The organism is Novosphingobium sp. TH158, from assembly GCF_002855555.1.
Lineage (GTDB): Bacteria > Pseudomonadota > Alphaproteobacteria > Sphingomonadales > Sphingomonadaceae > Novosphingobium.
In genome coordinates, this window is sequence record NZ_PKRT01000001.1 from 1,384,977 (window position 1) to 1,441,351 (window position 56,375).

Sequence of the window (56,375 nt, forward strand, 5' to 3'; positions counted from 1 at the left end):
GGCATCGAGCGGCGCCTCGGCCCAGCCCTCGGGGCAGACCAGCTCGCTTGCTCCCAGCCGCGCCAGTGCCGCGCCGATCCGGTCGGCAGGGCATTCCTCAAGCTCCATGCGCCCGGTGGAAATGTCGCAAGCCGCCAGCCCGATCGTGCCGCGCACCTCGCAGACCGCCGCCAGCACGTTCGCCCGCCGCGGCTCCAGCAGGGTTTCCTCGGTCAGCGTACCGGCGGTGACGAAGCGCACGATATCGCGCGCCACCAGCGCCTTCGATCCGCCGCGCTTCTTTGCCTGTTCGGGGGTTTCGGTCTGTTCGGCAATCGCCACGCGGCAGCCGGCCTTGATCAGGCGGGCAAGGTATCCTTCGGCGGAATGGGCCGGAACGCCGCACATCGGCACGCCATCGCCCCGGCTGGTCAGCGCGATATCGAGGATCTGCGCGGCCGTCTTCGCATCGTCGAAGAACAGCTCGAAAAAGTCGCCCATGCGGTAGAACAGCAGGCAATCGGCCGCCTGCGCCTTTAGCGCATGATATTGCGCCATCATCGGAGTGGCGGGGCCACCGGAAGGCGGGGAAGAGGCCGATGCATGCATCGCGGCGATGATTAGACCTTGCGAAGTCGATTCGGAAACGGGGCAAGCGCAGGCTTTCCCCTATCGTCTTCGTCACTTTGCCGTTAGGGCCGCTTGCAAAGAGGGAGTTTCCGCGCGTGTCCGAAGAAAGCAACGTCAAGTTCACCGAGCGTGAGGCGCTGTTCTATCACAAGACCATCCGCCCCGGTAAGATCGAGATCATCGCCTCCAAGCCGATGGCGACGCAGCGCGATCTCAGCCTTGCCTATTCGCCGGGCGTTGCCGTTCCGGTCCAGGCCATCGCCGACGATCCGTCGACCGCCTATGACTATACCGCCAAGGGCAACCTGGTTGCGGTGATCTCCAACGGCACGGCGATCCTGGGCATGGGCAACCTTGGCGCGCTGGCATCGAAGCCGGTGATGGAAGGCAAGGCGGTGCTGTTCAAGCGCTTCGCCGACGTCGATTCCATCGACATCGAGCTCAACTCGGAAGACCCGGAAGCCCTGATCGAAGCCATCGCCATGATGGAGCCGAGCTTCGGCGGCATCAACCTTGAAGACATCAAGGCGCCGGAATGCTTCGTCATCGAACAGACCCTGCGCGAACGGATGAAGATCCCGGTCATGCATGACGACCAGCACGGCACGGCGATCATCGCCGCCGCCGGCCTTGTCAACGCCTGCCACCTGACGGGCCGCAAGTTCGAGGACATCAAGGTGGTGGTCAACGGCGCAGGCGCTTCGGCACTGGCCTGCACCGCGCTGATCAAGTCGATGGGCGTGCGGCACGAGAACGTGACCGTGTGCGATTCCAAGGGCGTGATCTATCGCGGGCGCGAGGGGATCGACCAGTTCAAGTCCGCCCACGCCATCGAGACCGACAAGCGCACGCTTTCCGAAGCCGTCGCCGGGGCAGACGTGTTCCTCGGCCTGTCGGTTGCCGGCGCGATGACGCAGGACATGGTCAAGTCCATGGCCCGCAACCCGATCATCTTCGCCATGGCCAACCCGGACCCGGAAATCACCCCGCCCGATGCCAAGGCCGTGCGCGCCGATGCCATCGTCGCCACCGGGCGGTCGGACTATCCCAACCAGGTCAACAACGTCCTGGGCTTCCCCTTCATCTTCCGCGGCGCGCTGGACGTTCATGCCACCGCGATCAACGAGGAGATGAAGATCGCCGCCGCCCGCGCCATTGCCGAGCTGGCGCGCGAGCAGGTGCCCGAGGAAGTGGCTGCGGCCTATGGCAAGAACCACCAGTTCGGCCCGGAATACATCATCCCCGCCCCCTTCGACCCGCGCCTGATGGAAGTCGTTTCGTCCGCCGTGGCCAAGGCGGCGATGGATTCGGGCGTGGCGCAGAAGCCGATCGAGGATTTCGACGTCTATCGCACCAGCCTCAAGGCGCGGCTCAACCCGACGACCTCGGCGCTGACCACCGTCTACGAACAGGTCAAGGCCAACCCCAAGCGGGTGATCTTTGCCGAGGCGGAGCACGAAGTGGTGCTGCGCGCCGCCATCCAGTTCCGCGATTTCGGCTATGGCGAGCCGGTTCTCGTCGGCCGCACCCAGGCGGTGCGCGACAAGCTGGAAGAATTGGGCGTCAGCAATCCCGACAGCTACGAGATCCACAATTCCGCGGTTTCGCCGCACGTCGGCAAGATGGTGGACATGCTGTACGAGCGCCTGCAGCGCCGCGGCTTCCTGGAACGCGACGTGCGCCGCATGGTCAACCAGGATCGCAACGTCTTCGCCTCGCTGCTGCTCAAGCTGGGCATCGGCGATGCCCTGATCACCGGCATGACGCGGCCCTTCGGCCAGACCATGAAGGAAGTGCGCCAGGTGCTGGACCCCAAGCCCGGCTTCCTGCCCTTCGGCACGCACCTGATGGTCAACAAGAACTACACGGTGTTCCTTGCCGACACGACGGTGAACGAACGCCCGAGCGCTGCCGACCTTGCCATCATCGCCAAGGAAACCGCCGCCGTTGCCCGCCGCCTGGGCCACGAACCGCGCGTTGCCTTCCTGTCCTATTCCACCTTCGGCAACCCGCAGGGCAAGTGGCTGGACAATATCCGCGATGCCGTGGCGATCCTCGACGCCGAAGGGGTCAACTTCGAATATGAAGGCGAAATGGCTCCCGATGCGGCGCTGAACCCCAAGGTCATGGCCAACTATCCGTTCAGCCGCCTTTCGGCGCCGGCCAACGTGCTGGTCATGCCCGGGCTGCAATCGGCCAACATCTCGGCCAAGCTGCTGCGCGAACTGGGCGGCGGCGCCACGATCGGGCCGATGCTGGTGGGCATGGAAAAGCCGGTGCAGATCGCCCCGATGACCGCCATCGCCCCCGACATCCTGACGCTCGCGGTTCTCGCCGCAGGCGGCATCGTCGGCTAGGCACACCGCTTCGCTGTCGCTGGCCGGAACGGGCCGGCGGCAGCGGGAGCGCCGCCGGAACCGGGCGTCAGACCCGCGCGGCCACCCAGGCAATGGCCATGGCCGATGGCAGGAACAGCGCCTGCGCCAGCAGGGTTCCGGCCAGGCGGCTGATCGAAATCCACACGATGGCGCGGCGGAACAGCGCGGCATCGACCCGGCCTTCGACCACGTCATCGGTCATCACCGAAATCTGCGGGTCGATCAGCGCGAACAGCAGGATCGTCGCCACGCCGTTGATCACGGCGGAAAGCTGCGATGCGGTGACGCGGAACTCGGGGTTGAGATAGCCCGCATAGAGCGAGGCGAGCACGCCCACCGAAAGCAGGGCCTGCGCCACGACATTGGCCAGCAGCACGCCCCAGCCGATGCCTTGCAGGCTGCGGAAGGTCCGCAGGTTGGCAAGGCTGGGCAGCGTCACCGAATGGCGGATGGCGCTGAGCCCGCCGGGCGTGACGCTGTGGATCAGCAGCTTTGCGGTGGAACGCGAGCGCTGGAAATAGCCGATCGCCTCGGCAAACAGGCGCTGCCCGGTCGGCACCAGCAGGATGCCCACGAACACCGCTATGCTGGCGCTGGCGAGGACGAGACGGAAATCGCCGAGCAGGGCCTCTCCCCCGCCATCGGCCAGCCGGTCCTCGATCCGCTTGGCCAGGAAGGGCCCGAGAAAGCCGTTTGCCGTGCGGCTTACCAGCACGAGGATGTTGAACAGGGCAAAGCTCATCGCGATCCGCCCGGTGCGTACCCCGGCGATGCGCGCGGCATAGGCCAGCGCCCCGATCAGGTTGATCCCTGCTGTCAGCAGGCAGATTACCAGCAGCTTGCTGTCCACGGCGAACCTCCGGCGGTCACTCTTGCCGCAATGCGCGCCGGATACAACCGGCGCCCCCGGATCAGCCCCAGGCCTTCCACACCCCGTAGAGGCTGGTGATGGTCAGCACCACGCCGACAAGGATCAGCATGGTCTTGGCCGGGAAGTGCTTGGCCGCCCAGGCACCGACCGGTGCCGCCAGCACGCCGCCGATCAGCAGGCCGAGCGTCGCCCCGGCAAGGTCGGCAAAACCCAGGTGCCAGATGAAGGTTGCCGATACGGCGATGGTCAGGAAGAATTCGACCGCGCTCACCGAGCCGACGACCTTGCGGGGATCGACGCCCTGGACCAGCAGGTTCGAAGTGACCACCGGCCCCCAGCCGCCGCCGCCCGCCGCATCGAGGAAGCCGCCGACCAGCCCGAGCGGCGCGATCACCTTGGCTTCCCGCTTCTGCGGCGGATAGGCAATGCCGCGCCACAGGATGTAAAGGCCGATGCCGGTCAGGTAGAGCATGACAAAGGGCTTCACCACGCCGGCATCGAGCGATGACAGGACATAGGCACCCGTCACCCCGCCGATCACGCCGGGGATCAGCAGGCCGAAGAACAGCCGCTTGTCGATATTGCCGTGCAGCAGGTGGCTGATGCCCGAGGTTGCCGTGGTGAAGCATTCGACCACGTGGACCCGCTGCGAGGCGAGAGCCGGCGGCACGCCCATCACGCCGACCAGCAGGGTGTTCGAAATCACCCCGAAGGCCATGCCCAATGCGCCGTCAATGGTCTGCGCGGCGAAGCCGACAAGGATGAAGGGCAGCAGGGCCGAAAGATCGAACGCAGCGAAGTCCATGGCACGAATCCTTATCTCGACCTATTCGATAGAGATTCAAATTGCCTTCACCTAACAAGATTTTGGCTCATGCCTGCAAAGCGAAACTTTCCTGCGACGAACCGCAGGCACCCGCAATGTCACTCCCCGGCGACGAGCGCGGCCACCTCTGGCGAGTGCGGCACCTGGTCGAGCTCGGACAGGGCCAGCAGGTTCGCCTCGATGCCATCGAGATCGTAGAGGTAATTGACCATGATCCCGTGGGCCTGCTTCAGCCCCTTGGCCGAAAGATCGGCATCGGCGTGGACCGCCTCAAGCCGGGCGCCATTGCCAAGGTGGAAGCGCGCCACCGGGTCGAGCGGCCCGCCCTTGGCGCCGCGACCGTTGACGAGATAGTCCGCGGCCTTGCGGCGCAGCTCGGTATTGTCCAGCCCGTCGGCCCCGCCCTGCCCGGCCAGCCAGCGGGCAAAGCCCGGCACCGGCGAAAGGGTGGCAAAGCCGCTTAGCTGGGGCAGCTCTTCGCGCAGCAGGCCGACCACGCGCTTGATCAGGAAGTTGCCGAAAGGCACCCCGCGCAGCCCTTCCTGGCAGTTGGAGATCGAATAGAAGATCGCATGGCTGGCCGCGTGGGGATCGATCTCGGCGCGGCTTTCGTCGAGGATCTGGCCGATGGCATCGGGCAGGCCCATGGTCAGCGCCACTTCGACGAAGATCAGCGGATCGTCCGGCATCTGCGGGTGGAAGAAGGCATAGCAGCGCCGGTCCGCCGGTTCGACCCGGGCGCGCAGATCATCCCACGAGACGATGGAGTGCACCGCCTCGTAGCGGATGACGCGTTCGAGCACCGAGGCCGAGGTATCCCAGTCGATCCGGCGCAGTTCCAGAAAGCCGGCGTTGAACCAGCCGGCGAAGATATATTCGAAATCACCGTCCAGCGCGGCATCATCGCCCTTCAGCTTGCCGGCGGAGAGCAGGTCTTCGCGCATGCGGATCAGGCGGCGGGTGCCGCCGGGGGCAAGGTTGAGCTTGCGGATCAGCTTCTGGCTGCGCGCTTCTGCCGCCTTGTGCAGGGTGCGGGCCGCAGCCTCGCCCGGATCGGCCTGCCATTCGGCAATGGCCTTGTCGATCGCCGCGCGGTTGCGCGGGAAGCGGGCGCGCACCTCGCCAAGGAATTCGCGGCGTTCCTCAAGCGAGCTGGCATCGTAAAGGTCGAAGAAGGCAGAGGCGAGCGAGGGGCCAGAGGCATTGCCGCTCACCGAAAGCAGCGATTCGGCAATGTCGATCAGCCGCGCCGGCGTACTTTGCGCCTCGCCCTTGCCGCGCCCGATGCCGATGCGCTCAAGCAGTCGCCCGAAGCGGCTGTTGAGCATCTGATCGATCCTGCTGCGAACCAGAGCCACGCTGCCTCCCTGCCGTTTGAGCGAAACCAGTGACCGTGCGTTCATGCCATGCTCCTTTGCAGGCGGCACGCTGGCCCGGTTACTTGACGCCGTGATGACGCTCGCCTGAAGCGGAGAATGACGCAGTGCAGCATGACTATGCAAGCGGCAAGCGCATCGCCGCGGCGCTGATCGGATGGAAGGCGCCGCAGGCGGGTCAGGCGGCCTGCTTCCCGGCCAGGGCGAACAGCCTTTCGCGCAGGGCGGCGAAATCGGCGATGTCGAAATCCTCCGGGTCGACCGAGGCGACGATCTCGTCGCTGCCATAGCAGGCGCCAAGCTCAAGGTATTCGCTGCGGATCAGCCGCGCTTGCGGGATCGACCAGAAGGTGCGCAGGCGTGGCCGGGCATAGTCCGCCGGGTCCTGGTCCACCACCATGGCCAGCCGCTCGGAACGCAGGCGCACCACCGATCCGATGGGGTAGATGCCCAGCATGTCGACGAAGTGCTTGAACACCTCGGCATCGAACCAGGCCTTCATGTAGCTAAGCTGTTCGATGGCACTGGCCGGGTTCATGCCCACGCCGTCCGCCGTATCGCTGACCATCGCATCATAGGTATCGCAGATGGCGGCCATGCGGGCGAAGAGGTCGATCTCGTCGCCCTTGGCCCGGCGCGGATAGCCCGAGCCGTCCAGCGCCTCGTGATGGCCAAGACAGGCGGAAAGCACCGTTTCCGGCAGCCCGCCACCGGCAGACAGGAACTGGTGGCCCAGCTCGACATGCTGCTGGAACACCTTGATCGGCACGTTGCGATAGTCGCCGCCATAGGTGCCAAGGTCCACCGGCAGGTGGCCGATGCCCACGTCCATCAGCAGGCCGGCCATTCCCGCCTCGCGGATCTGCTGCGGCGAAAGCTTCATCTGGCGGGCGAGCGAGATCATCAGCGCGCTTACCGCCAGGGCGTGGCGATAGACGAATTCGTTGTCGCGCTTGCAGCGCATCAGCCCGTTGAAGGCATGGGGGTTGCGCTGGATCGAGGAGAAGATGTCCTCGATCACCGGCTCGACCTGCGCCACCTTGATGGTCTTGCCCAGCCGCGCCTGAAGGAAGATGCGACTGACCACCTTGCGCGATTCGCCCGCCACCTTGCGCGCCAGGCCGAATTCGCGCGCCATCGGCTGCGGCGCGGTAGAGCGGCGGTCGGGCAAGGGCGGCGCGGCCGGCACCGGGCGTCGCGCAGCCACCGGCGCGGGTCGGCGGCCATTGCGGAACGGCGGCGGCGGCGGTGCCGTGTCGCTCTGCGGGCGGCTCGGCATGGCCCGCAGGTCGAGCCCCTTGGAGGTATCGATGATGACGGTATCGAGCGCCGACTGCTGCAGTTCCTGGAGCATGGCCGGATCGTCCAGCAGGAACCGCGATTTCCAGAACGGATGCTTGAACCAGCTGCCCTCCAGCTTGTGGACGAACATGCCCAGTTCAACTTCCGTAATCGCAATTCGCTTCAGCATGGACTCACCGATCTGGGCGGGGGTTGGCACCGGGCTTTTCTGGACCAGGGAGGCTTACGATCCGCCCGAAAGCGGCATAGGGGTTTGCCCGTGTCAGGGCGGAAAAGCCGTCAGGCGGCACGGGCCAGCGCCCGCGTCGGGCCTGGCTCGCCCTTCCCCAGGCGGAAGGCGGCGATGGCCGATGCGGCCTCTTCCGCCTGCTCCACCAGGCTGCGCGCAGCGGCGGTGCACTGTTCGGCCATGGCGGCGTTCTGCTGGGTCATGCGGTCCATTTCGCCCACCGCGCCGTTGATCTGGCGGATGTTCACCGCCTGGTTCTCGGCCGTGGAGGTGAGCCCGGCAAAGGACTGGTAAAGCTCCTCGATCCGCGCCGCGATGGCATCGAGCACCGAACCGCTATCGCCGACCAGGCCGACGCCGATGGATACCTGCTGGGCGCTGTCGGTAATCAGCTTCTTGATGTCGGAGGCGGCTTCCGAGCTGCGCTGCGCCAGCGCGCGGACCTCGCTGGCGACCACGGCGAAGCCCTTGCCCGCCTCGCCCGCCCGCGCGGCTTCCACGCCCGCGTTCAGCGCCAGCAGGTTGGTCTGGAAGGCAATGCCATCGATCACCGAGATGATCTGGCTGATCTGCCGGGACGAGGCCTCGATCATGCCCATGGCATCGATCGCGCGGCGCACCACCGATCCCCCGTCCGTGGCCTCGGCCTGCATGGCGCGGATCGCGGTCTGGGCGGCCGATGTGGTCTGCGCCGTATTGCCCACCTTTTCGGTCAGCTCGGCAATGGCACCGGCGGTCTCCTCAAGGCTGGCGGCCTGTTCCTCGGTCCGGCGGGCAAGATCGTCAGAGGCGGTGCGGATCTCGCGCGAGCCGTTCGAGATCGCGTTCACGCCCACGATCACCTTGCTCATCACACCCTGCAGCGATGCCATGGCCGCGTTGAAATCCTGCTCCACCTTGGCAAATTCCTCCGGCAGGCCGCTCGCCCGGGCGGAAAGATCGCCCTGGGCCAGCTTTTCCAGCGCCGCACCCAGCTGGCCGCGCACCACCGCGCGCATCTTTTCTTCCGAATCGACGAAATAGCCGGACAGGCCAAGATCGATATCGAACAGGGCGATCTTGACGAAGGCGACCAGGCGGCGAGCTTTCGAGCGGTTCCACGGCAGGTACCACAGCAGCCCCGGCGCGACGATGGCGCGGATCATCTCTTCAAGGATGACGGTATAGCCGCCAACGTACCACTTCGGCTCAAGCCCGATGCGGGCGTGGGTCTGCCCGATCCGCACCGCGCGCTGGAAATAGGCCTCGTCCACGCCGTCCTTGAACACGGCCATCCAGTGCGCGCGCTGGGCGCTGCGGGCCTTTTCGACATGCGCCTCGCCGCTGAAGAAGGCGCCAAGCGCCGGCACTTTGGCAACATGGGCATAGAACCGCGCGAGCGCACCATCGAGGCGGCGGGCAAGCACCCGTCTTACGCCGCGCAGGTCTGCCGGTTTCAGCTTGTCGATTTCATAGAACGCAATGCGCTCATCCAGTTCGTGAAGTCCCACTGCGTCTTGTCCTCTCTGTGGAATCAGTTGGCCTGCGGCTTGCCGCTCAGGCTGCGCAGGCGATGGACGATCTCTTCCAGCCCGACATCGGTAAGGGCGCTGACCGGGCAATCGGCTTCAAGGATCTTCGCCAGGCTGCGCTGCTTCTGCGAAATGAGGTCGATCGCCTGCAGTTCCTGCATGTGGCGATGCGCGAAGCCCGGATCCCGGCACAGCACGGCGCCAAGCGATTCCATGTCCTGGCTGATCTCCGCCAGGATTTCGGCAACAGCTGCGATGTGGATACGGGCCTCCTCGGGGTTCATGCTGCGATCGCCAGGTCTTCGCTGGCGCCGACCGCCTTGAGGTCGAGCACCATGACCATGCGGTCCTCGATCGCCGCCAGCCCTTCAAGGAAGGGGACGATGGCATCGCCCGACGTTGCCGGCGGCGGCTGCAGTGCATCGGCGGCGATGGTGACGATGTCACTGACCGAATCGACGATCATGCCGCGCGCCTGCCCGTCGACATGGACGACGATGATCGCGTGGCGCGACGTCGGGTCGGTCGCCTTCCAGCCCAGCCGGGCGGCAAGATCGACCACCGGCAGCACCGTGCCGCGCAGGTTGACCACGCCGGCCACGTAATCGGGCACGCTCGGCAGGCGCGTCACCGGCGTCCAGGCGCGGATCTCGCGGATTGCCATGATGTCGATGCCGAAGAGCTGTCCTTCGACCTCGAATGTGATGAATTCGCGCTGCATGGGCTTGGCCTTCGTAAATGGCAGGGTCAGTGGGTGACGCGGCGGACCGCGGCGATCAGCTTTTCCGGATCGAACGGCTTGACGATCCAGCCGGTGGCCCCGGCGTTGCGGGCGCGGGCCTTCTTTTCGTCGGAGCTTTCGGTGGACAGCACCAGGATCGGCCGTTCGCCATAGCGACTGTCGCCGCGCAGGCGCTCGATCAGGCCGAAACCGTCGAGCCGCGGCATGTTGATGTCGGTGATGACAAGGTCGACGTCGTTGAACGCCAGCCATTCCAGCGCCGCCTGGCCATCGTCGGCCTGTTCGACATCGAAGCCGCCGCTGGACAGCGCGTGATAGAGAAGCGCGCGCATCGACGCGCTGTCGTCAACCGTAAGGATGCGTGTGGGTCTGGTCATGTGCTTGAGGCTCTCTTGCTAGAAAAGTTCGACCTCGCCGGCAGTGGTCACCGGACGGGTCAGGGGTGCGGGCTCGGGAGCCTGCGCGGTTTCGACGATACGGCAGCGGGCCTTGCCTGCGGCCGGGCGGAAATCGACGCGGCGGGCGTGGTTGCCGCCAAGATCGGCATGGATCAGCGGGATGCCTTCGCGCTGCAGGAAGGTGCGGGCGAAATTGGCATTGGCCGTGCCGATCGGCAGCATGCCGGCGCGCAGGTTCGCCCCGCCGTAAAGGTGCGCGCGCAGGCGTGGCTTGGCCCCGCCGTTGGCCAGCATCTCGTTGATCAGCAGCTCCATCAGGTAGACGCCATAATGCACGTCGACCTCGCCCTTGCGGTGGCTGGCGGGCGGCTCTGCCAGCAGGAAATGGTTCATCCCCCCGACCTGCGCCTGCGGATCGAAAAGGCAGGTGGCAACGCAGCTGCCGAGCACCGTGGTCAGTTCGACACGCGGCCCGGCGCTGACGCGCGCCTGCCCCTGCATCACGGTGATGCGGGTCATTCCCGGGGAAGCAAGGGTGGCAAGCGAGTCCATGCGATCAGGCGGCCCTCAGCACGTGCTGCGCGATGCGGTTGATCGGCGCGATGATCCCGGCGGCGCCGATGGAGATGGCGGCGCGCGGCATGCCGAACACGGTGCAGGTCGCCTCGTCCTGGGCAATGGTCTGCGCCCCGGCCCGGGCCATGGCGAGCAGGCCGTTGGCCCCGTCGCTGCCCATGCCCGTCAGCAGGATGCCGATGGCGCGCGGGCCAACCTCTTCGGCGACCGACTGGAACAGCACGTCCACGCTGGGGATGTGGCCAGCCACCGGATCGCCGGGCCGCAGCCGCGCGTAAAGCGCCGTGCCACGTACCGACAGGTGCCGGTCGCCACCGGGCGCCATGTAGATGTTGCCGCGCATCAGCGGCATGTCCGGCTCGGCCAGCTGCACCTTGGCCGGGCTGGCAAGATCGAGCGTGCGGGCAATGGCCGGGGCGAAACGCGGGTTGACGTGCTGGACGATCACCGTGGGCGGGCAATCCTCCGGGAAGTCCTTGAGCAGCACCTGCAGCGCCTCGACCCCGCCGGTCGAGGAACCGATGGCGATCAGCGAGGCGTTGGTGCGCCCTGCCCGCTGGCTGCGCGCGGCAACCGAAGGCGCAACCGGCCAGCGGTTGTTGAACCGCACGGCGGCGGCCTGGCGGATCAGGCTGGCAAGCCGGCCGTTATCGTCCAGCGGCATGCCGCCCGAACGGTCTGCCTTGGCGTAGCAATCGACCGCACCGAGCGCGAGCGCCCGGGCCGTTATCTCGTTGCCTTCCTGCGTGGAGCCGGAAACCACGATCACCGGCGTGGGGCGCAGCGTCATGATCCTTTCGAGGAAATCGAGCCCGTTCATCCCGGGCATTTCGATATCCAGCGTCACCACATCGGGGTTGAACTGCTTGATCAGTTCGCGCCCCTCGGCGGCATTGGCGGCGGTGGCGATGACGGCAATGTCCCGTTCTTCCGAAAGCCGCGACATCAGGATCGCGCGCATGGTCGGCGAATCGTCGATGATCAGCACACGAATGCTCATGACATCCTCCTGCGATAGATGGTGGGTCCCACGGGCTCGAGAACATTGGCGGCAGGGCCCGTGACCCGTTCGCTGTGGCCGATGTACAGGTGGCCGCCCGGCACCAGCTTTTCAGCGAAGCGGGCGACCAGCCGCTCCTTGGTTGGCGCGTCGAAATAGATCATCACGTTGCGGCAGAAGATCACGTCGAAGCAGCCCTTGATCGGCCACTCCTCCATCAGGTTGAGGCTGCGGAACCGCACGATAGAGCGGGCAACATCGCCGATCCGGGTGTTGTCGCCTTCCTGGCTGGTCCACAGCTGCACCAGGTCCGAGGGCACGGGGCCGAGGTCCTTGGTGGGATAGACCCCCTGCTCCGCCCGCTTCAGTGCATGGGGCGCGATATCGCTGGCCAGCACGCGCAGGTCGCGCCCGGACATGCGCCGGCCCTCCAGCCGGTCGCTGCCCAGCAGGGTGAGCACCAGCGACCAGGTTTCCTCGCCGCTGGAGCAGCCGGCAGACCAGATGCGCACCCGCTTGCCGCTTTCCAGCCGCCGCACGATGCCCGGCCGCTCGACCCGTTCGAAGTGATCGAAATGGTGGGATTCGCGGTAGAAGAAGGTGTGGTTGGTGGTCAGCGCGGCAACCGTGCGGGCCTGTTCCTTCGGATCGGAACGGATAAGCTCGACATAGTTGGCAAAGGTCGCGCAGCCGGTTTCGCGCACCAGCGGGGAAAGCCGGGAATAGACCAGCATGGCCTTGCCCTCGGGCAGGACATTGCCCGACACCGAATAGACGATCTCCGCCACGGCGCGGAAATCGGCCGGGCCATAGATGTCCGGGCTCACCCCGGGCAGGGGCTGCTTGAAGGCGGCGGCGACAGTCACGCAGCCTGCCTTTCCGGCATGACGGGCGAACCCTGCGCCATGACCCCGGCCACCAGCCCGTCGACATCGAGGATCAGCGCCACGCGCCCGTCGCCAAGGATGGTCGCCCCGGCCACGCCCTTCACCGCGCGGTAATGGGTATCGAGGCTCTTGATGACGAACTGGCGCTGGTCGCAGATGGCGTCCACCAGCAGCGCCGCCTGTCCGGCCGCCTCGGTATCGACGACGATCAGTACGCCTTCATCGGCATCGGGTGCCTGTCGCGCCCCGCCGATCGCCTCGCTGAGCGGCACCACCGGGATGAAGCGGCCGCGCACGTTGAGCATCCGGCGACTGGCACCGAAGCCCTGGATCTCGGCCTCGCGCGGGCGCAGGCTTTCGACGACATGGGTCAGCGGAACGACCAGGGTCTGGTCGCCCACGTTGACGATCATGCCGTCCGAGATGGCGAGCGTGAGCGGCAGGGTGAGGATGAAGGCCGTGCCCTTGCCCGCTTCGGATTCGATGGTGACGCGGCCGCCGAGGTCCTTCACGTTCTGCCGCACGACATCCATGCCGACCCCGCGGCCCGAGACGTTGGATATGGTCTCCGCGGTCGAAAAGCCGGGGGCGAAGATCAGCGCGTCGATCTCCTCGGGCGAAAGCTGCGCGTCGGCGGCGATGATGCCCTTCTCCACCGCCTTGGCGAAGACCCGGGCGCGGTCGATCCCCTTGCCGTCATCGGCGATGCGGATGACGATCCGGCCCGAACGCTGCTCGGCGCTGAGCGTCAGGGTGCCTTCGGCGGGCTTGCCGGCGGCAAGGCGTTCCTCGGTGCTTTCGATGCCGTGATCCACGGCATTGCGGATCAGGTGCGTCATCGGCTCGCCAAGCCGCTCGACCACGGTCTTGTCGAGCTCGGTCCCTTCGCCGAACACTTCCAGCTTCACTGCCTTGCCGGTGGAGGCGGCCAGTTCACGCAGGATGCGCGGCACGCGGCTGAACACCTGGCCGATGGGCTGGGCGCGGATCGACATGGCCGATTCCTGGATTTCGCGCGTCAGCCCTTCCAGCAGGGCCAGTTCCTCGCCCGCTGCGATGGTTTCGGCCGAAAGGCGCTGCGCCATCATGGCCTGGGCAATCACCAGCTCGCCCACCGAATCGATCAGGCGATCCAGCTTGGCAAGTTCGATGCGGATGGACTGCCCGGCAGCAGCCTGTGCCGCCGCAGCAGCCGGAGCAGCGCTGGCGGCAGCGGGAGCCGGAGCGGCCGGCGTCGCAGCGGCGGGCGGCTGCCCGGTCGCGGCGCTTGGTTGGGACGGAGCCGGTGCTGGCGCTGCCGGTGCGGTGACGGCCGGGGCAACTGGCGCAGGCTTTGCCACCGTCTCGATTCGCGCGGGCGGCATCGCCTCGTGATTGCCGATGGCGATGGCACAGCCCTCGCCGATGAAATCGAACAGGTCGCGCACCGTATCCTCGGGCACGTCATGCGGCAGAGCGAAGGTCCAGCCGAGATAGCCCTGGGCCGGGTCGATCTGGTCGAGCGGCGGCACCAGGCTGGCATCGCAGGCAAGGCAGTGTCCGCCCATGCGGGCCAGTTCGCGCAGCAGCAGCACCGGCTCGCTGCCATTGGCCAGTGCCGGGGCATGGGGCCGCAGGCGCAGTTGCCATTCCGGCGCTGCGGCAGCGGGAGCGGGAGCGCTGTCGGCTTCGCCATCCGAGCCGAGCGTGCCGACAATGTCATCGAGCATCGAATCGAAATCGAGATCGAGATCGAAGTCCCCCGCCGGCGCGTCCTCCGCCGGTTCGGCAACGGGCTGCGGCTGCGGTTGGGGCTCAGGCGCAGCGGCACCCTCGCCCGCTCCGCGCGCCACGGCCATCTCGGCGAGCAGCAGCGCGTCTTCCGGCGGCGTGGTCGCCTCGCGGGCAGCGGTAACATGATCGCTCAGCGTATCGAGCGCCCGCAGCATCAGGTCGACAAGGTCATCGCCGATCGGCAGCAGCCCTTCGCGCACGTCGGAAAGCAGCGTCTCGAAGGCATGGGTATAGGCCTGCAGCGCGTCGAAGCCGAAGGCCCCGGCCCCGCCCTTGATCGAATGAACCGCGCGGAACACGCCGTTCACCGTATCGGCATCCTGCGTGCCGTCCTTGCAGGCGGCGAGGCCAGCTTCGGCTGCGGCGAGCGATTCTTCGCATTCGACGAAGAAGATTCCCTGGATTTCCTCTGGCGTCACTGCGCGCCTCCATCGAACAGCAGGCCGTGGAGGCCGGTCAGCCGGGCGGTTTCAGCCAGCTCGGCCGAAGGGGTGATGCGGGCGCCGCCGCTGCTCCGCCGGGCGCTGACCAGCAGTTGCAGGAGCGCCTGCCCGGCCTGGACGACGGAGGTTCCGTCGATCTCAAGCGGGCCTTCGCCAGCGGCAGACCGGAATTCCGGCAGCAATGCGAGGACCGTTGCCCGGTCGCAGCGCGGGGGTAGCGTGAGTGTCGCCATGGTGAATGCCCTTCCGCTTCGCCGGGATCAGAATTCGGTCCAGTCGTCGTCGTGGAATTCGGGCTGCTTGATCGCCAGGTTGCCGTGCACCGGCGGCGGCGCGGAGGCGGCCTTCTTGCGGGCGGCGGGCTTTGACACCGGCTGGATCACGGCGGCGGGACGATCCGACCCGGTACGGAACTGGCCGACAAGCGAGGTCAGTTCCTTCGCCTCGTCCGCCAGGCTGCGCGCGGCGGCGGTCGATTCTTCGACCATGGCGGCGTTCTGCTGGGTCATGCGGTCCATTTCCGAGACCGAGGCGTTGACCTGCTGCAGGTTGACCGACTGGCTCTCTGCCGAGCGGGCGATCTGGCTGATGCGCTCGCTGATCTCGCCCACGCGGCCGACGATCTTTTCGAGCAGCGAGCCGGTTTCGCCGACCAGCTTCACCCCGCCCGCGACCTGATCGGTGGAAGCGTTGATCAGTTCCTTGATATTGCGCGCGGCATCGGCGCTGCGCTGGGCCAGTGCGCGCACTTCGTTGGCAACCACGGCAAAGCCCTTGCCGGCATCCCCGGCGCGTGCGGCCTCGACCCCGGCGTTGAGCGCCAGCAGGTTGGTCTGGAAGGCAATGCCGTCGATCACGTCGATGATCTGGGTGATTTCGTGCGCGCCGCGCTCGATCTCGGCCATGGCGGCCACGGCGCGCTGGACCACGGCACCGCCATCGGTCGCCTCGCGGTGAGCCTCGACGATCGACTTCTGCATCTCGACCGCGCTGGTCGCGGTATCCTGCATACCGCCGGTCACCTGGTTCATCGCCGCGGAGGTTTCCTCAAGGCTGGCAGCCTGCTGCTCGTTGCGCACGGCAAGGTCGTCGGAGGCGGCGCGGATTTCGCCGGCGCCGGTCGAAACGCTCTGCGCCGATGCGGAAACGCGCTGCATCAGGTCGGCAAGCTGCGCGACGGTCTGGTTGAAGCTGATGCGCAGCGACTCGTATTCCTCGGCCAACGGCTTTTCGATGCGATAGGCAAGGTTGCCCTCGGCCAGCTCTCCCAGCCCGCCCGACAGCGATTCGACCACGGCGCGCTGGCGGTGTTCGGCCTCGCGCTGGGCGATGGAGGCATCGCGGAACACCTCGATCGCGCGGGTCATCTCGCCGATCTCGTCGGCGCGGTGATCCTTGGTGCGTCCGGCTTCAAGGTCCCCGCCCGCCATGCGGCTCATGGTGGAGGCCGTATCGGTGATCGGCACCAGAACCTTCTGGAGCATGTACCACAGCCCGCCGCAGACCATGCCTATGATCGCGAGAGCCAGCAGGCTGAGCAGGCCGATTGTCCACGACAGGATCGCATCGTCGTGGGTCAGCAGTTCCTCGTGATAGGCCTCCGACTTCTTGACCATTGCATCAATGTGCTTGCGGTGATCGTCATAGGCATCGTTCAGCTGGTCATGTGCCGCCTCGATCCGTGTGGAATCATTGGAGCGCAAGGCAGGCAGGAAAGCATTGTTGTAGATCGACCAGAAGCGGTCGGCATCTTCGATAGCCTCGCCCAGCGGTGCCTTGAGCTCAGGCGTCAGGTCCTGCTGCTGCCAGTACTTGTGGCGCTCCTCGAACTGGCGCTTCATCCGTTCGAGATTGGCCAGGTGCTGTTCCTGCGATCCGTGCTTGTTGGCGATCAGCGTGACTTCAAGCCAGGGTTCGATAATGAAGATCGGCGGCGGCAGGATATCGGCGACCAACTCGCTGATCTGCTTGTCTTCGTTATACAGGTCGCCCCCCATGCGGATCTTGTCGATCGACCATGATGTCACCGCGATCGAGGCGACGATGGTGGCGACGGTAACGATACCGCCGATCTTGCTTTTCTTCCTGATGCTCATGCCAAACCCCTGTTTGGACCCGGTCTTGCGCCGGGCCGGACCTTGCGGATTCGCGGCTGGGTTCCAGCCACTTCGGGGTGTGCATTAACCGTGAGGATTGAGAGCGCCGTTGCCCGCGATCTAGGCAGATTCGCCTAGGCAAGCGCCGCGAAGGGGCAACTCAGTCGATCGCTGCAGTCAGCCGTAGGGACAGCACCAGCGCATCGCGTCCCGCCGGTCCGCGCAGCACGTTGCGGACATACTGGATATCGGGCTGCACCGTCAGCCAGGGGGCCAGCTTGTCGGAATAGGTGAGCTCCAAACCCGTCTCGGCAGAGCGCAGCGAATCACCGGCATCGGCGGCATTGAGGCGGTAGCGTTGCGAAAGCCAGGCCTGGTTGACGCCCAGCGAAACCTGGCTGTCGGGCCGCCCGGCGATCACTCCGCTGGCCAGGAACCCTGCCTGCCAGCTGCCGGTATAGGGGGTGGTCCGGCCATCGGTCAGCCCGCCACGAAAGAACAGCGTCAGGCCGCGCTCGTCGTCTCCGGCCACGCGCCGTTCGGCCAGGACATAGCCTCCGAAGGCACGGCGGGCGACCGGCTCCCCGGCGGGCGTCACATCGCGCAGGTCCGGCTGGCGGCGGCTGTAGCTCCACGCGCCAAGCGCCAGCTTGCCCTGCCCGGTCCAGCCCACCTCGCCAACCAGCAATGCCCCTTCGCGCAGCAGCGGCCGCACCCCGCCGGCATCGCCGATCACGCCCGCTTCGGCATTGTAGGCGGCAAGCATGACGTAGCTTGCGGTAGACGGCTCCACCTTCAGCCGCAGGGCAAGGGCGCTGGAAGGAAAGATCGACGGGCCGCCCGGGCCGGTCGCGGAAAATTCGGTGCCGATGCCGAAGGCCGGGGCCATCAGCAGGCCCGAACTGTCGGTGACGTAGAATTCCTCGTTGAGATCGGAAAAGCCCAGGCGCAGCGAGGCCGGAAGGCCGGGAAGCTGCTGTTCGAGGTAAAGCTGGAACACCCGCAGCCGCGCATCCTCCACCTCGATATTGCTGATCCCCTGCAAGGTTCCGGCAAGGGCGTTGGGCGTGCCACCCGTCGCCGCGATGGCCTGGACCTGCAAGCGCGCGCCCTGCCAGCCGGCGGCTGCTTCTAGATCGAGGCCGAGCGACAGCGAGGCATAGTCCGCCCGCCGCACGCCGGTCTGCGGACCCCGGACAATGCCCATCACTTCGCTGACATATTCCGCCTCGAGCGCAATCGCGCCGGTGGCGCCGCCGTCTCCAGCCTCTTCGGCCTGCGCCGCGCCTGCCAGAGCCAGCGGCATGGCTGCGGCGACGGAAAGGAGGGAACGCAGGATGGGGGCACGCATGATCAGCCTCGTCAGCACTTCAAGGGAAGCGCGCGTCCCTAGGTGCGCGGGACGAAGGCGCCGTGCAACCCGCTCATCGGGAATATCCCTAGGACGCGGCAGCAAATTGCTGGGACTCTCGCGGGTAAAGGCCTGCAGGAAGCCCGCGCCGCGCGGGACATGCAGGATAACACAGGAAGGCTTGCCCCGATGCACGAAGCCCGGGTTCTCGTTGTCGACGATTCCGCCGCCATGCGCGCGCTGTTCAGCGACATCCTCGAGCAGCAACGCGATGTCCGGGTGGTCGGCACCGCCGCCAGCGCCGACGAGGCGCGCACCGCCATTGCCCAGCTGCGGCCCAACGTGCTGACGCTCGATGTCGAGATGCCCGGCATGAGCGGGATCGAATTCCTCGAAGAGATCATGAAGGAAAAGCCGATGCCGGTGGTCATGCTTTCGGGCCTGACGCAGAGCGGCACGGAAACCTCGCTCAAGGCCTATGAACTGGGCGCGGTCGAATGCTTTCCCAAGCCACTGAAGGCCACGCCCGACCAGTTCGCCAAGACCGTGGGCAAGCTGGGCAAGATCGTGCTCGCCGCCGCCAATTCGAACCTGCGCGCCAAGCCGCGCGCCCACGCGCCGCGCCCGGCAGAGGCCGCGCAATTCGCCTGGAACGGCCATGTCGTAGCCCTGTCGGCATCGATGGGCGGCATCGATGCCCTGTCCATCCTGCTGGCGCACTGGCCGGCGAACTGCCCGCCGACGGTGATCTGCCTGCAGGCGGAAGCGGCGCTGGTGGAAACCTTTGTCGCCCGGCTCGATGCAGACCTGAAATGCCATGTCCGCACGGTGAAGGACGGCGCTCAGCTGGCGCAGGGAACGGTCCACGTTACCGCCGATCCCGGCAAGCACGTGGTCTTCGAACCAGGCCAGCCGCCCCGCCTGCGACTGGTGGAGCGTGATCCGATCGAAGGCGCGCGGCCCTGTGCCAACCTCCTGTTCGGCACGCTTGCCCGCGCCGGGGTTCCGGCGGCTGCCGCCGTGCTCACGGGGCTCGGCTCGGACGGTGCCAAGGGGCTGAAGCTGATGCGCGATGCCGGCTGCGATACCTTTGCCCAGGACCGCGCCAGCGCGACGGTGAGCGAAGCCCCCGCCGCCGCCATCGCCGCCGATGCCGCGCAAAAGGAATTGCCGCTGGAAACGCTCGCCGAGGCGCTGATCGCGGTCTGTTCGCAGGCCTAGAGCAGCACGGGCGCCAGCCGCCTCAACGCCGCCAGCGATTCGGCAAGCCCGCCCCCGGTGATGGTCTGCACGCAGACGTGGTCCGCCCCGGCGGCGTGGTGTTCCGCCACCCGCGCGGCAATCGCCGCTTCATCGCCGCAGGCAAAGATGCCGTTGAGCAGGGCGTCGCTCTGTGTTTCGATATCGGCATCGGTATAGCCCTGCCGCTTCCACGAATTGCAGTAGTTCGGCAGGCGGGCGTAATGCGTCAGCGCCCCGCGGGCGAGCTCTTTCGCCCGGGCGGGATTTGCTTCCAGCACCACGCCCTGTTCGGGGGCGACGAGCTTGCCCGGTCCCATGATCCGGCGCGCTTCGGCACTGTGCGAAGGGCCGACCAGGTAGGGGTGGGCGCCCGCGGTGCGCTGGCCGGCAAGTTCCAGCATTTTCGGCCCCAGCGCGGCGAGGCAGGTCTGCTCCAGCGGCATTCCGGCAGCGGCGAATTCATCGAGCCAGGCGGCCATCTTGGCGACCGGGCGGTTCCAGTTCTCGCCGATCAGCGGGCCGTGGCTGATGCCCAGCCCCAGCATCACCCGGTTGCGGTGATTTTCCGGCAGGGCATTGAACCAGTCGGCGATTTCGGCCGGTTCGTGCTTCCAGATGTTGATGATGCCGGTGGCGATCACCACCCGGCTGGTGGCCTTGAGCAGGTGATCGAGATCGCCGGTTATGTCGCCGCCGATGCCGCCCGGCACCCAGATCGCGCCATAGCCCAGCTCTTCCACCTCGGCCGCGCCGCGCGCTGCCTCGGCCTTGTCGCCGAAGCGCAGTTCCATCGACCAAACGCCGACCTTGCCCAGATCCATGCCTGACTCCCCAGTGTTAAGACCGCCGCATAGGTGGCCTGCGGGCATGGCCTGTCAATGCAAAAGGGCCCCTTCCCGCAAAGGAAGAGGCCCCTATTCGCCCCGGCGTTCGACCGCCGGTGAAACCGCTTACTTGGCTTGCGGCGCTGCTGCCGAAGCGTTCTCGGGCAGGCCGCCCAGCTGGGTGACCAGCTTGGTATAGCCATCGAGATAGGCCAGCACGATGACCTGGCCGATGTCGGTATCGGTATAGCCGGTGCCACCTGCCGCCGCGAGACCGCCGGCCCAGCCCACACCGCCGCCTGCGCCGAAGCTCAGGTCGCTTTTGCGGGCATAGCCTTCGACCAGCGCCATTTCCTCGGTCGTGCGGGCATTGACCACCGAAAGGGTGACCTTGGCCTCCTTCTTGTTGACCGAAAGGCCGCCCAGCAGGCCGCCGACGGTGCGCCCGCCAAGCATGCCGCCCAGCATGCCGCCAAAGCCGCTGCCGCCAGACTTCTTGTTGGTGGTGACGATATCGGGCTGGAGGAAATAATCCGCCGCCTTGACCTGTCCCTTGCCCAGGTTCGAACCGTCCTGCAGCTCGCCGCTGTCAGCCAGCGCGCGTTCCATGGCGCGGCTCTGCATCGAGCGGCCACGGTTCACCAGGCTGAAGCAGCCCGACTTCTGGACGAACAGCTTGATGATCGCCTCGGGGCTGCCGAGGTTCAGTTCGCGCCACCACTGGTTGTCGGGCTCGACAATGGCGATGGTGCCCAGGTTGCGGGTGCAGACGGGGATCTGCGCTTCGCCCTTCTTCTGGGCCTGGTGGCCCGAGGACCCCTTGTCCTTGGCCATGGCTGCAGTGCCGCCCAGCGCAAGCGTGACAGCGGCAACGGAACAGAGAAACTTCTTCATCGAATCGCACTCCCCAATAACGGCGCGCCGGAGCCAAAGCCCTCCAGCCAGACCGGCGCCAGAACCAAATGTGCGACCCGTTCCTTTGCCCAGACCCGGTGCCGTGGCAAATGACGATTTCTGTTAGGGTTCAGTTACTCGCCCACGGCCATGTTGTCTATGAGCCGCGCCTTGCCGATCCGCGCGGCAACCAGCAGGCGCGCCGGGGCATTGCCGCGTTCGGCCAGCGGCGCCAGCGAATCGGCGTCGCACAGCTCGGCATAATCGACCGCGGCAAAGCCCGCCGCGATCAGCGCGGACTTCAGCCCATCGAGCGCACGGCTCACGGGCTCGCCCGCGCCGATTGCCGCGATGGCATCCTGCATCGCGCGCGGCAGGGCCGCTGCAGCAGCGCGTTCGCCGGCGGTAAGGTAGGCGTTGCGCGACGACATGGCGAGGCCGTCTGCCTCGCGCACGGTCGGTACGCCGATGATGTCGGCGGCCAGCGGGCGCGACAGGTCAAGGTCGCGGGCCATGCGGCGGATCACCGCCAGCTGCTGCCAGTCCTTCTCGCCGAACAGGGCAAGATCGGGACGCATCTGGTTGAACAGCTTGCACACCACGGTTGCCACGCCATCGAAGTGGCCGGGCCGCGCCGCGCCGCACAACCCTTCGCTGACGCCGCTGACCGAAACGTTGGTGGCATAGCCCTGCGGATACATCGCCGCGGCATCGGGGTTCCACAGCAGCGAGACGCCCTCGCCCGCCAGCAGTTCGCAATCGCGCTCGAAGGGGCGCGGGTAGGAGGAGAGATCCTCGTTCGCGCCGAACTGCCGGGGATTGACGAAAATCGACACGACCACGTGGGCCGCCCGCCTGCGCGCCTCGCGCACAAGGGTCAGGTGGCCTTCGTGCAGGGCGCCCATCGTGGGCACCAGGGCAACCTTGCCCTGCTCCCGAAGCCGCTCAACTGCGTCGCGTAGTGGATCAATGCGATTGACGATTTGCACGGCCCGAGTCCCTTGCGTTACAAGAGCGGCCACCTAGCGCGGCTTGGTCGCGCTTTCAAATCACAGTAAAAAGGCCTGCCCATTCCCGTGTCCTCGCCCAATGGTCCGCATCGTATCGTCTTCGCCAACGAAAAGGGCGGCACCGGCAAGTCGACCACGGCCGTCCACGTGGCGATCGCGCTGGCCTATCAGGGGGCGAAGGTCGGGGCGATCGATCTCGATCCGCGCCAGCGCACGCTGCACCGCTATTTCGAAAACCGCACCGACACGGAGCGCAGGCGCGGCATCACCCTGCCCACCGCGCGCTTTGCCGTGTTCAACGGCGACAAGACCGAAGAGCTTGACGCCATGGCCGAGGAAGTGGGCCAGGGCATGGACTTCCTGGTGTTCGACACGCCGGGCCGTGACGACCTGTTCGCCCGCCACGCCGCCACCGGCGCCGATACGCTGGTCACCCCGCTTAACGACAGCTTCGTCGATTTCGACCTGATCGGCCAGGTCGATGCCGAAACCTTCAAGGTGAAGCGGCTGTCCTTCTATGCCGAGCTGATCTGGGAAACCCGCAAGAAGCGCGCGATGAAGACCATCGAACAGGGTCGCCGCGACCTTGATTGGGTGGTGGTGCGCAACCGCACCGGCCATATCGAGGCGCGCAACCAGAAGCGCCTTGAAGGCGCGCTGACCGAGCTTTCCAAGCGCGTCGGCTTCCGCATCGCCAACGGGCTTTCCGAGCGCGTGATCTATCGCGAGCTGTTCCCTTCGGGCCTGACCCTGCTCGACAAGGGCCATCTGGGCGACCTGGGCACCAGCCATCTCGTCGCCCGGCAGGAACTGCGCGCCTTGCTTTCCTCGCTGGCCCTGCCAATGCCGGGAACAAAGCCGGCCGAACTGACGCTGGCCTGACGGAAAGGGACGCGCCGCGATGCTGAAGCTGCTGATGATCGCTGCGGTCGCGTCCTTCGCCTGCCGCTATGTCTTCGGTCGCTGGCCGTGGGACTACGTCAAGCTCAGCCCCACGCGCGAACAGGCCGTGCTCAAGGCACGCAAGCTGCTGGCCGTGCGCCCCGGTGCCAGCCGGCAGGACGTTATCGAGGCGCACAAGCGCCTGATCGCTATGGTCCACCCGGATCGCGGCGGCACCAATGACCAGGTCCACGAAGCCAATGCTGCGCGCGACCTGCTGCTCGATGAAATTCCGGATTGAGGTTGCATGACACACACGTTCCACCCCACCGTCCTGCGGGAATACGATATCCGCGGCATCATTGGCGAAACGCTGGGCGCCGAGGATGCCTATGCCATCGGCAGGGGCTTTGCCACGCTGCTGCGGCGGGCAGGCGGCAGCAAGGTTGCGGTCGGCTATGACGGGCGCGTTTCCTCGCCCATGCTGGAAGCGGCTCTGGTCGAAGGGCTTAACGCCAGCGGTGTCGATGTGGTGCGGGTCGGCATGGGGCCGACGCCGATGCTCTATTATGCCGAAGCCTCAATTCCAGAGGTACAGGGCGGCATTCAGATAACTGGCAGCCACAATCCCGCCAACTACAATGGCTTCAAGATGGTATTTCTTGGCCGCCCGTTCTTCGGCGCAGACATCCTGAAACTCGGCGAAATGGCGCGCACCGCAGACTGGCTGGATGGCCAGGGAGTCCATGAGAGCCGCGAGATCCTCACCGCCTATATCGACCGGCTGGTGCAGGGGCTCGACGGGCTCGACCGCGATGCCCTTTCCTCCCTGCGCATCGGCTGGGACGCCGGCAACGGTGCGGCTGGTCCCGCGCTGGAGCTTCTCGTCAAAAAACTTCCTGGCGAACATCATCTTCTCTTCACTGATGTCGACGGTAACTTCCCGAACCACCATCCGGATCCGACCGAGGAAAAAAACCTCGCCGATCTCAAGGCGCTCGTCGCGTCCAAGAACCTCCATTTTGGCGTGGCATTCGACGGGGACGGGGACCGCATCGGGGCCGTGGATGGCGAAGGGCGCGTGATCTGGGGCGACCAGCTGCTCATGATCTACGCCGAGGACCTCCTGCGGATGGCCCCGGGATCCACGATTATCGCCGATGTAAAGGCCAGTTCGGCCCTATTCGACCATGTCTCTGCGCATGGTGGACACCCGCTTATGTGGAAAACCGGACACAGCCTGATCAAATCCAAAATGAAGGAAGTTTCCTCGCCTCTGGCCGGCGAGATGAGCGGGCACGTGTTTTTTGCCCATGATTACTATGGCTTCGACGATGCACTTTACGCAGCCGTCCGGCTGATCGCCGCCTCGGCGCGACTCGGCAAGTCGGTGACGAAGCTGCGCGGCGCCATGCCGGCGATGATCAACACGCCCGAGCTGCGCTTCCAGGTGGACGAGAGCCGCAAGTTCGCCGTGATCGATGAGGTAAAGGCGCGCCTTTCCGCCGCCGGGGCCGATGTCAACGGCACGGACGGCGTGCGCGTTTCCACTGCCGACGGCTGGTGGCTGCTGCGCGCCTCGAACACGCAGGACGTACTCGTGGCCCGCGCCGAAAGCCTCAGCGAAGCGGGGCTGGACCGCCTGATGGCAGAGATCGACGCGCAGCTTGCCGCCAGCGGCCTCGAACGCGGGCCGCAGGCCGGGCACTAAAGCAGGGTCAGCGCCCCGCCCGCTGCGGCAGTGGCGCTCAGCACCAGCGCGATGGCCCCCTGCCAGCCCTTGCGATCACCGGCAAGCGATACCGCCATGCCTGCCTTGACCAGCGTGTTGAGCAGGATCGGCGGGGCCAGCACCAGCCCGGCGATCCGCGCCTCCAGCGCGCCGGGCGGCAGGTTGCCGATGGTGATGATCGCCGAATCCACATCGACCATGCCGGTTACCGCCAGCACGGTGGCCAGCCCGGCATCGCCATAGTTCGCCAGCACCCAGCGCGCCGCAAGGCTGAGCGCCATGACCAAGACGGTCAGCAACAGGGCGGGGGCAAGGTCGAACGGATTGCGCAGCTTCATCGCCGGATCGCTCCCCGTCTGCTCGGGCGCGGCCTTGCGCATCAGCACGAAGGTGGCGATCAGGCTGAGGATCATGCCCGGCACGGCAAAGCGGGAAAGCGCGCCGAAGGCCATCGGAGCCAGGGCGAAGGTCAGCACCATGACCCTGGCGAACATCACGGCAGAAGCCAGCGCGATGGCCGCATTGTTGATGGCCGCATCGCCCTCGCCCGCACGCAGCTTGCCAGCCAGCGAGGCCGTGACCGCGGTGGAAGAAACGGTCGATCCCGCCGCTGCCGTCGCCAGCACACCGCGGGTCGCGCCAAAGTGCTTGGCGGCAAGGTAGCCGGCAAAGGAAAAGCCCGAGACCATGACGACGACGGCCCACAGCTGGCGCGGCCGCCAGGCATCGTAGGGACCCATCGGCTGGTCAGGCAGCAGCGGCAGGATGACCAGCGCGATCAAGGCGAAGCGGGCGATGGCCATGACCTCGCGCTCGTCCAGCGATTCCACCCAGCCGTGCAATTGCTCGCGCATGGCCAGCACCAGCACCATCAGGCCCGCGGCGACCGTGGCGATCACGCCCTCACCCGATCCGGCGAGATAACCGCAGGCCAGCGTCAGCAGGGTGACGATGCTGGCCGTGCCGCTTACCTGCGAAGCATCGCGCGTCATCCGCCAGTAGCCGAGCAGGACAAGGCCGGCGGTGGCTGCAAGGATCACGCCCGACAGCACCGGATCGCTCGTCTTGAAGGCACCGGCAAAGCCGCCGGCAAGACCGGCGAGGCCATAGGTGCGCACCCCGGCGAAGCGCCGCCCGTCCTGCGCCTTGCGCTGCGCCCATCCCCGCTGCACGCCGACCAGCAGGCCGAGCGCCAGCGCCAGCCCGATGGGCAGCAGTTCGGGATAGAGCGTCAGCGGATTGTCCATCCCCCGGCTGATGGCACCCCGGGGGTCAGGCGGCAAGCGTGCTCGCCCGCTGTCACGCCGCGCCGAACACCTTCTGCGCGGCAATCTCGGCGGCGATGGCCTCTATCACCACGCGGATCCGGGGCACGTGGCGCAAGTCGGCATGGACGCCCAGCCACAGTTCGCGATCATGTTCCGGCCCGGCGGAGTGCAGCCGGCGCAGGCCGGGCTGGGCATCGCCCTGGAAGCGCGAAAGCACCGTCAGGCCGATCCCGGCAAGCGCCGCCTGCAAGTGCACGTGCCGGTCATTCGACCGCATGGCGATCGGCGCGTCGGGATAGAGCGCGCGCAGCCATGTCGTCTCGGCAAGGTGGCCCTGGTCTTCCAGCGTCGTCACCAGCGGCAGCGGCTCGCCCCGGTCGAGCGCATCGCGCGCGGCATAGATGCCAAGGCCGATGCGCCCGACGCGCCGGGCATGGATTTCCGCCCCGCGAAAGCGCGAAGGCCGCAGCGCAATGTCCGCCTCGCGCTTGGACAGGCTCAGCAGGCGGGAATCGGGCACCAGTTCGATGCAGATGCCCGGATGCTCCGCCTGCAGCCGCGCGATCACCGGCACCACCACCTGCGGTGCAAGCAGGTCTACCGTCGTCACCCGCACCGTTCCCGCCAGCGCCACATCGCGCCCCATGATCGCCCGCTCCGCCGCCAGCACCTCGGCCTCGATGCGCTCGGCATGGGCCAGCACGCTTTCGCCCAGGGGCGTGAGGACATAGCCGCCGGGCATGCGTTGCAACAGCCGCGCGCCGTGGCGATCCTCGAAAGCGGCAAGGCGGCGGCCCATGGTCGGCTGGGTCAGCCCGAGCACGCGTGCCGCGCCGGTAAGCGTGCCCTCGCGCGCGATGGCGAGGATTATCTTGAGGTCGTCCCAGTCCATGCCTTGTCCATACATTTATGCATGGCCTGAAGTCAAAATTCGCCAGTTCCATGCATAAACCGCAAGGCCTATCTGCAAGCCTAACGATACACAGCGGAGCGTCCGATCATGGCAAAAGTCCTTGTCCTCTACTATTCGAGCTATGGCCACATCGAGCAGATGGCAGAGGCCGTGGCCGCCGGTGCCCGCGAAGCCGGGGCCGAGGTGGACGTGAAGCGCGTCCCCGAAACCGTACCCGAGGATGTCGCCCGCGGCGCCCATTACAAGCTCGACCAGGCCGCCCCCGTGGCCACCGTTGCCGATCTGGAGAACTATGACGCCATCGTAATCGGCACCGGCACCCGCTTTGGCCGGATGTCTTCGCAGATGGCCGCCTTCCTCGATCAGGCCGGCGGCCTGTGGGCGCGTGGCGCGCTTAACGGCAAGGTCGGCGCAGCCTTTACTTCAACCGCCACCCAGCACGGCGGGCAGGAAACCACGCTGTTCTCGATCATCACCAACATGCTGCACTTCGGCATGACGATCGTCGGCCTCGACTATGGCTTTGCCGGGCAGATGAACAACGATGGACTGGTGGGCGGCGCACCCTATGGCGCGACTACCATTGCCGGCGGCGACGGTTCGCGCCAACCCGGCGAAATCGACCTTGGCGGTGCCAGCTATCTGGGCCGCAGGGTTGCCGAGACGGCTGCCAAGCTGTTCGGCTGAACCCCGGGGGGACGGCCATCCCCCCGCCTCCCCGGCCGTCCCCCTACCCCCCTTTCAAACGGCGTCGGCTCGCCTAAGTTGGGCGCGTGAGCGCGGCCACCCTCCCTTCCGTAATTTCCGATTGGTTCGCGGCGCGCGGCTGGCGCATCAGGCGGCACCAGGCGGAAATGCTGCAAGTGGCACAGGGCGGGCATCACGCGCTGCTGGCCGCCGATACCGGCGCGGGCAAGACCCTGGCCGGTTTCCTGCCGACCCTCGCGGATTTCGCCTCGACCGAGCCACCCGGCGAGGGGCTGCACACGCTGTACATCTCCCCGCTCAAGGCCTTGGCGCATGACGTGCAGCGAAACCTGCTCGCGCCGATTGCCGAAATGGACCTGCCGATCCGCGTCGAGACGCGCAGCGGCGATACCCCGTCCGACCGCAAGGCCCGCCAGCGCGCCCGCCCGCCACACATCCTGCTGACCACGCCGGAATCGCTCTCCCTGCTGCTGTCATACCCGGAAAGCGCCACGCTGTTCGCGGGGTTGCAGCGCGTGGTGGTGGACGAGATCCACGCCTTCGCCACCGGCAAGCGCGGTGACCTGCTCACCCTGTCACTGGCGCGGCTGCAGGCGCTGGCGCCGGATCTGCAGCGTGTCGGCCTTTCCGCGACGCTCGCCGATCCGCAGGCCTTCCGCGAATGGCTCGCCCCCGGCGGCGATGCCGCGCAGGTCGTGATGGTCGAAGGTGAGGAAGGCGCAGATCCCGATGTTTCGATCCTGCTGCCCGATGCCGGCGTGGTTCCTTGGTCCGGCCACGCCGCAACCTGGGCGATCCCGCAGCTTTACCAAGCGATCCGGGAGCACCGCACCACGCTGGTTTTCTGCAACACCCGCTTCCTCGCCGAACTGATCTTCCAGCTTTTGTGGGATGCCAACGAGGAAAACCTGCCCATCGGCGTCCATCACGGATCGCTGTCGAAGGAAGCGCGCCGCAAGGTGGAAGGGGCCATGGCCGAAGGCCGCCTTCGCGCACTGGTCTGCACTGCGAGCCTCGACCTGGGCGTGGACTGGGGTGATATCGACCTGGTCGTGCAGATGGGCGCGCCCAAGGGCTCCTCGCGCCTGTTGCAGCGCATCGGCCGCGCCAATCACCGGCTCGACTGCCCCAGCAAGGCGCTCCTCGTGCCCGGCAACCGCTTCGAGTTCCTCGAGGCGACGGCGGCGGTCGAGGCGGTGGAGGAAGGACGGCGCGATGGCGAGGCGTTCCGCCCGGGCGCGCTCGACGTGCTCGCCCAGCATGTCATGGCCGTTGCCTGTGCCGGTCCGTTCGGAGAGCAGGCGCTGCTGGCCGAAGTGCAGTCGGCCGCCGCCTATGGCTGGGTGGATGACCGGGCCTGGGCGCGGGTGCTCGATTTCGTCGCGACCGGGGGCTATGCGCTGCGCGCCTACGAGAAGTTCCGCCGCATCATCCGCTCGCCCGATGGGACCTGGCGGCTGGCCCACCCCGAGCATGCAGCGCGTCACCGGCTCAATGCGGGGATCATCGTCGATGCCGAAATGCTCCACGTGCGGTTCCGCAATGGCCGCGAGCTGGGCAAGGTGGAAGAGAGCTTCGGGGCGACCCTGCGGCCGGGCGACACCTTCCGCTTTGCCGGCTTGGACCTGGAGGTGGAAAGCCTGCGCGATCTGGACCTGATCGTGAAGGCGGCCAAGAAGGCCGGGCAGATCCCCAGCTACATGGGCGCGCGCATGCCGATTTCCACGCACCTGGCAGACCGGGTCCGGGCGATGATGGTCGATCGCGCCGGCTGGGCGCGTTTCCCCGACGATGTGCGCGAATGGCTGGAAATGCAGGACTGGCGCAGCCGCCTGCCCGGTCCGGGCCAGCTGCTGGTGGAAAGTTTTCCCAACGCGGGCAAGCATTACAGCGTGTTCCATACTTTCGAGGGCTGGAACGCCAACCAGGCCTTGGGCATGCTGGTAACGCGGCGCATGGAAGATCGCGGGCTGATGCCGCTGGGCTACGTGGCCAGCGACTATGCCCTTGGCGTCTGGGGGCTGCGGGCGATCCGCGATCCCGCGCCGCTGCTGTCGCCCGATATACTTAGCCATGAATTCGTCGAATGGGTGCAGGACAGTTTCATGCTGCGCCGCGCCTTCCGCGAGGCGGCGGTGATCGGCGGGCTGGTGGAGCGCCAGCACCCCGGCCAGCGCAAGAGCCGCCGGCAGGTGACCTTCTCGACCGACCTGATCTATGACGTGCTGCGCAAGCACGAACCCGATCACGTGCTGATCGAAGCAGCCTGGGCAGATGCCCGGACAAGGATGACCGATATCGGCCGGCTTGCCGACCTGCTTGATCGCGCCGCAGAGCAGCTGGTGCACGTCGAACTCGATCGCATCAGCCCGATGGCCGTTCCCCTGATGACGATGATCGGCAAGGAAAGCCTGCCCTCGGGGCTGGCGGACGAGGAGCTGCTGGTCGAGGCCGAAAGCCTGGCCGCGCAGGCCATGCGCGCCGATTAGCTCCTGCCTTGGCACCGCCCACGAAAAAGGGGGCGGATCGCTCCACCCCCTTCTATCGCATGGGCTGTTCGGCTTACTTGAGCGCCGGTTCGGCGGCGTCCTTGCCGAAGTAGTAGTACTGTTCGTTGCCGACGAAGCCGAAGGCCGTCACGCCCGAACCCTTGATGATACGCAGCACGCGGGCCGTGGTTTCATAGGGAGCCTGGGCATCGGGCTGGAACTGCAGTTCCGGCTCGGGCTTGATCTTGAGCGACTCCTCGATCTGGAAGACCAGGCCGCTCTCGTTGAGGCCCTGGCCATTCCACGTGATCGTTCCGTTCGGATCGACCGAAAGGATGTTCTTGTCACGCTTCGGCGGCGGCACGTTGGACGGCGGAGCCGGTGCCGGAAGGTCGATATCGACCGAGTGCGTTGCCACCGGGATGGTGATGATGAACATGATCAGGAGAACCAGCATGACGTCGATAAGCGGCGTCGTGTTGATCTCCATCATCGGCGAGCCATCGTCCTTGCCGCCTGACATTGCCATGGAAACTTACTCCTGAACTGAATCCGGACGGGACTTGCGTCAGCCGTTGGGATCGACCGGGGTCGAGATGAAGCCGACGGTCGGGTAACCAGCGATCTGCACGTTGTAGATCGTGCCCGCCACGCAGCGCCACGGAGCATTGACGTCGCCGCGGATGTGCACCTGCGGGATCTTCTCCGGGTTGTTGCGCATGTTCTGGATACCGCCCTCGCGCTTGATGATCTTGTCAAGACGCTCGTAGGCGATCTTGGCGAGTTCGTCAGACGTGACCGGGGTGATATTGTTGAAATAGACCCGGCATTCGCCGTTGCGGCTGGCGCCTTCATAGCTGGGGTCGCCAGCGCTGCGGCCTGCATCGTCGGTCGTGCTCACGGTGATAAGGAGGTTCTCCACCTTATCCTTCGACTCGACCGTTTCCATAATCGGAATCTTGAGCTTCTGGATCGTCTGGATCGCGACCGGAACCGCGATCAGGAAGATGATCAGGAGCACGAGCATGACGTCCACGAGCGGAGTCGTGTTGATGTCGGACATCGGGGTTTCGTCACCACCGCCGCCTACTGCCATCGCCATAGTTTACTTCCTATCCTGTTCGTTCTGCCCGGGGCTGGGACAACCTTGAGGGGTTGTCCCGGTTCCCGTCGGCGGGAGCGCATGGACTCCCGCCGTCCTCTCCGTATTGGCTCAGCTCTTGGCCGGAGCAGCCGGAGCGGGCTTGGCAGCTGCAGCGGCCGGCTTGGCAGCCACAGTGGCCGGACGCACGGCGCCCTTCGAGTTGATGTAGGCCAGCACGTCGGTCGAGAAGCCCGAGAGCAGTTCGGCGATGCGCTTGTTGCGAGCCTGGAGGTAGTTGTAGGCGAGCACGGCCGGAACGGCGACGAGCAGGCCGAGCGCGGTCATGATCAGAGCTTCACCGACCGGGCCGGCAACCTTGTCGATCGAGGCCGAACCGGCGATGCCGATGGCGACGAGCGCGCGGTAGATGCCGACGACGGTACCGAACAGACCAACGAACGGTGAGGTTGCACCGACGGTGGCGAGGAACGGCAGGCCGGCAGCGAGGCGGGCGTTGATCGACGATTCCGAGCGGGCGAGCGAGCCGTGCAGCCAGTCATGGGCTTCAAGGGCATCGGTCATCTTGCCGTGAGCTTCCTCGGCGGCAAGGCCGTCGTCGACGATCTGGCGCCATGCGCTGTTCTTGTCGAGCTTGGCGGCGCCTTCCTTGAGCGACGCAGCGCGCCAGAAGTTGCCCAGGCCCTGGTACTGCTTGAGGATCTTGTTCTGGTCGACCCACTTGGTGATCAGGATGAAGAACGATCCGAACGACATGACGCCGAGGATGATGACGGTGCCGTATGCAATGGCGCCGCCCTGCTCAAGGGCTTCCCAGAAGCCGAACTTGTTCTGCGGCGCGGCTTCTGCAGCCTTGGCGAGAAGTTCAAAAACCATGCGATAGTCCTCTCAAGTAAAACAGTTTGATCAGTGTAGCCTGGCGGTCCGGCCCCTCCGGCCCGCCTGTGAAAATCAGTCCTTCGGGATAACCCAGCGGATCGCGTTCGAATACGAACCCGTCGTCGGCTGGCCTTCTCCGTCCGTTGCCGGCGTGAAGCGGGCGCGGGCCTTGATCTTGGAGCAAGCCACGGCGTCGAGATCGGGATGTCCGCTCGAACCGGTGACGGTGCAATCCGTCACGCGACCGTCCGGGCCGACCGAGACGCGGAACCGGGTCGTACCCTGGCGTTCTTCGCGCAGCGCGGCCGAAGGATAGTCGTTGGTGGTCGCCCACGAACCGGGGTTGCCCTTCGGCACGGCAGCCTTGGGCTGCACGCGCGGAGCAGCTGGCGGCGGCTCGGGCGCGAGAACCGGCGGCGGGGGTGGCGGCGGAGCCTGCGGCGGCGGCGGCGGCGCCGTGAACGGCGGCGGCGTCATCGGCGGCATCTTGGTCGGCGGAACCGTGATCGGCGGCGGCGTCACCTTCTTGGGCGGCGGCGGCGGCGGTTCATCCTTCTTCGGTTCATCCTTCTTGATGTCGATCGTTGTGACCTTTTTCACAACCTTCTGGAAGCCTTCATAGGCAAGGCCGCTGACAAGCAACCAGCCAACGAGGACGTGCAGAAGGGCGACAACGATGAATGCGGTAATCCGGTTTCCGGATACCTGTTGGTCAGCGTAAGCCATTCAGACGCATCACTCCATTGCAATCCCAAAGATATCCGGAGCCGGACATCCTGCTCTGCCCCGACAGGCCCGCGCAAACGCACCAGCCGAGGCCGAAATCTTAACTTATCCACCCTGCCGGAAAATCCGGAAGCCCGTTCGGGCCCCGAAGCCCCGACGGGCGAACCAAGGGGCCCTGTTCTTTTCTAGGCCCGGTTTTCCGGGTGCTTTAACGCCGAGTCCGGAGCCACGCAACGCCTTAATCCACGGCGGTTGTGTGTTAACAGGCGATTCAGGCAGGTTAATGCCAAATCTAATGGCCAGACCCACCGCCAACGGAAAATCCCTAGTTTTCCAATGGCAGGCGGACAGCGGAAAGGACGAATCCCATGCGTCGCGGGCGCAGAACCCAATTGGCCTCGTGCCTTGCCCTGATCCTTTTGGGGACAAACTTTTCCGAATCCGCCCTCGCCGAATCACCTGCTCAGTCGGTCGCAGCGCCCCTGGTCGCCGCACCGACCTATGCCGACCTCGCCGATCTGGCCGACAACGCCCCGCTGGTGCTGCGCGCCAGGGTGAAGAAGGTGATCCCCCTCGATCCGGCACAAGCGTCGGGCCTCGCCCCCGGCAAGGCGCGGGTCTATGTCGAAGCCGTGACCGAACACCTCTTCGCCGGCCCGGCCGCGGTGGGCGAAGCGCTGCGCTATCTTGCCGATTTGAAACTTGACGCGAGAGGCAGGGTGCCAAAGCTCGCCAAGCAGCAGGTCCTGCTGTTTGCAGCCCATGTGCAAGGCCGCCCCGGGGAGATCCAGCTGGTATCGCCGGATGCCCAAATTGCCTGGGATTCCGCGACGGAGGCGACGCTGCGGCAGGTCTTGCTGGAGCTTTACGCGGCCGATGCCCCGGGCCGCGTCTCGGGCGTGCAGGAGGCGATCCATGTCCCCGGAACGCTTGCCGGCGAAGGCGAAACGCAGATCTTCCTGAAGACGCCGGACGGCGAGCCGGCCTCGATCTCCGTACTGCATCACGCGGGCATGCCGACGCACTGGGGCGTCTCGTTCACCGAGGTCGTGGCGACCACCGGCGTGCCGCCCCGGCGCGACAGCCTGACCTGGTACCGCCTCGCCTGCTTCCTGCCGCGCGAGCTGCCGGCAGGCGTCAACGTCTCGGCCAGCGATGCCGACAAGGCGGCGGCAGCGGCGGACTATCGCAAGGTCATGTCCGACCTTGGCGACTGTCCGCGCACGCGGCAGTAAACCGGGGCTAGGAATCTTGCCGCCGCTGGCCTAGGGCGCGCCCTCGAAAGGGCAGGAAACGCACATGGCTGAACCGCTTCGTATCGCATTGGCAGGGCTGGGCACGGTGGGGGCAGGCGTGATTCGCCTGGTCGAGGCCAATGCCGAACTGATCGCCCGCCGCGCCGGGCGGCCGTTGCAGATCGTCGCGATCTCCGCGCGCGACCGCTCGAAGAAGCGCGGTGTCGATATCTCTCCCTATACCTGGGAAGACGACATGGTGATCCTCGGCGAGCGGGCCGATGTCGATGTGGTTGTCGAACTGGTCGGCGGGTCGGACGGATCGGCGCTGGCCTGCGCGCGCACCACGATCGAGGCGGGCAAGGCGCTGGTCACCGCCAACAAAGCAATGATCGCGCACCACGGCCTGGAGCTGGCCAGCAAGGCCGAGGCGGCCAGGGTGCCGCTGAAGTTCGAAGCGGCGGTTGCCGGCGGCATCCCGGTGATCAAGGGCCTGCGCGAAGGCGCTGCCGCCAACGAGTTTGAGCGGGTTTACGGCATCCTCAACGGCACCTGCAATTACATCCTCTCCACCATGGAAGACACCGGGCGCGACTTTGGCGACGTGCTGTCCGAGGCCCAGGCCAAGGGCTTTGCTGAGGCCGATCCCGCCTTCGATATCGAGGGCACTGACGCCGCCCACAAGCTGTCGATCCTGGCCTCGATCGCCTTCGGAACGCAGGTCGATTTCCGCGCTGTGGAGACCACCGGCATCACGCGCATCCTGGCTGCCGACATCGCCCAGGCCCGGACGCTCGGCTATGTTATCCGGCTCATCGGCATGGCCGAGACCGACAGCAACGGCGATGGCGTGCCGCGCCTGTTCCAGCGTGTGCAGCCGCACCTCGTGCCGGTCGATCACCCGCTGGCCCATGTCGACGGTGCGACCAACGCCGTCGTGGCAGAGGGCAACTTCTCGGGCCGCCTGCTGTTCCAGGGCGCCGGCGCCGGTGACGGACCGACCGCCAGCGCGGTCGTCGCCGACCTCATCGACATCGCCCGTGGCGAAGCAGGCCCGGCCTTCTCCGTCCCGGTCGAGGAGCTGGAAAAGATGGAAGCGGCGCAGACCGGCCATCGCCGCAGCCGCAGCTATGTCCGTTTCCTCGTGGCCGACCGCCCGGGCGTCCTGGCCGAAATCACCGCCGCCATGCGCGATGCCGGGGTCTCGATCGAAAGCCTGATCCAGAAGGGCCGCGCCGATTCGGAAGGCGAGGTGCTGGTATCGCTGGTCACCCACGAAGGCCCCGAAAGCGCGGTCAGCGAAGCGCTGCGCCTGCTCGAAGGCTCCGCCAGCCTGACGCAGCCGCCGCTGGTGATGCACATCCTTTCAGCCTGACGGCAATTGGCGGGCGGGTGCTGCAAGCCAGTCACGACTGCGACTGGCGCACCATCATCGGTCGCTGATTTCCCCGTTTGCCACCTTTTCGGCGTCCGAGCCCTTGGGCGGGCGGGGGATTGCCTTCACATCGACGACATAGACCGGCGGCGGCACCCCGCCAAAGCCGATGCACCCCTTGTTGCCCGTCTTCTTGCAGGATGGCGGGCCGACTTCCGGCGCGCGCGGCAGGCCATCGTCGGTGTTCGATTCATCGGTGGGGACGCGAACATCCTCGCCGTTGTCCTTGCCGCAGACGAGGATTTCGCCATTCGGGCCGGTGCCGCCACAGCGCCGCGGCTTGCGGGTGGAGGTGACAGTCAGGTTAAGCGGCGCCAGCGGTTCCCCGGCCTCGGCAGGGCCATCCTGCGCCGCGCCATCGGCAGCCACATCGGCCTGCTGGGCAAGCGCGGGCTGGGTCCACAGCGACAGGCCGAACAGCATCAGCGCCAGCCGCCAGTTCAACGATCTCGACAAACCTCTGTCCCCGCTCTAAGCGCCGCCCATTCTTTGCGAAAACTCATTCCCCTTCCCTCTTTGAACACGGACTGAACATGACCGCAACACCCGCCAGCTCGGTTCTCGACCGCGTCCTCGTCCTCGAAATGGTCCGCGTGACCGAAGCTGCCGCGATCGCCGCGAGCAAGCTTGTCGGCCGCGGTGATGAAAAGGCCGCCGATGCCGCCGCCGTAGAAGCCATGCGCAAGGCTTTCGACGAGCTTGAGATCGACGGCACCGTGGTGATCGGTGAAGGCGAACGCGACGAAGCCCCGATGCTGTACATCGGCGAGAAGGTGGGCGGCGCGCAGGGCACCGGCCCCAAGATCGACATCGCGCTCGATCCGCTGGAAGGCACGACCATCACCGCCAAGGCCGGCCCGAACGCCCTTGCCGTGCTGGCCTGCGCCGAGGAAGGCAACCTGCTCAACGCGCCCGACGTCTACATGGACAAGCTGGCGGTTGGCCCGGGCTATCCCGAAGGCATCATCGACCTTGCCAAGAGCCCGACCGAGAACGTGAAGGCGGTGGCCGCCGCCAAGGGCGTCGAGCCGCACGAAATCATCGTCTGCGTGCTTGACCGTCCCCGCCACGCCGAGCTGATCGCCGAACTGCGCGGCCTGGGCTGCGGCGTCGTGCTGATCGGCGATGGCGACGTTGCCGGCGTGATCGCGGTGACCAACGAGGATACCACGATCGACATGTACATGGGTTCGGGCGGCGCACCGGAAGGCGTGCTGGCCGCGGCAGCCCTGCGCTGCGTGGGCGGGCAGTTCAATGGCCGCCTGCTGTTCCGCAACGACGACGAGCGCGCCCGCGCCCGCAAGTGGGGCATCGAAGACCTCAACAAGATCTACACCCGCGACGAGCTGGCCAAGGGCGACTGCATCTTCGCCGCCACCGGGGTGACCGACGGTTCGCTGCTCGATGGCGTGAAGCGCCGCAAGGATGGCACGATGACCACGCACACCGTGGTGATGCGCGCCAGCACCGGCACCGTGCGCTGGGTCAAGGCGGAGCACCGCCGGGTCCGCTGAGTGCCGCAGGGCGAAGGGGCGAAAAGGCCCCTTCCCCCGCGCTCAGCCTACCATTCGCTCTGGCCCCTGAAGAGGATGGCCACGACCTGGCGTGACAGCGCGGCGTGCCGCTCCGGATCGTCATAGTCCGGCGCGTGCCGGTCAATCATGCTTTCCAGCATGCCGATGAAGAAGCGGGCGATGGCCTTGGGGTCGCGAACCGCAATCCCCTCCGCCAGGGCGCATTCGGCGATATCGACGGCCAGTTCCTCGATCATCGGCTCGCGAATGAAGCGATCCAGTTCGCGCGCGATCCTGCCGGCCTCGCCAACAGTCCCCTGGGTCAGCCTGGTGGTGGCCAGCAGCTCGGGGTTGCCCGCCGCATGGAGCAAGCGGGTGCCAAGGTTGACCAGGCGCTCCTCGAGCGAAGTGCCGCGGAACCATTCATAACGATCATACTGGACCGACCAGGTCTTCATCCGGTCGGTGACCGTGGCATGCAGCAGCACCGTCTTGTCCGCATGACGCAGGTACAGTGTCGTCTTGGTAACGCCCGCCCTTTCGGCGATCAGCTCGATCGTCGCCCCCTCGAACCCCAACTCAAGGAAAGTGTTCCAGGCGGCATCGAGTATCTGCCGGTCGATCCGGGCAACATCCGCCTTGCTCGGCCTGCCCCGGCGCTGGCGCGTGATTGTGGTCAAGAAATCCACTCCTCGATGGAACAGGAAGGCACTCTGGCGCGTTTTGGGTCGCCGCCCTGTCCTGTGCAAGCAGCTTCTGCGAACGACATCGCTTAAATGGACGACAAAGTCCACTTTCCTTGACGGCGCCGTATTGTTTGCGCTAACACCGGCCAATCCGGAACGCCAGAGTCCGGAAAACCGCTCATTCAAGGGAGGGAACATGAAGGCTCACCATTCCATTCGTCCGGCAATCCGTTCGGGCATCGCATTGTCCACGCTGGCGCTCGCCATCGCACTGCCGGCCGCCGCTCGCGCGCAGGATGCGGCAGAGGAAGCCGCTGCCGACGAGGAAATCGTCGTTACCGGCACCAACATCCGCGGCCAGGCCCCGGTGGGTTCCAACGCGATCTCGCTGGGTGAAAGCAAGCTTGAGGAAGTTGCCGCGCAGTCGTCGAACGAACTGCTCGCCTCGATCCCGCAGGTGACCAACTACTTCAACCGCGTACCGATTGCCGATCTGGGCATCGCGGTGAACCAGATCCAGATTTCGCGCCCGAACATCCGCAACCTGTCCTCGCCGAATGCCGCCAGCTCGCCGACGCTGATCCTGGTCGACGGCCACCGCGTCGCCACGGCCGGCGTCAACCAGGCCTCGGTCGATCCCGACCTGATCCCGACCGGCGCGATCGCCCGCGTCGACGTGGTCACCGAAGGCGGCTCGGCGATCTACGGCGCCGATGCAGTCGCCGGCGTGATCAACTTCGTCACCCACAAGCGTTTCGACGGCGTCAAGGTTTCGGGCCACTATGGCTTTGCCGATGATTACTGGCAGTGGGACGGATCGATCACCGCGGGCAAGACCTGGGAAACCGGTTCGGCCTGGGTTTCCTATTCCTACACCAAGAACGATTCGCTCTATGGCCGCGACCGTGACTACATCCAGAATGTCGACTGGAGCGTCGCCAGCCTGCCGGGTCGTGACCTGAACTGCGCCAAGCCGAACCTTGCGGTGAACACCGTGATCAACGCCACGGGCGGCGTGTTCTCCTCGAACTCCTACGCTTTCCCCGGCCTCGTCGCAGGAACGGCCAACCGCTGCGACCTTGGCGAAGATGCAACCATCGTGCCCGAGGCTGAACGCCACGGCGTGATCGGCGGCCTGACCTGGGACTTCGGCGACCGCACCTCGGTAGACGTGCGCGCCTACTGGAGCCAGCGCAAGACTCACGCCTCCTCGATCATGAACGCCTCGGTCAACATCAACGCCAACAACCCGACCGTGGCGAGCTCGCTGCCGGCCGGCGTGGCGCTTGGACCGGGCGTGCTGTTCGGCTTCCTGCCGGTGACCACGGTTGCCGCGGTCAACTTCAGCTTCGAGCCGCTGTCGGGCAAGGACAGCGCCCGCGCCGACACGATGATCCGCCAGTGGGGTGCCAATGCCGAACTGAAGCATGACCTCAACGACGACTGGCAGCTTCGCGCTCTCGCCAACTGGAGCCAGAGCGACAGCCGCTTCGAGCTGACCCGCCCGAACAGCACCCGCCTGAACGCAGCCGGTGCGCCGTCGGCCCCGGCGACTGCCGCGGCAAGCTTCAACCCGTTTAACCTTGCCTCGAACAATGCCGCGCTTGTTGCCGATATCCTCGACAACATGATCGCGGGACGGGCCGAGGACCGGCTGCTCAACGGCCGCCTGATCGCGGAAGGCAAGCTGCTCGAACTGCCCGGCGGCGATGTCCGCGTCGCCATGGGCTACGAGTTCATGAACGACAAGCTGACGAAGCGCTTCGGCAGCGACATCCGCATCGGTACGCTCGGCAGCGTTGCTCCCAACACCTACAGCCGCGACGTCCACTCGCTGTTCGGTGAAATGGTGCTGCCGGTGCTCAGCGACGGCAACGGCGGCTCGATGCTGACCCTGTCGGCGCAGGGCCGTTACGATCACTACAGCGACTTCGGCTCGACCTTCAATCCGAAGATCGGTGCCACGCTGAAGCCGGCCAGCTGGCTGACGATCCGCGGCAACTGGGGCACCTCGTTCACCGCGCCGACCCCGCTTGACCAGCTGGGTTCGCTGTCGGGTTCGATCAGCCTGTTCCCCTTCGTGCCCTTCGTGAAGCCGGGCACGACGACTCTGCCGGGCACCAACAACGCCATCGCCTTCCAGGGTTCGCAGCCGAACCTGAAGCCGCAGGAAGCCGATACCTGGTCGATCGGCCTCGATATCGAGCCGATGGACGGGCTGCGCGTCAGCGCCAACTACTACAACGTGAAGTTCACCAACATCCTCGGCACGCCGACGCCGGGCACCGGTATCTTCGCCGAGTTCCCCAGCAACGTCGCCTATGACGTCAACGGGCTGACCTCGTCGCAGATCAATGCCTTCTTCGGCACCCTGGCTCCGGCACTGCAGACGCAGCTGACGGCCGCAATCGCTGCCGCCGGCGGCGGGCGCATCGTCGAACTGGTCGACTTCCGCGTCGGCAACTTCGGCGTGCTCAAGGTCGAAGGCATCGACTTCGCGCTGAACTATGCCCACAAGACCGACTGGGGCGGCTTCGACATGGGCATGAACTTCAATGCCCCGCTCAAGCGCGTCCAGCAGGCGAGCCCGACCGCAGCCGAATCCAACCAGCTGCAGCGCGATACCTCCAAGCTGCAACTGCAGTTGGTTGCCGGCCTCGACGTGGGCAAGTTCCGCGCCCAGGCTACCTGGAACCACAGCAAGGGCTATCCGATCACCCCGACCACTGCGGTTGTGCCGCAGTCGCGGGTGGACTCGTTCAACACGCTAAACCTGTTCTTCAAGTATGACGTGCCGGGCGACGGGATGTTCAAGGACCTGAGCTTCACGCTCAACGTCAACAACGTCACCGATGCCGAACCGCCGGTCCTGCGCCGCAATGGCCAGAACGAAAACGGCTTCGCCAACGGCTTCACGCTGGGACGCATGTTCGTTCTGGGCGCATCGAAAAAATTCTGACGCTCTCCGCTTCGGCGGACAGACTCGGCCCGGCCGCCTCCTCCAGGGCGTGCCGGGCCGTACTTTTTCCGGGCTGGATCAACTGAGCAGGAAGACCGCGGCGACCAGCGCCATGACGGCGGTGGAAAGCCAGCCCCCGATGGCAAGGCGGCGCGAGATGGTCAGCCGGCCCATGGCCTTTCGGTTCTGTGCGATCAGCATGGTCACCACCATCAGCGGCGGGGCGAGCAGGCCGTTGACCACGGCTGCCCAGTACAGCGCCTTCATCGGGTCGATCGCAGCAAGGTTGAGCGCGACCCCGCCCATGGTGGCCAGCGCGATCATTCCGTAAAAGGCCTTGGCCTCGCGCGGTTTGCGGTCGAGCCCCACGGTCCAGCCGAAGGTTTCGCTCACCGCATAGGCGGCGCTGCCCGCCAGGATCGGCACGGCAAGCAGGCCAGTGCCGATGATGCCCAGCGCAAAGAGGGCAAAGGCAAGGTCTCCCGCGATCGGGCGCAGGGCATTGGCCGCCTGCGCCGCGCTTTCGATATCACGCACGCCATGCGCGTGGAGCGTTGCCGCGGTGGCGACGACGATGAACAGGGCGACCAGGTGCGAAAAGCCCATGCCGACCAGGGTATCGGTGCGGATGCGCTTGAGCTCGGCCCCGGCCCGGCGCGGGCTGACCATCAGCGGCTTCACGTGGCGGCGGTGCTGCTCTTCCACTTCCTGCCCGGCCTGCCAGAAGAACAGGTAGGGGCTGATCGTGGTGCCGAAGATGGCGACCAGCGCCATCGCGTGTTCGCGATCGAAGGTGAAACTGGGCACCACCATGCCCTTGAGCGCCTGCCACAGCGGAACATCGGCGACGAAAACCACGCCGACATAGGCGAACAGCGAAAGCGTTGCCCACTTGAGCACCCGGGCATAGGCAGCATAGCTCAACCACACTTCAAGGAATACGCAGAGCACTCCGAAGCCGACGACATAGGCCATGATCGGCCCGGGCAGCAGCAGGGCAAGCGCCGCCGCCATGGCTCCCAGATTGGCACCCAGGTTGATGATGTTGGCCACCAGCAGCAGCACCACGACGGCCTGCAGCAGGGCGCGCGGATAGTGCTGGCGCAGGTTCTGGGCGATGCCCATGCCGGTGGTGGCGCCGATCTGCGCGCAGACCGACTGGATCGAGGCGAGCAGCGGAAAGCCGAACACCAGCGTCCAGCCCATCGAATAGCCGAACTGCGCGCCGACCTGGCTGTAAGTGCCGACGCCGGAGGGATCGTCGTCCGCCGCCCCCGTCACCAGCCCGGGGCCGAGGACGTCGAACAGGTTGCGGCGCTTCACCGGGCTTCCCGGTTGAGCGCGTTGATTGCCACGCGCACGCGTTCCTCGATATCCTCGCGCGGGAGCCCGGCCGGGATGGTTTCGCCAAAGTGGATGGTGATCGTTCCCTTGCGCTTGATCCAGCGGTGATAGAACCGCCCGCTATCGACCGACATCGGCACGACCGGCAGGTTCAGCAGCTTGTAGATGCCGGCAAAGCCCGAGCGCAGCGGCGGGCATTCCCCGTGCGGCACCCGCGTGCCTTCGGGGAAGATCACCAGCGGGCGGCCTTCCTGGCCGAAGGCGCGGGCCGACTGCATCATCGCGCGCAGGGCCTTGGCGCCCTCGCTGCGTTCGACCCGGACCATGCCATAGGCCACACCGACCTTGCCCCACAGCGGGATGTCGAGCAGCTCCGATTTGGCGAATGGCACGGGGCGGTTAAGCAGGTTGGGCAGGTCGATCGCCTCGAAGAAGCTTTCGTGCTTGCCCGCCACCAGGACCCGGCCCTGCGGCACTTCGCCCTGCACGACCACGCGGATGCCCAGCAGGTTCACCACGCACCAGCGGTGCCAGCGCGCCCAGCCCTCTGCCAGCCAGACCATGCGGCGGCGGTCCATGTAGCTCGCCGGGACAGAGGCCAGGGCCAGCAAAAAGCTGCCGAGATAGAAGGCCAGGTAAAAGGCAAGGCTGCGCAGCGCAGCGCCGATGGGGATCATGCGCCGGCGAAGCTCGCGACATAGCGGGCGAGGAACTTGTTGTATTCCAGCACCAGGGTTTCGAAACTGGGGGCAGAGGGAACGGCATCGCGCACGATGGTCAGCTCATTGGGCGCAATCCGGCTCAGCTCGAGCGCGGCACGGCGCATGTGCCAGTCGGACGTGACCAGCCGGACCGACTTCACCTTGTTCGCCGCGATCCAGAACGCTGCTTCGCTGGCGTTGCTGATCGTGTCGACCGACTTGAAATCGAGCACCACGCAGCAGGCCATGGTGCCGCCGCTGACACCGTATTCGGCGGCGAATTCGCGCGGGCGCACCTTCTTGTCCACCCCTGCGACGAAGATCCGGCGCGAATAGCCCTTGGCCTGCATTTTCAGCGCGCGGCCGATGCGGCCCTCGCCCCCGGTAAGCACGACGATGGCATCGGTCTTCTGCGCGCCCGCCGGCGCCGGCGGCACAAAGGCAAACCACAGGAACCCGAGGAGGTAGGCAAGCAGCGCGCTTGCGGCAAGGCGGCTCAGGCGAGTCATCGGGTGGGGTTCTATAGCATCCTTGCCAGCGAACGCAGCACGGTAAGCCGCGCCGTTAGCGTGGCCAGCGCCACTCCGGCAAGCGGAACCAGCGCCAGCATCAACCATTCGACCCAGCCCAGCCCGCCACTGGAGATCAGCCCCGCGCCCAGCCCGGCGAATTGCTGGCCCAGCAGCATGACGACGATCACGGCAGCGGCAAAGCCGGCGATGCCGCCTTCCAGTGCGGCAAGGCCGGTGGAGCGCTGGAAAATCCGGGCAATCTGGCTGTCCGTCCCGCCCAGCAGGTGGACGATCTCGATGGTCTCGCGGTTCGATCCCAGCGCCGATCGCGTTGCCAGCAGCACCGCCGCAATCGTCGCCAGCGCCAGCAGCAGGACCAGCGCCAACGCCAGCCACTGCAACGAGGATAGCGCCCCGAACACCGGCCCCAGCCAGCTTGACTGGGCATCGATCCGCGCGGACGGCACCTTCTGGCGCATGGCGCTGCGCAGGTCTTCCAGCGTGTTGCGCGATACTGGTCCCGAAAGTCGCGCGTCAATCAGCGCCGGCACGGGAATGCCCGCCTCGCCCACTTCGCCGCCCAGCCAGGGTTCGACCAGCGCATCGACCTGTTCCTGCGGCACCGGCGTTACCGACTTCACCCCCGGCAGGGCGCGCAGCACGGCAACAGCCTGCCGCGCCTGGACATCGCGCACGTCCGAGCGCGCCTCGACGATCTGGACGGTGATCCCGCCCTTGAGCTCGTTCTGCGCCACCGATGCGAGCTTGCGCAGGGCCAGCCCGCCCGCTGCCGCGATCACCGTCAGCATCACCATTATCGCGATGACCCAGGGGATCGGCCCGGAAAGCCGCGCCTGCGGCACCAGTTCCGCCCGTCCACGCCCTTCGCGCGCGCCGATCGGCAAAAGCTTGAGCGGCCGGTTCATGCGGGCATCGCCGGGCGGCGCGGGGGATAGCGCAGCGCCCCCGTGGGATCGGAAAGTCGCCCCTTGTCGAGCCGCATGATCAGGCTGTCGGGCACCTTCTTGAGCAGATGGACGTCGTGGGTGGCCACCACCACGGTAGTACCCAGCCGGTTCAGCGCCTCGAACAGACGCAGCAGCTTTACCGCCATGTCGGGATCGACGTTGCCGGTCGGTTCGTCGGCGACCAGCAGCTGCGGGCGGCCGATCACGGCCCGGGCAATGGCGACGCGCTGCTGTTCACCGCCCGAAAGCGTGGCCGGGCGCGCCTGCATCCGGTCTGCCAGCCCCACCCATTCGAGCATGTCGGCCACCGGCCGCGCCAGATCGCTTTCGGTGAAGCCGGCAACCCGCAGCGGCAGGGCGACATTGTCGAAGGCGGAGAGGTGCGGCACCAGCCGGAAGTCCTGGAACACGACCCCCAGGCGCCGGCGCAGGGCCGGAAGCCGCTCGCGCGGCAGGGTGATCGCGTCGGTGCCGAAAATGCGGATGCCCCCGCGCGATGGCCGCTGGGCAAGGTAAAGCAGCTTGAGCAGCGAGGTCTTGCCCGCGCCGCTGGCGCCCGTGAGGAAGTAGAACGAGCCGGGGTAGAGCGTGAAGGAAACGTCGCTCAGCACCTCCCGCTCGGTGCCATAGCGCAGGCCGACATTATCGAACTGCACGATCTCGCCGCTGCCGGACTGGGTCATCGATTGTCTGTCCTGGTCACTCGGCTTGGGGTCCATTCGGCTGCACCGGCGGGCTATAGCCGCGATCCCATGTGGAAAAAAGGGCGATAGTCTCCCGCTTTGCCGCACAAAGGCCTTGCGGGGGGATTGCCTTGCCCCCTCGCACGGGCTTAACCCCTCTGTCATGATCATTGCGTGCCCCGCCTGCAACACCCGCTACGTCGTGCCCGACGCGGCGATCGGCGTGGAAGGGCGCACCGTGCGTTGCGCCAAGTGCCGCCATTCATGGTTCCAGGAAGGCCCGGAAGCGCAGGCCCCTGCCGCGCCGGTCGCCGCTCCGCCGGTCGCCCCTGTCGCCGCCCCCCCGCCGCCGCCTCCCCCCGCACCTGCGGCCCCGCCGCCCGTGCCGGAGCCCGTGGCCGCCGCGGCGCCCGAGCCCGCGCCCATGGCCGCACCGCCTGTCGCCGCACCGGAACCGGAGCCTGCACCTGCAGCAGAGCCGGAGGATTTCCGCGGCGATCCGCCGATCCCCGACAGCCCTCCCCCGCCCTATTACGACGATACCGGCGGCTATGAGGAAAGCTATTCGAGCTTCGAGCACGAACCGCCGTTCCGCCCGCGCCGCAATCCGCTGAGGATGTACACCATGGCCGCCGCGGTCTTTGCGGCGGTGGCCTGCTCGGCCATGGCGGCAGTGTGGTATTACGGCCTGCCGGACTGGGCGCCCTTCGGCAACCAGACCTTCGCCGAAGGCCAGGCCGACCTGCAGCTCGATTTTCCGCCGAACCGGCTCGATCGGCGCACCCTGCCCAACGGCGTCGAATACTTCGGCGCGAGCGGCAAGGTCACCAATATCGGCAAGCAGCGCCGCACCGTGCCGCCGATCCTGATCGTCCTGCGCGATTCGCGCGAACGCATCGTCTATTCGTGGGTGGTCATCGTCTCCAAGCGCCAGCTCAATCCGGGCGAAAGCGTCACCGTGAACGAAGCCGTCACCGGCGTGCCGCGCACGGCCAAATATGCCGATGTGGGCTGGAAACCGGGCTGATCGCGCGGCAGGCAAAAAACCTGCAACATCACCGCTTGCCCCCCGGTTCCCCTTTTGCTAGGGGCGCCCTCCTACCCCCCCGGGGCATGCGAACCGCACGGTTTCGTCCCCCGATGATTTAGCGGTCGTGGCGGAATTGGTAGACGCGCAACGTTGAGGTCGTTGTGGGCGAAAGCCCGTGGAAGTTCGAGTCTTCTCGACCGCACCAGTCATTCAGCAGAACCTGCAGCCGGAATGGTTTCCCCTTTGGGGGCCGGTATCTGGGCGACATTTCCGACGGTTACGAGCCGGCCTTAAGCGCCTGCGGTCAAAGTGGTCTCAAGCGGTCAATTTCAAGATCAGATCCAGACTGGGTATCTCGGCTGGAAATTCGGCTGACCGCAGACGCTGACAGAGCCGCCATGTGAGTTGAGCATCCACTAACTTGGTACCTGCCATTCATTCATGTCTCCCAAACGGGCATAGATTCCCCTAAGTAACCTGCCACCCAAGTCTACGAAACTTCGCAACAGGTGCCGGCGAGCCTGACGGCAGTAACTTTTGACGCAGACGTCCCAGATCGTCAGGGGCCATGAGGATCACAGCAAAGGCAGTACCGCCGCTTTCTTCCTGGACCTTCGTGAGGATAGAACGGCCCTTGTTGGGTCTTTCTGAAAGGATGACGACATCGAGTCCAACGCTGGTCTCTAGAATGCGGGCGACAGCATGCCTGGCGGCCTCATCGCGGCCATAGACCAAGAAAACTTTGGCGGTCTGCGACGCACCTTGGCCTTCGTCACCTGCGATTTGAGAAAGGCGGGTTTGATCATGTGGTCGGAGATGCTTTCTCAGCGGGTCGCGAGACATCTACGACATAGACATCGATCACATCGCGGAGGTTTTCGGGCAGCCGGTCAATGAGCATCGAACGGAGGTCGTCCGGGGTCTTCGGTCGCGCCAACCCGTCGGGATGCGAGGGCAGGTTCTTTCCCGGCACATCACCGAACCACAGGACGACATAGACTCCCCGGCCTTCGGCATGCCAATCATGCAGATAACGCGCGGCAAGCTGCTCGACCGGCGCGGTCCAGACGTCGGGATGCCACTGCCCCTTGATCTCGACTGGTAGACCGATGCTGCCAAGGATCGCGGCAATGTCCGCACGCTTCTGCTGCGGCATGTGCATTTCCGGCGCGAAGCGAATCGGGTCGGGTAACTGGCCGGAGATGTGCTCGACCAAGCGGTTGCGGCAGAAATTCTCACCACATGGTTTTGCGCCGTCCCAATAGGCCTCCCACATGTCGGTTGCCATTGAATGCATCCGGTCGTCTAGGTCTTTGAGGCGGTCGCCAAAAAAGGCACGCATATCGTCGATCGTCGATGGCAGTCCGCCGCCGAGGACGGCGGCAAGACCCGCAACGGATACTGGCGTGAATTCAGAATCACGCCGGGCGCGTAGCTGGAGCGCCAATGCATGCCGCAGCGGATCGACATAGCTCGGATTGGCAACGGCAATTAGATGTTCAAGCGCGGTGGTCGCGTCGCGAGACGGGTCGCCGCCAATGGCATAGCCGCTATTCTCGATCATCGATGTCGCATCCCAGGGATTGGTATCGCCGCTCGAACTGCCCTGCGGGCGCGAGGTTCGCGGCCACGCGTGGCTGAAACGTTCCACGATGAATTGGCGCTGCGAGACTGAAAGCCTGCGCTCAGCATCGTCCCGCTCTCCGGAGACGCGATTTCGGATGAACCAGAGAAAGTCACGATCATCGGCCGCGGCTTCGACGAGGTTGTCGAAGGTCGCATCGAAATCGACAAGGAAATCGAGCGCGAGCCATGCCAGCATCGTTTCATAGTCTCGATGGAGCCGACCGCGCGTTTCCCTTGCCAATGCCTGCAGGTCAGCCAGCTCGGCATGACGGCTCGCATGGCCGAGGAGCTCGGCCTCGACCGATGCCGGAAGCGAGGGGAAGCGGCGCAGCCATTCGACCGCTAGCCGTCCCGCCAATGGCCGCCAGCGCTGATCATTGCCGAGGAAATAGAGATCATAGACATGGCCGGCCTGTCGCTCGAGTTGCGGCTCGATTGACGTGCGGAAAAACCGCTCAATCGCGGCGTCGTCGCGCAACACAGCGGCCTCCAACGGCTTCATGTCAGTGCCACCGGAAATCTGGGATTCGGTCGCGCGCCTCCAGGCCATGAAGGCCGCCTCCCGCGCCTCGACGGTCAGTCCATCGACCCCAAGGCCGCGTCGCAGCCGCTCGGCCACCCCACACACCAGGCTGAGTTCGGCGAAGTAGATTTTGTCGTTGAGGTGCGTGTCGACGATGTCGCTTGCGGACGGTCTGTCGTTACGATCAAAGCTCGCCATGAAGCCCTGTAGCGCCCGCTCGCCCAAGTCTTCGCCCAGAAAGTCCGTTACGCGCGTCTGGGGCGGCTTTTCCCGATCGAAATCACTGAAGCGGCCCAGATAGGCTTTGGCCGGATTGTACAGCAGGTTCGGTGCGCCCGCATTGACCGCCAGAAGATCCTTGGCGATGCTGTCACGAAAGGTTTGATGGATTGCGGCCCGCCGCGCCTCGCGTTCTTTCTGCGCCGCCGTTTCCTTCTCTTCCCATTGATAGACAAGCGGCTTCGACAGCTCCTCAAGCCTCGCCAAGAATGCCGACGAATCAGCTCCGATCTTGGCTGCTGCCTCCCTTACATTCGCGACAATCCCGTCTCGGCGCGGTGCGAGCAGGACAAGTTCCTCGAGCATTTCCAGATCAGCGGCTGCGTCTCCACGGCGACGGTCGAACTCCTCGATCAGCGCAATGACGTCGTCCACATCTGGGTAAAGGCCAAGCCCGCATTCGTAGAATGCGAACGCCGCATCGCGCACATGCTCGTAACCGGCATCAAACACGACATGTCTTTGGATCCCGCGCCGGACGGCTGGATGTGCGCCGAACCATTTGATCAGGGCATCGATCGCCCCGCGCTTGTAACCGTGATGATGATCCAGCCAATGCAGGCGCCGCCAAATGTCGGCCGGCTCCATCTCGGGGTTAAGTGTTAACGCGCGAAGCCCACCCAGCCTCACTAGATCAGCGACCTGTGCCTTCGCAGAGTGATTGCTGTTCTCGACCAATGACTCGCCATACTCCCGAGCCGCGTCGAGCAGCGCGGTTAGTTGATCGATTGTCAGCGCTTCGAGCGAGCTGTCGCTGAGGTGCGCAAGATCGAGGCGGTCTTCATTCCGGTCTCGGCCGCTGACCGTTAGGCCGATGTGCGCGTAGAGGGTGCGCACGGCCAATTCCATAGCCACAGCGCCAAGCCCGAGATCGTGCAGCACCTCCCAAGCTAGCCGCCGATCGTCCTCGCCACCTTGCGCGAGCAGCCGCTCGATCATCTCGGAGGGATCACCGATGAGGCCCAATTCCCGCAGCGCATCAGCGGCGCGGCTGCGCTCGCCGTAGTAGCGCGCCGTGTCGAACATCATCGCGCGCAATTCCGGTTCCAGCGCGGCGGTCAGTTGGTTTCCGACCATCGCTTCGACCAGCAGCAGCGTGAGGTGCGTATGTTGATCGGGCGTCCCGATCAGGGCAAGAATGTCGTCCTTGAGTTCGACGCGCATGAGGCCGCTTGCCGGATGCCGGCCCCAATCCTCCGCGCGAAAGAACGGGTCGCGATCGGATAGCGCGGCCAAGGCGCCGAGCAAGCCGCGCGCGACATGGACGGGCATCATCTCGGCATCACCATAGCGCAGAACCGCATAAGGATCGGCGGCGACTCAGACCTCCGCCAGCGTATCATCGAAATGGGCCAGCCAAGCGTGCAACCCGCGTAGCGATGTCGGTACGCCGTGGCCCTGGCCGAACAGTGAGAAGAGCCGCCGCGCCGACACGCCGGATTGGAAACAGCGCGCAAGCCACTTCGCGCCGAGATACTCGGCGATGACCCGGTGCAGGAGTTGAAAGCGCTGACCACCTTCCGCTTCGACCAGACGCGTGTGGAGCGCTGCGTCGATCGCCTCAGCGTGCGGAAGCGCGGCGATGCTCCCGACATGGATGCAGCTATCAGGTATCGTGCCCGCCGGGCCGTTGAACAGACCCGCAAGGTCGCATAGCAATTGGGTGGCGGCGTAGGCACCTGCGGCGAGAAGCAGTTTCTCGGCCTCGGCATGCGCGTGCGCTGCATCGTGATGGCGCGGGTTTTCTTCCTGCACGAGGAGCTGACACGCGCGTTCAAGCAGCTGCGCGCGACTGATCGGCAATGCCTCGTCGCTCGCTGCGACCTCGCCGATTAGCCGCAGCGTCAGTGGATTTTTGTAGATTTCTTCAAGACCACGGTCGGCGAGATGGGTAAGCGCCCCATCGGCATCTACGGAAGGAAAATTACGTCGAAGAAAATGCGTCGCGTCACCGCGGTCGAATGCCAACAAGTGGAGGAGGATTGCCGGTCGCCCATAGTCGTCCTCGATCTTGATTCGATCGGCCGCCCCGCGCCAGTCAACCTCGCGGCTCGAAAGGATGAAGCGTGGATAGCCAAGCTTCGAGAGCTGGGTGAGGATAGCATCAACGCCGCCCCCCACGGTCGCGGACGCGATCTCATCCAGACCGTCGATGACAAGGCATTCGCCGTTGGGGATCAAGTGTTGAGGCTGAGCATTGCGCACAAAACTTGCCGCGCGGACATAGACGAAGCCAGTCTGTCGCCCGATGGCCTGTGCCAGCACACTCTTGCCTATGCCTGGATCGCCAAGGATGACGACGGGGCCATCAAGATCAAGGATCGCCGCCTGATCGATGATGACCGACACGCGCGTAGTGGGATCTTCGCGTTCCAGCCTCCGGTCGATTACTATACTTGGTTCCACATCCGCCATGGATACAAATAAACACTGCTGCTCTTTTCAATCAATGCGCAGATTCTTCAGAAAGGCGCGAAGTCGACGCCCCGTTTCCGACGGGAGTATCGGCTATCCCAATCTGCGCTACTGAAGGGGGCCTTTCCGGACCGCCCAACAAATCAGCCTTCACCGGCACCCGATCAACGCCCTCTGCGCCTTCCAATCCATCGGCAGCTCGATCTCGCTGAGCCGCTTGGCGGTCAGCGTTGCAGGCTGCCTGCCCTCGACAATGGCGGTTACGATGTCCGGCGCGAGGCAGGAGAGCCTGACCAGCTTGCCCAGCCTCGTCCGGCAGCGTCCATGCTCCGCGCCAAGCGCGTGGAGCGATTTCTCCGGATTGGCGAGCACGAGCCTGCGCGCGGCAGCAGCCTCGGCGAGCAGGGCCAGCAGCCTGGTGTCGTGCCTTGCCGGTTCCGGTGCGAGCGATGTGGGACCTGGCACCACGAGCCGGAGCTGATGCCCCTTGCGCACCTTGGCGATCGGCAAGGTGAGCAGGATGGGTTCAGCTTGCACCTGGTGATCGTGCGCGACCTCCAGCGCCGCGAGCAGTCTGGCGCGTGAGAGGCTCATTTCGATGCTCTGAGAGGTCAGTGAGACCCGCTCAATGAGCTTCTCAATGACCTCCAACCGGTCATGCGCGCTGCCGCTGCGCAAGCTGGCCGCCATGAGATCCGCCCGCTTGAGCATGCGCTGGATGGTCTCGGCAGTGGCGCCCGGCACCAGAGAGCACAGGTCCGCGCTCTCGGACAGGAAGTCTGACAGACGCGTGCAGACGAGCTTCTCGACATCGCCTGCCGCCACCCGCCATGCCGGTCTGCCATCGATGAGGTCGGGCCGGGTATTGTAATAGCGGTAGCGCTTGCCGGTCTTGGTCGCATGGCTGGGCGTCATCGCCCTACCCTCACCGTCGAACAGGAGGCCAGTGAGCAGGCTCGGCTGCTGCGCGCGGATGCGCCGCGAGGTGCCTTGCGCTTGCGCCTTGAGCTTGGCCTGGACCGCTTCCCACAGCGGCGCCTCGATCACCTGGGCGTGCTCGCCGGGGTAAGCCTCGCCCTTGTGGACGATCTTGCCGATGTAGATCGGGTTGGCGAGCAAGTGGTAAAGCGTGCCACGACGGAACTCGCAGCCGCCCCGGTGCGGACCGCTGGCGCGGATCTGGACCTTGGTGCGGTGACCGTTGCGGTTGAGCTCGCCGGCGAGGTCATCGACCGACGGCAGCTCAAGGTAACGCCGGTAGATGTGCCGGACGAGCTCTGCTTCGGCCGGGTTGATGATCAGCCTGCGGTTCTCGACGTCGTAGCCTAGCGGCACGGTGCCACCCATCCAGAGACCCTTGCGCTTGGAGGCCGCGATCTTGTCCCGGATGCGCTCGCCGGTGACCTCGCGCTCGAACTGGGCGAAGCTGAGCAGCATATTGAGCGTGAGCCGCCCCATCGAGGTGGTGGTGTTGAACGACTGGGTGATCGAGACGAAGCTGGCCCCTGCCTTGTCGAGCACCTCGACGATCTTGGCGAAGTCGGCAAGGCTGCGGGTCAGGCGGTCGATCTTGTAGAGCAGGATGATGTCGACCTTGCCGGCCGCGACATCGGCCAGCAGGCGTGAGAGGCCCGGCCTCTGCATGTTGCCGCCCGAGAACCCGCCATCATCGTAGCGCTCGGGGTTGAGCGCCCAGCCCTCGTGCCGCTGGCTCAGCGCATAGGCTGCGCAAGCCTCGTATTGCGCATCGAGGCTGTTGAACTCCTGGTCGAGACCATCCTCGGTGGACTTGCGGGTGTAGACCGCACAGCGAAGGATCTTCTCAGCCATTGCGCCTCAGTCCGAAGAAGCGCGGACCTGACCAGTGAGCACCTGTTACCGCGCGGGCAATCTCGCTCAGCGAGCGCCAGGTCTGCCCTTCGTAGAGGAACCCCTCCTCAAGCACCTCGACGCTGATCGTACGGCCGTTCCACTCGCGGATGAGGCGGGTGCCTTGCGAGAGGACCGGTGCGCGCTGGATTACCGGCGCGGCCCTCTCGCCTGCGGCGATGCGTTCGAGTTCGCGCGACACGACCGCCGGCAGGCGGCCCAGCCGCTTCTCCTGCAAGTGCTGGGCGAGCAGGCGGCGCAGCAGGCCTGCCGGAAGCGAGGGCACTGCCCCCGCTCCTGCCGCCTGCCATGCCGCTGGCAGGTCTGGCGCCGGCATCGCCTCGATGGCGGCCAGCTCTTTTGCCAGCCTGCTCATGCGGTCGCCGCCGCGGTCATGCGATAACGAGTGATGCCGTCGACCTTGTCCCTGGTGATGGCGTGGCCCTTCTTGCGCAAGCCGGTCAGCATCGCGCGGGTGGTGTGGGGCAGCCAGCCGGTTGCCGCGACCATCTCATCGATGCTGGCACCTTCCGGTCGACTGAGCAGTGCGATGACTGCATCGCGCTTGCTGGGGATAGCGGGCTGCGCCTCGACCTGGGTCCCTGCATCGGCCTGAGGCTCGCGGGCCATGCGGCGGGGGCGTTGAGCCGCGGACGTGTTGGTGTGTTCCATGGGTGGTCTCCGTCGGGAGACAGCACCGGCTGCTCCCACCACCCAAGGCCCTGCCAGTCGAGCTGGTCAGGGATGCTGCTGCTGATCGGCCCGGCGATTCAGTGACAACAGCAATGCTTGGGTTTGGCTGATGATCAAGTGAATCGTCAGCTTTGTTGGGCACTCCGGAACGCCGGCTTTGCGATGCAACAACACTTATATCCGCCATTCCGGCCGCGACAACATTCAGCGCGTGAACCTGCGATCGACTGATGAAATCAGATATCACGCTGGGCTCGGCGGGGCCTCGCTGAAGACCCGCAACCTCACATGTTCACCCTTTTAGCGATAGGAACCGGGGTCTCCTGAGCCTACTCGAATTTCGCGGCGCCGGCACCAAGCTAGTTCCAGCCGGCCTTCCGAGGTGAGGACGGCAGCGTCGTCCTCGGGCATCAATTGGACAATCGCTCGAGGTTGATTTATTGGCGTCTACCAGCAAACGGGATACGTTTGTTCGGGGCGCGAAAAATACATAAGGTGGACGATATGCAAAATTACGGCGAAACAGGGCAAGCGCAGAACGAGCAGGCCACTTTCGGGGCGCAAGAGGTTGCCCAGGACTATGTAGCTCCCGAATTGAGTGATCTCGGTTCGCTAGAGGCGCACACCAATATTGGCAGGCGTTCGTCTGCACCCTTTGATCGGGGATCTTCCTGAAATCTGCATCCTTGGTTCTGCCTGATCAGGTAATTTGGCGGACTGAGGACATTTCGCCGTGACGAGCATCGTTGTGTGGAACAAGTCCTTTCCGGGATTTGAGCCAAGCCATTTCGCAAGTCATCCATTTACTGGTTCACTCGGCTGCTGGCACGTAACCTCTTGCGCTGCACCGGTGCTGCTGCCGGGCGAGAATGGCTGGCTGTTCGCTTCCGCTCGCCTTGATAATCGTGCAGACGTTGCGGCTCGGCTGGAATTTTCCTCCGACCAAGCGCGGGTCCTTACCGATAGCGAACTGCTGAGTGCCGCATATGGCGCATGGGGTGCGCAATGTGGTGAGCATATGCTGGGCGCGTGGTGCTTCGTCGCGCTCGATGCGCGAACTGGCACTATCACGCTCGGCCGGGATGCCCTAGGTCTCGCGCCGCTCTATTATGCGGCAAAACGCAATCGCCTGACCTTTGCATCGCGCCTACCCGACCTGCTCTGGCTCGAAGGTGGCGGGCGCAGACTCAACCCGATGGCGCTGGCCCAACTGGGCTATGGCCACAAGCGCGATACCAGCACGTTCTTTGCTGGCTTGTCCAAGGCCCCCGCGGCGCAGGTGCTATCCGTCGGTGCCGATGGTTCAGTGTTGCGCCGGGTGCGATACTGGGACCCCGGTGCCGTGCCCAAACTGCGCTACCCGCGTGACGAGGATTATGTGGAGGCGTTTGCCGGCCTCTATGATGAAGTGGTCAACAATGCGCTGACTCCGGGTGCGAAGGTGGGTATCGCATTGAGTAGCGGGCTAGATTCCAGCTCGATCGCGGCATTGGCTGCGCCGCGAATGGCGGCATCTGGCTACCGTCTGCAAGCCTATAGCTGGGCACCGGGTCGCCGGATCAACACTGTGCCACCGCGGGGCCGATTTTGGGACGAGCGACCGCAAGTAGCGCAACTGGCTGCACGGATCGGCAATATCGACGTAACCACTGTAGAAGGCAATTCCGGTGGATTGCTGGCGACAATACGCCAGATGCTGAAAACCGTGGAAGAGCCAAGCAATGCATTGGCCGGCTGGCACTGGTATCATCGAGTGTGGAGCCGCGCTGCCGCCGATGGTATCGGCGTTCTGCTGACCGGCGATTTCGGTAATTATACTGTTTCGCTGGATCGCCGCAATCATGCGGTTCCCGGTTGGCGCGATCGCTACCACGCATTCCGGCACCGATTGCGAAACCGGCACCTGGGGCGCCATACTCATGCCCGGATGCTGGTCCGCCCCGACTTCGTCGAGCGCATGCTGGCCGATTGCCCGCCGCAGGATCCCGCGCTGACCGCACGTTGGCGCAAAGCCTCGCATCCATTGCGTTCGTTCTACAACATCCTGCAATCCGGTGGCGCATCGTTGCAATGCGAATTGGGCGAGGCGATGCAGCTCGAAATGCGCATGCCCGCGATCGATCGGCGTATGGTTGATTTTTGCTGTGGTGTTCCGTCCGAGCAACATGCTCGGCATGGACAGACGAAATTGCTGATGCGTCGCGCGTTTGTGGGGCGCTTGCCCGACACGCTGCTGTGGAACCGGCAACGTGGATTGTCTGGAGGCGACGTGGTGCAAGCGCTGGCCGCCGAGAAGGAGGAGGTTTTCGCGTTGCTGGACGCTGCTGCACGTTGTCCGCTCACACGTGAAGCGCTCGATCTGCCGTGGCTGCAGGCCCGGGCCGCACGGCTCGGATTGGATGGGTCGCAGTCACTCGATGTGATGGATGCCGGACTGCTGATGCGCGGGCTGACCTATATGATGTTCCTGCAAGGCTTCGACGACGTGGCTGCGAAATGACCCGGCTGGATCAAGCTCCGCCGCTGGTACTTGTGCTCGGCATGCACCGTAGCGGCACTAGTTGCCTGGCGGGAGGGCTGGAGCGCTGCGGGCTGTATCTGGGCGATGTGCGCCGCACCGGCCACTTCAATCGCAAGGGTTATTTCGAACCGGCCGAACTGGTGCGGCTGCACGACCAGATTCTAGCGCACAATCGCGGGAGCTGGCATCAACCGCCACCCGAAGTGTCCCTCCATCCCGTGTTGGCTGAGAAACTGGCGGTGCTGATCGATAATTTGACCAGCTCATCAGAAGCGCACGCCGCCTGCGGAATCAAGGACCCCAGGCTGTTGTTGTTGCTCAAGCCATGGATGGAACTGGCCGGGC

At 65.7% G+C, this 56,375-nt stretch carries 52 protein-coding genes and 1 tRNA gene (2 of these 53 cut by a window edge); 15 read left to right on the top strand and 38 right to left on the bottom strand.

From position 1 onward, the window contains the following. Nucleotides 1–540, bottom strand: partial view of a DNA mismatch repair protein MutS gene (gene mutS / locus C0V78_RS06955; RefSeq protein WP_101797050.1) — the beginning only. Its footprint begins 2,025 nt before the window's first position; 540 of the gene's 2,565 nt are visible here — the first part of the coding sequence; it begins with the start codon at nt 538–540; the stop codon falls past the left edge of the window. Nucleotides 541–704: 164 nt separating this feature from the next. Here mutS and C0V78_RS06960 point away from each other — a divergent pair, with 164 nt between their 5' ends. Continuing rightward, nucleotides 705–2,966, top strand: a complete 2,262-nt coding sequence (locus C0V78_RS06960) for an NADP-dependent malic enzyme (RefSeq protein ID WP_101797051.1) — start codon at nt 705–707, stop codon at nt 2,964–2,966. A 67-nt stretch (nt 2,967–3,033) separates the two neighbouring features. On the opposite strand, the gene C0V78_RS06965 is transcribed toward C0V78_RS06960, so the two are convergent. The 15 genes from C0V78_RS06965 to C0V78_RS07035 all read right to left on the bottom strand — a co-directional run bounded on the left by C0V78_RS06965 (nt 3,034) and on the right by C0V78_RS07035 (nt 18,368). Further along, complete coding sequence (locus tag C0V78_RS06965; RefSeq protein WP_101797052.1) at nt 3,034–3,837, bottom strand: lipid II flippase Amj family protein; 804 nt, start codon at nt 3,835–3,837, stop codon at nt 3,034–3,036. Nucleotides 3,838–3,898: 61 nt separating this feature from the next. Further along, nucleotides 3,899–4,663 carry a sulfite exporter TauE/SafE family protein gene (locus C0V78_RS06970; protein ID WP_101797053.1) on the bottom strand — a complete coding sequence of 255 codons (765 nt, stop codon included), beginning with the start codon at nt 4,661–4,663 and terminating at the stop codon, nt 3,899–3,901. A 119-nt stretch (nt 4,664–4,782) separates the two neighbouring features. Further along, nucleotides 4,783–6,087 carry a malonyl-CoA decarboxylase gene (locus C0V78_RS06975; RefSeq protein WP_101797054.1) on the bottom strand — a complete coding sequence of 435 codons (1,305 nt, stop codon included), beginning with the start codon at nt 6,085–6,087 and terminating at the stop codon, nt 4,783–4,785. Nucleotides 6,088–6,238: 151 nt separating this feature from the next. Next, a complete protein-coding gene (locus tag C0V78_RS06980) occupies nt 6,239–7,531 on the bottom strand; it encodes a DUF3391 domain-containing protein (RefSeq protein ID WP_101797055.1) in 1,293 nt (430 codons plus the stop codon). 110 nt (nt 7,532–7,641) lie between these two features. Further along, the gene (locus C0V78_RS06985; protein WP_158241491.1) at nt 7,642–9,081 is read right to left on the bottom strand and encodes a methyl-accepting chemotaxis protein; all 1,440 of its coding nucleotides are present in this window, start codon (nt 9,079–9,081) and stop codon (nt 7,642–7,644) included. 23 nt (nt 9,082–9,104) lie between these two features. Next, nucleotides 9,105–9,386, bottom strand: coding sequence for a hypothetical protein (locus C0V78_RS06990; protein WP_101797057.1), 282 nt, complete (start codon nt 9,384–9,386; stop codon nt 9,105–9,107). Beyond that, nucleotides 9,383–9,823, bottom strand: a complete 441-nt coding sequence (locus C0V78_RS06995) for a chemotaxis protein CheW (protein WP_101797058.1) — start codon at nt 9,821–9,823, stop codon at nt 9,383–9,385. Before C0V78_RS06995 ends, C0V78_RS06990 begins: the two co-directional genes overlap by 4 nt. A gap of 26 nt (nt 9,824–9,849) precedes the next feature. Next, nucleotides 9,850–10,221, bottom strand: a complete 372-nt coding sequence (locus C0V78_RS07000) for a response regulator (protein ID WP_101797059.1) — start codon at nt 10,219–10,221, stop codon at nt 9,850–9,852. Between the two features lie 18 nt (nt 10,222–10,239). Beyond that, a complete protein-coding gene (locus C0V78_RS07005) occupies nt 10,240–10,761 on the bottom strand; it encodes a chemotaxis protein CheD (protein ID WP_101797060.1) in 522 nt (173 codons plus the stop codon). Nucleotides 10,762–10,798: 37 nt separating this feature from the next. Then, entirely contained in the window at nt 10,799–11,818 is a 1,020-nt protein-coding gene (gene cheB / locus C0V78_RS07010) for a chemotaxis-specific protein-glutamate methyltransferase CheB (protein ID WP_101797061.1), read from the bottom strand. Further along, nucleotides 11,815–12,684, bottom strand: a complete 870-nt coding sequence (locus C0V78_RS07015) for a protein-glutamate O-methyltransferase CheR (protein WP_101797062.1) — start codon at nt 12,682–12,684, stop codon at nt 11,815–11,817. Before C0V78_RS07015 ends, cheB begins: the two co-directional genes overlap by 4 nt. Then, nucleotides 12,681–14,897: a chemotaxis protein CheA gene (locus C0V78_RS07020; protein WP_101797063.1), complete on the bottom strand. Its 2,217-nt coding sequence runs from the start codon at nt 14,895–14,897 to the stop codon at nt 12,681–12,683. The genes C0V78_RS07015 and C0V78_RS07020 overlap by 4 nt, the downstream gene beginning before the upstream one ends. Then, entirely contained in the window at nt 14,894–15,154 is a 261-nt protein-coding gene (locus C0V78_RS07025; RefSeq protein WP_101797064.1) for an STAS domain-containing protein, read from the bottom strand. The genes C0V78_RS07020 and C0V78_RS07025 overlap by 4 nt, the downstream gene beginning before the upstream one ends. 27 nt (nt 15,155–15,181) lie before the next feature. Beyond that, the gene (locus tag C0V78_RS07030; RefSeq protein WP_101797065.1) at nt 15,182–17,017 is read right to left on the bottom strand and encodes a HAMP domain-containing methyl-accepting chemotaxis protein; all 1,836 of its coding nucleotides are present in this window, start codon (nt 17,015–17,017) and stop codon (nt 15,182–15,184) included. Between the two features lie 160 nt (nt 17,018–17,177). Continuing rightward, on the bottom strand, nt 17,178–18,368 hold the full coding sequence (locus C0V78_RS07035; RefSeq protein ID WP_144039849.1) for a carbohydrate porin: 1,191 nt from the start codon (nt 18,366–18,368) through the stop codon (nt 17,178–17,180). Nucleotides 18,369–18,557: 189 nt separating this feature from the next. Between C0V78_RS07035 and C0V78_RS07040 the strand changes: the two genes are divergently transcribed. After that, nucleotides 18,558–19,589: a chemotaxis protein CheB gene (locus C0V78_RS07040; RefSeq protein WP_101797067.1), complete on the top strand. Its 1,032-nt coding sequence runs from the start codon at nt 18,558–18,560 to the stop codon at nt 19,587–19,589. On the opposite strand, the gene C0V78_RS07045 is transcribed toward C0V78_RS07040, so the two are convergent. The 3 genes from C0V78_RS07045 to panC form a co-directional block, all read right to left on the bottom strand. After that, nucleotides 19,586–20,431 carry a TIGR03620 family F420-dependent LLM class oxidoreductase gene (locus C0V78_RS07045; RefSeq protein ID WP_101797068.1) on the bottom strand — a complete coding sequence of 282 codons (846 nt, stop codon included), beginning with the start codon at nt 20,429–20,431 and terminating at the stop codon, nt 19,586–19,588. The two genes, C0V78_RS07040 and C0V78_RS07045, sit on opposite strands and share 4 nt — an antisense overlap. Before the next feature lie 129 nt (nt 20,432–20,560). Then, nucleotides 20,561–21,328: a CsgG/HfaB family protein gene (locus C0V78_RS07050; protein ID WP_101797069.1), complete on the bottom strand. Its 768-nt coding sequence runs from the start codon at nt 21,326–21,328 to the stop codon at nt 20,561–20,563. A gap of 134 nt (nt 21,329–21,462) precedes the next feature. Beyond that, nucleotides 21,463–22,317 carry a pantoate--beta-alanine ligase gene (panC, locus tag C0V78_RS07055; protein ID WP_101797070.1) on the bottom strand — a complete coding sequence of 285 codons (855 nt, stop codon included), beginning with the start codon at nt 22,315–22,317 and terminating at the stop codon, nt 21,463–21,465. An 87-nt stretch (nt 22,318–22,404) separates the two neighbouring features. Here panC and C0V78_RS07060 point away from each other — a divergent pair, with 87 nt between their 5' ends. Genes C0V78_RS07060 through pgmG form a run of 3 tightly spaced genes read left to right on the top strand, consistent with a single transcriptional unit; the run spans nt 22,405 to nt 24,931 of the window. Further along, nucleotides 22,405–23,220 carry a division plane positioning ATPase MipZ gene (locus C0V78_RS07060; RefSeq protein ID WP_101797071.1) on the top strand — a complete coding sequence of 272 codons (816 nt, stop codon included), beginning with the start codon at nt 22,405–22,407 and terminating at the stop codon, nt 23,218–23,220. Between the two features lie 19 nt (nt 23,221–23,239). Beyond that, nucleotides 23,240–23,521 carry a molecular chaperone DnaJ gene (locus C0V78_RS07065; RefSeq protein ID WP_101797072.1) on the top strand — a complete coding sequence of 94 codons (282 nt, stop codon included), beginning with the start codon at nt 23,240–23,242 and terminating at the stop codon, nt 23,519–23,521. Nucleotides 23,522–23,527: 6 nt separating this feature from the next. Beyond that, nucleotides 23,528–24,931, top strand: coding sequence for a phosphoglucomutase/phosphomannomutase PgmG (gene pgmG / locus C0V78_RS07070; protein WP_101797073.1), 1,404 nt, complete (start codon nt 23,528–23,530; stop codon nt 24,929–24,931). Here pgmG and C0V78_RS07075 read toward each other — a convergent pair. Together C0V78_RS07075 and C0V78_RS07080 are read right to left on the bottom strand one after the other, a co-directional pair. After that, entirely contained in the window at nt 24,928–26,199 is a 1,272-nt protein-coding gene (locus tag C0V78_RS07075) for a DUF4010 domain-containing protein (protein WP_101797074.1), read from the bottom strand. The genes pgmG and C0V78_RS07075 overlap by 4 nt on opposite strands. 52 nt (nt 26,200–26,251) lie before the next feature. After that, nucleotides 26,252–27,112 (bottom strand): LysR family transcriptional regulator, encoded by an 861-nt coding sequence (locus tag C0V78_RS07080; protein ID WP_158241492.1) that lies wholly within the window; start codon nt 27,110–27,112, stop codon nt 26,252–26,254. A gap of 108 nt (nt 27,113–27,220) precedes the next feature. Here C0V78_RS07080 and wrbA point away from each other — a divergent pair, with 108 nt between their 5' ends. After that, complete coding sequence (wrbA, locus tag C0V78_RS07085) at nt 27,221–27,820, top strand: NAD(P)H:quinone oxidoreductase (RefSeq protein WP_101797076.1); 600 nt, start codon at nt 27,221–27,223, stop codon at nt 27,818–27,820. Between the two features lie 86 nt (nt 27,821–27,906). Beyond that, entirely contained in the window at nt 27,907–30,330 is a 2,424-nt protein-coding gene (locus tag C0V78_RS07090) for a ligase-associated DNA damage response DEXH box helicase (protein WP_101797077.1), read from the top strand. Between the two features lie 73 nt (nt 30,331–30,403). On the opposite strand, the gene C0V78_RS07095 is transcribed toward C0V78_RS07090, so the two are convergent. The 4 genes from C0V78_RS07095 to C0V78_RS07110 all read right to left on the bottom strand — a co-directional run bounded on the left by C0V78_RS07095 (nt 30,404) and on the right by C0V78_RS07110 (nt 33,037). Beyond that, nucleotides 30,404–30,859 carry a biopolymer transporter ExbD gene (locus C0V78_RS07095; protein WP_101797078.1) on the bottom strand — a complete coding sequence of 152 codons (456 nt, stop codon included), beginning with the start codon at nt 30,857–30,859 and terminating at the stop codon, nt 30,404–30,406. 39 nt (nt 30,860–30,898) lie between these two features. Further along, nucleotides 30,899–31,432, bottom strand: coding sequence for a biopolymer transporter ExbD (locus C0V78_RS07100; protein WP_173843360.1), 534 nt, complete (start codon nt 31,430–31,432; stop codon nt 30,899–30,901). A gap of 111 nt (nt 31,433–31,543) precedes the next feature. After that, entirely contained in the window at nt 31,544–32,308 is a 765-nt protein-coding gene (locus C0V78_RS07105) for a MotA/TolQ/ExbB proton channel family protein (protein ID WP_101797079.1), read from the bottom strand. 75 nt (nt 32,309–32,383) lie between these two features. Then, nucleotides 32,384–33,037 (bottom strand): energy transducer TonB, encoded by a 654-nt coding sequence (locus tag C0V78_RS07110; protein WP_101797080.1) that lies wholly within the window; start codon nt 33,035–33,037, stop codon nt 32,384–32,386. A gap of 419 nt (nt 33,038–33,456) precedes the next feature. On the opposite strand from C0V78_RS07110, the gene C0V78_RS07115 reads away from it, so the two are divergent. Then, nucleotides 33,457–34,272 carry a hypothetical protein gene (locus C0V78_RS07115; protein ID WP_254049849.1) on the top strand — a complete coding sequence of 272 codons (816 nt, stop codon included), beginning with the start codon at nt 33,457–33,459 and terminating at the stop codon, nt 34,270–34,272. Nucleotides 34,273–34,336: 64 nt separating this feature from the next. Continuing rightward, complete coding sequence (locus C0V78_RS07120) at nt 34,337–35,647, top strand: homoserine dehydrogenase (RefSeq protein ID WP_101797082.1); 1,311 nt, start codon at nt 34,337–34,339, stop codon at nt 35,645–35,647. A gap of 54 nt (nt 35,648–35,701) precedes the next feature. On the opposite strand, the gene C0V78_RS07125 is transcribed toward C0V78_RS07120, so the two are convergent. Then, the gene (locus tag C0V78_RS07125) at nt 35,702–36,163 is read right to left on the bottom strand and encodes a hypothetical protein (protein ID WP_144039850.1); all 462 of its coding nucleotides are present in this window, start codon (nt 36,161–36,163) and stop codon (nt 35,702–35,704) included. A 77-nt stretch (nt 36,164–36,240) separates the two neighbouring features. On the opposite strand from C0V78_RS07125, the gene glpX reads away from it, so the two are divergent. Beyond that, entirely contained in the window at nt 36,241–37,221 is a 981-nt protein-coding gene (gene glpX, locus C0V78_RS07130) for a class II fructose-bisphosphatase (RefSeq protein ID WP_101797084.1), read from the top strand. 47 nt (nt 37,222–37,268) lie between these two features. On the opposite strand, the gene C0V78_RS07135 is transcribed toward glpX, so the two are convergent. Next, complete coding sequence (locus tag C0V78_RS07135; protein ID WP_158241493.1) at nt 37,269–37,901, bottom strand: TetR/AcrR family transcriptional regulator; 633 nt, start codon at nt 37,899–37,901, stop codon at nt 37,269–37,271. Between the two features lie 202 nt (nt 37,902–38,103). On the opposite strand from C0V78_RS07135, the gene C0V78_RS07140 reads away from it, so the two are divergent. Continuing rightward, nucleotides 38,104–40,866, top strand: coding sequence for a TonB-dependent receptor domain-containing protein (locus C0V78_RS07140; protein WP_101797086.1), 2,763 nt, complete (start codon nt 38,104–38,106; stop codon nt 40,864–40,866). Nucleotides 40,867–40,944: 78 nt separating this feature from the next. Here the strand turns inward: C0V78_RS07140 and C0V78_RS07145 are convergent, their stop codons facing one another. From C0V78_RS07145 to ftsE, 5 genes are read right to left on the bottom strand one after another with little or no spacing between them, the layout of a single operon-like run. After that, a complete protein-coding gene (locus tag C0V78_RS07145; protein WP_101797087.1) occupies nt 40,945–42,189 on the bottom strand; it encodes an NRAMP family divalent metal transporter in 1,245 nt (414 codons plus the stop codon). Continuing rightward, nucleotides 42,186–42,887, bottom strand: coding sequence for a 1-acyl-sn-glycerol-3-phosphate acyltransferase (locus tag C0V78_RS07150; protein ID WP_101797088.1), 702 nt, complete (start codon nt 42,885–42,887; stop codon nt 42,186–42,188). The genes C0V78_RS07145 and C0V78_RS07150 overlap by 4 nt, the downstream gene beginning before the upstream one ends. Then, nucleotides 42,884–43,420 carry a YdcF family protein gene (locus C0V78_RS07155; protein ID WP_101797089.1) on the bottom strand — a complete coding sequence of 179 codons (537 nt, stop codon included), beginning with the start codon at nt 43,418–43,420 and terminating at the stop codon, nt 42,884–42,886. The genes C0V78_RS07150 and C0V78_RS07155 overlap by 4 nt, the downstream gene beginning before the upstream one ends. 11 nt (nt 43,421–43,431) lie before the next feature. Then, the gene (locus C0V78_RS07160) at nt 43,432–44,349 is read right to left on the bottom strand and encodes an ABC transporter permease (protein WP_101797090.1); all 918 of its coding nucleotides are present in this window, start codon (nt 44,347–44,349) and stop codon (nt 43,432–43,434) included. Further along, on the bottom strand, nt 44,346–45,074 hold the full coding sequence (gene ftsE, locus C0V78_RS07165) for a cell division ATP-binding protein FtsE (RefSeq protein WP_101797091.1): 729 nt from the start codon (nt 45,072–45,074) through the stop codon (nt 44,346–44,348). The genes C0V78_RS07160 and ftsE overlap by 4 nt, the downstream gene beginning before the upstream one ends. 163 nt (nt 45,075–45,237) lie before the next feature. Here ftsE and C0V78_RS07170 point away from each other — a divergent pair, with 163 nt between their 5' ends. Both C0V78_RS07170 and C0V78_RS07175 read left to right on the top strand, forming a co-directional pair. Then, nucleotides 45,238–46,101 carry a zinc-ribbon domain-containing protein gene (locus C0V78_RS07170; protein WP_101797092.1) on the top strand — a complete coding sequence of 288 codons (864 nt, stop codon included), beginning with the start codon at nt 45,238–45,240 and terminating at the stop codon, nt 46,099–46,101. Nucleotides 46,102–46,222: 121 nt separating this feature from the next. Beyond that, nucleotides 46,223–46,309: transfer RNA gene (locus C0V78_RS07175), tRNA-Leu, on the top strand. Between the two features lie 263 nt (nt 46,310–46,572). On the opposite strand, the gene C0V78_RS15275 is transcribed toward C0V78_RS07175, so the two are convergent. The 6 genes from C0V78_RS15275 to C0V78_RS07205 form a co-directional block, all read right to left on the bottom strand. Continuing rightward, nucleotides 46,573–46,947 carry a TIR domain-containing protein gene (locus C0V78_RS15275; protein ID WP_101797093.1) on the bottom strand — a complete coding sequence of 125 codons (375 nt, stop codon included), beginning with the start codon at nt 46,945–46,947 and terminating at the stop codon, nt 46,573–46,575. After that, nucleotides 46,907–49,807 carry a hypothetical protein gene (locus C0V78_RS07185; protein ID WP_101797094.1) on the bottom strand — a complete coding sequence of 967 codons (2,901 nt, stop codon included), beginning with the start codon at nt 49,805–49,807 and terminating at the stop codon, nt 46,907–46,909. The genes C0V78_RS15275 and C0V78_RS07185 overlap by 41 nt, the downstream gene beginning before the upstream one ends. A 45-nt stretch (nt 49,808–49,852) precedes the next feature. Beyond that, nucleotides 49,853–50,947: an NACHT domain-containing NTPase gene (locus tag C0V78_RS07190; RefSeq protein ID WP_101797095.1), complete on the bottom strand. Its 1,095-nt coding sequence runs from the start codon at nt 50,945–50,947 to the stop codon at nt 49,853–49,855. A 150-nt stretch (nt 50,948–51,097) separates the two neighbouring features. After that, nucleotides 51,098–52,777, bottom strand: coding sequence for a recombinase family protein (locus tag C0V78_RS07195; protein ID WP_101797096.1), 1,680 nt, complete (start codon nt 52,775–52,777; stop codon nt 51,098–51,100). Beyond that, nucleotides 52,770–53,192 (bottom strand): DUF2924 domain-containing protein, encoded by a 423-nt coding sequence (locus C0V78_RS07200; RefSeq protein ID WP_101797097.1) that lies wholly within the window; start codon nt 53,190–53,192, stop codon nt 52,770–52,772. Before C0V78_RS07200 ends, C0V78_RS07195 begins: the two co-directional genes overlap by 8 nt. After that, nucleotides 53,189–53,488 (bottom strand): DUF3489 domain-containing protein, encoded by a 300-nt coding sequence (locus C0V78_RS07205; protein WP_101797098.1) that lies wholly within the window; start codon nt 53,486–53,488, stop codon nt 53,189–53,191. Before C0V78_RS07205 ends, C0V78_RS07200 begins: the two co-directional genes overlap by 4 nt. Nucleotides 53,489–54,242: 754 nt before the next feature. Here C0V78_RS07205 and C0V78_RS07210 point away from each other — a divergent pair. Both C0V78_RS07210 and C0V78_RS07215 read left to right on the top strand, forming a co-directional pair. Further along, nucleotides 54,243–56,009, top strand: coding sequence for an asparagine synthase-related protein (locus C0V78_RS07210; RefSeq protein ID WP_101797099.1), 1,767 nt, complete (start codon nt 54,243–54,245; stop codon nt 56,007–56,009). Further along, nucleotides 56,006–56,375 carry the start of a hypothetical protein gene (locus C0V78_RS07215; RefSeq protein ID WP_101797100.1) on the top strand. It continues 374 nt past the right edge of the window, so 370 of the gene's 744 nt are visible here — the first part of the coding sequence; its start codon is at nt 56,006–56,008; its stop codon lies off the right edge, out of view. The genes C0V78_RS07210 and C0V78_RS07215 overlap by 4 nt, the downstream gene beginning before the upstream one ends.

What these genes read in the sequence shown, in the direction of transcription:
- C0V78_RS06970 (WP_101797053.1), bottom strand. Translation starts at nt 4,663, where the DNA reads ATGGACTTCGCTGCGTTCGATCTTTCGGCCCTGCTGCCCTTCATCCTT.
- C0V78_RS06975 (WP_101797054.1), bottom strand. Translation starts at nt 6,087, where the DNA reads ATGAACGCACGGTCACTGGTTTCGCTCAAACGGCAGGGAGGCAGCGTG.
- C0V78_RS06980 (WP_101797055.1), bottom strand. Translation starts at nt 7,531, where the DNA reads ATGCTGAAGCGAATTGCGATTACGGAAGTTGAACTGGGCATGTTCGTC.
- C0V78_RS06990 (WP_101797057.1), bottom strand. Translation starts at nt 9,386, where the DNA reads ATGAACCCCGAGGAGGCCCGTATCCACATCGCAGCTGTTGCCGAAATC.
- C0V78_RS06995 (WP_101797058.1), bottom strand. Translation starts at nt 9,823, where the DNA reads ATGCAGCGCGAATTCATCACATTCGAGGTCGAAGGACAGCTCTTCGGC.
- C0V78_RS07000 (WP_101797059.1), bottom strand. Translation starts at nt 10,221, where the DNA reads ATGACCAGACCCACACGCATCCTTACGGTTGACGACAGCGCGTCGATG.
- C0V78_RS07005 (WP_101797060.1), bottom strand. Translation starts at nt 10,761, where the DNA reads ATGACCCGCATCACCGTGATGCAGGGGCAGGCGCGCGTCAGCGCCGGG.
- cheB (WP_101797061.1), bottom strand. Translation starts at nt 11,818, where the DNA reads ATGAGCATTCGTGTGCTGATCATCGACGATTCGCCGACCATGCGCGCG.
- C0V78_RS07025 (WP_101797064.1), bottom strand. Translation starts at nt 15,154, where the DNA reads ATGGCGACACTCACGCTACCCCCGCGCTGCGACCGGGCAACGGTCCTC.
- C0V78_RS07030 (WP_101797065.1), bottom strand. Translation starts at nt 17,017, where the DNA reads ATGAGCATCAGGAAGAAAAGCAAGATCGGCGGTATCGTTACCGTCGCC.
- C0V78_RS07035 (WP_144039849.1), bottom strand. Translation starts at nt 18,368, where the DNA reads ATGCGTGCCCCCATCCTGCGTTCCCTCCTTTCCGTCGCCGCAGCCATG.
- C0V78_RS07040 (WP_101797067.1), top strand. Translation starts at nt 18,558, where the DNA reads ATGCACGAAGCCCGGGTTCTCGTTGTCGACGATTCCGCCGCCATGCGC.
- C0V78_RS07045 (WP_101797068.1), bottom strand. Translation starts at nt 20,431, where the DNA reads ATGGATCTGGGCAAGGTCGGCGTTTGGTCGATGGAACTGCGCTTCGGC.
- C0V78_RS07050 (WP_101797069.1), bottom strand. Translation starts at nt 21,328, where the DNA reads ATGAAGAAGTTTCTCTGTTCCGTTGCCGCTGTCACGCTTGCGCTGGGC.
- C0V78_RS07065 (WP_101797072.1), top strand. Translation starts at nt 23,240, where the DNA reads ATGCTGAAGCTGCTGATGATCGCTGCGGTCGCGTCCTTCGCCTGCCGC.
- pgmG (WP_101797073.1), top strand. Translation starts at nt 23,528, where the DNA reads ATGACACACACGTTCCACCCCACCGTCCTGCGGGAATACGATATCCGC.
- C0V78_RS07075 (WP_101797074.1), bottom strand. Translation starts at nt 26,199, where the DNA reads ATGGACAATCCGCTGACGCTCTATCCCGAACTGCTGCCCATCGGGCTG.
- C0V78_RS07080 (WP_158241492.1), bottom strand. Translation starts at nt 27,112, where the DNA reads ATGGACTGGGACGACCTCAAGATAATCCTCGCCATCGCGCGCGAGGGC.
- wrbA (WP_101797076.1), top strand. Translation starts at nt 27,221, where the DNA reads ATGGCAAAAGTCCTTGTCCTCTACTATTCGAGCTATGGCCACATCGAG.
- C0V78_RS07095 (WP_101797078.1), bottom strand. Translation starts at nt 30,859, where the DNA reads ATGGCAATGTCAGGCGGCAAGGACGATGGCTCGCCGATGATGGAGATC.
- C0V78_RS07100 (WP_173843360.1), bottom strand. Translation starts at nt 31,432, where the DNA reads ATGGCGATGGCAGTAGGCGGCGGTGGTGACGAAACCCCGATGTCCGAC.
- C0V78_RS07105 (WP_101797079.1), bottom strand. Translation starts at nt 32,308, where the DNA reads ATGGTTTTTGAACTTCTCGCCAAGGCTGCAGAAGCCGCGCCGCAGAAC.
- C0V78_RS07110 (WP_101797080.1), bottom strand. Translation starts at nt 33,037, where the DNA reads ATGGCTTACGCTGACCAACAGGTATCCGGAAACCGGATTACCGCATTC.
- C0V78_RS07120 (WP_101797082.1), top strand. Translation starts at nt 34,337, where the DNA reads ATGGCTGAACCGCTTCGTATCGCATTGGCAGGGCTGGGCACGGTGGGG.
- glpX (WP_101797084.1), top strand. Translation starts at nt 36,241, where the DNA reads ATGACCGCAACACCCGCCAGCTCGGTTCTCGACCGCGTCCTCGTCCTC.
- C0V78_RS07140 (WP_101797086.1), top strand. Translation starts at nt 38,104, where the DNA reads ATGAAGGCTCACCATTCCATTCGTCCGGCAATCCGTTCGGGCATCGCA.
- C0V78_RS07150 (WP_101797088.1), bottom strand. Translation starts at nt 42,887, where the DNA reads ATGATCCCCATCGGCGCTGCGCTGCGCAGCCTTGCCTTTTACCTGGCC.
- C0V78_RS07155 (WP_101797089.1), bottom strand. Translation starts at nt 43,420, where the DNA reads ATGACTCGCCTGAGCCGCCTTGCCGCAAGCGCGCTGCTTGCCTACCTC.
- C0V78_RS07160 (WP_101797090.1), bottom strand. Translation starts at nt 44,349, where the DNA reads ATGAACCGGCCGCTCAAGCTTTTGCCGATCGGCGCGCGCGAAGGGCGT.
- ftsE (WP_101797091.1), bottom strand. Translation starts at nt 45,074, where the DNA reads ATGACCCAGTCCGGCAGCGGCGAGATCGTGCAGTTCGATAATGTCGGC.
- C0V78_RS07170 (WP_101797092.1), top strand. Translation starts at nt 45,238, where the DNA reads ATGATCATTGCGTGCCCCGCCTGCAACACCCGCTACGTCGTGCCCGAC.
- C0V78_RS15275 (WP_101797093.1), bottom strand. Translation starts at nt 46,947, where the DNA reads ATGTCTCGCGACCCGCTGAGAAAGCATCTCCGACCACATGATCAAACC.
- C0V78_RS07185 (WP_101797094.1), bottom strand. Translation starts at nt 49,807, where the DNA reads ATGATGCCCGTCCATGTCGCGCGCGGCTTGCTCGGCGCCTTGGCCGCG.
- C0V78_RS07190 (WP_101797095.1), bottom strand. Translation starts at nt 50,947, where the DNA reads ATGGCGGATGTGGAACCAAGTATAGTAATCGACCGGAGGCTGGAACGC.
- C0V78_RS07195 (WP_101797096.1), bottom strand. Translation starts at nt 52,777, where the DNA reads ATGGCTGAGAAGATCCTTCGCTGTGCGGTCTACACCCGCAAGTCCACC.
- C0V78_RS07200 (WP_101797097.1), bottom strand. Translation starts at nt 53,192, where the DNA reads ATGAGCAGGCTGGCAAAAGAGCTGGCCGCCATCGAGGCGATGCCGGCG.
- C0V78_RS07205 (WP_101797098.1), bottom strand. Translation starts at nt 53,488, where the DNA reads ATGGAACACACCAACACGTCCGCGGCTCAACGCCCCCGCCGCATGGCC.